This window comes from Pseudomonas sp. HLMP, assembly GCF_046365545.1.
Classification (GTDB): Bacteria; Pseudomonadota; Gammaproteobacteria; order Pseudomonadales; family Pseudomonadaceae; genus Aquipseudomonas; species Aquipseudomonas guariconensis_B.
Map to the genome: position 1 here is coordinate 219109 of NZ_JBDLLR010000001.1, position 54589 is coordinate 273697.

General features: G+C 65.3%; 49 protein-coding genes, 1 other RNA gene and 3 pseudogenes (1 of these 53 cut by a window edge). 32 read left to right on the plus strand and 21 right to left on the minus strand.

Features of this window, described 5'->3' with window-relative positions; all coding sequences use genetic code 11:
• From bcsB to ABFA30_RS01205, 7 genes are all read left to right on the plus strand, one after another.
• A protein-coding gene (bcsB, locus tag ABFA30_RS01175; RefSeq protein WP_410045082.1) for a cellulose biosynthesis cyclic di-GMP-binding regulatory protein BcsB crosses the window boundary here: on the plus strand, positions 1-1502 show its 3' portion. Its footprint begins 778 nt before the window's first position; 1502 of the gene's 2280 nt are visible here — the last part of the coding sequence; its start codon lies off the left edge, out of view; it ends in the stop codon at positions 1500-1502.
• A gap of 2 nt (positions 1503-1504) precedes the next feature.
• Positions 1505-2617: a cellulose synthase complex periplasmic endoglucanase BcsZ gene (gene bcsZ / locus ABFA30_RS01180; RefSeq protein WP_410045083.1), complete on the plus strand. Its 1113-nt coding sequence runs from the start codon at positions 1505-1507 to the stop codon at positions 2615-2617.
• Positions 2605-6114 (plus strand): cellulose synthase complex outer membrane protein BcsC, encoded by a 3510-nt coding sequence (gene bcsC / locus ABFA30_RS01185; protein ID WP_410045084.1) that lies wholly within the window; start codon positions 2605-2607, stop codon positions 6112-6114. The genes bcsZ and bcsC overlap by 13 nt, the downstream gene beginning before the upstream one ends.
• A 274-nt stretch (positions 6115-6388) precedes the next feature.
• Entirely contained in the window at positions 6389-7288 is a 900-nt protein-coding gene (locus ABFA30_RS01190; protein ID WP_225787692.1) for a TauD/TfdA dioxygenase family protein, read from the plus strand.
• 19 nt (positions 7289-7307) lie between these two features.
• Positions 7308-8327, plus strand: a complete 1020-nt coding sequence (locus ABFA30_RS01195; protein ID WP_253091482.1) for an ABC transporter substrate-binding protein — start codon at positions 7308-7310, stop codon at positions 8325-8327.
• A 6-nt stretch (positions 8328-8333) separates the two neighbouring features.
• Positions 8334-9197: an ABC transporter ATP-binding protein gene (locus tag ABFA30_RS01200; RefSeq protein ID WP_225787690.1), complete on the plus strand. Its 864-nt coding sequence runs from the start codon at positions 8334-8336 to the stop codon at positions 9195-9197.
• 14 nt (positions 9198-9211) lie between these two features.
• Positions 9212-10075: an ABC transporter permease gene (locus ABFA30_RS01205; protein ID WP_225787689.1), complete on the plus strand. Its 864-nt coding sequence runs from the start codon at positions 9212-9214 to the stop codon at positions 10073-10075.
• Positions 10076-10121: 46 nt separating this feature from the next.
• On the opposite strand, the gene ABFA30_RS01210 is transcribed toward ABFA30_RS01205, so the two are convergent.
• The gene (locus tag ABFA30_RS01210) at positions 10122-10679 is read right to left on the minus strand and encodes a WYL domain-containing protein (RefSeq protein WP_225787688.1); all 558 of its coding nucleotides are present in this window, start codon (positions 10677-10679) and stop codon (positions 10122-10124) included.
• 207 nt (positions 10680-10886) lie between these two features.
• On the opposite strand from ABFA30_RS01210, the gene ABFA30_RS01215 reads away from it, so the two are divergent.
• From ABFA30_RS01215 to ABFA30_RS01240, 6 genes are all read left to right on the plus strand, one after another.
• Complete coding sequence (locus ABFA30_RS01215) at positions 10887-11696, plus strand: tetratricopeptide repeat protein (protein ID WP_225787687.1); 810 nt, start codon at positions 10887-10889, stop codon at positions 11694-11696.
• Between the two features lie 145 nt (positions 11697-11841).
• Entirely contained in the window at positions 11842-12294 is a 453-nt protein-coding gene (locus ABFA30_RS01220; RefSeq protein WP_225787686.1) for a MarR family winged helix-turn-helix transcriptional regulator, read from the plus strand.
• A complete protein-coding gene (locus ABFA30_RS01225; RefSeq protein ID WP_225787685.1) occupies positions 12291-14378 on the plus strand; it encodes an FUSC family protein in 2088 nt (695 codons plus the stop codon). Before ABFA30_RS01220 ends, ABFA30_RS01225 begins: the two co-directional genes overlap by 4 nt.
• Positions 14375-14587 (plus strand): DUF1656 domain-containing protein, encoded by a 213-nt coding sequence (locus ABFA30_RS01230; RefSeq protein ID WP_225787684.1) that lies wholly within the window; start codon positions 14375-14377, stop codon positions 14585-14587. The genes ABFA30_RS01225 and ABFA30_RS01230 overlap by 4 nt, the downstream gene beginning before the upstream one ends.
• The gene (locus ABFA30_RS01235) at positions 14584-15459 is read left to right on the plus strand and encodes an HlyD family secretion protein (RefSeq protein ID WP_225787683.1); all 876 of its coding nucleotides are present in this window, start codon (positions 14584-14586) and stop codon (positions 15457-15459) included. Before ABFA30_RS01230 ends, ABFA30_RS01235 begins: the two co-directional genes overlap by 4 nt.
• Entirely contained in the window at positions 15456-16874 is a 1419-nt protein-coding gene (locus ABFA30_RS01240) for an efflux transporter outer membrane subunit (RefSeq protein WP_410045085.1), read from the plus strand. Before ABFA30_RS01235 ends, ABFA30_RS01240 begins: the two co-directional genes overlap by 4 nt.
• Positions 16875-16945: 71 nt before the next feature.
• Here ABFA30_RS01240 and ABFA30_RS01245 read toward each other — a convergent pair.
• Positions 16946-17149 (minus strand): annotated as a pseudogene (locus ABFA30_RS01245) (cell filamentation protein Fic); the annotation flags it as partial.
• A gap of 528 nt (positions 17150-17677) precedes the next feature.
• Between ABFA30_RS01245 and ABFA30_RS01250 the strand changes: the two are divergent.
• Positions 17678-17929, plus strand: coding sequence for a DUF3077 domain-containing protein (locus ABFA30_RS01250; RefSeq protein ID WP_368816216.1), 252 nt, complete (start codon positions 17678-17680; stop codon positions 17927-17929).
• A gap of 85 nt (positions 17930-18014) precedes the next feature.
• On the opposite strand, the gene ABFA30_RS01255 is transcribed toward ABFA30_RS01250, so the two are convergent.
• Positions 18015-18995, minus strand: a complete 981-nt coding sequence (locus ABFA30_RS01255) for an RHS repeat-associated core domain-containing protein (protein ID WP_410045086.1) — start codon at positions 18993-18995, stop codon at positions 18015-18017.
• 244 nt (positions 18996-19239) lie between these two features.
• Between ABFA30_RS01255 and ABFA30_RS01260 the strand changes: the two genes are divergently transcribed.
• The gene (locus ABFA30_RS01260; RefSeq protein WP_225787680.1) at positions 19240-19695 is read left to right on the plus strand and encodes an REP-associated tyrosine transposase; all 456 of its coding nucleotides are present in this window, start codon (positions 19240-19242) and stop codon (positions 19693-19695) included.
• 173 nt (positions 19696-19868) lie between these two features.
• On the opposite strand, the gene ABFA30_RS01265 is transcribed toward ABFA30_RS01260, so the two are convergent.
• From ABFA30_RS01265 to ABFA30_RS01280, 4 genes are read right to left on the minus strand one after another with little or no spacing between them, the layout of a single operon-like run.
• The gene (locus tag ABFA30_RS01265; protein ID WP_368816219.1) at positions 19869-20612 is read right to left on the minus strand and encodes a penicillin-binding protein activator LpoB; all 744 of its coding nucleotides are present in this window, start codon (positions 20610-20612) and stop codon (positions 19869-19871) included.
• A 3-nt stretch (positions 20613-20615) separates the two neighbouring features.
• The gene (gene lpoB / locus ABFA30_RS01270) at positions 20616-21203 is read right to left on the minus strand and encodes a penicillin-binding protein activator LpoB (protein WP_225787678.1); all 588 of its coding nucleotides are present in this window, start codon (positions 21201-21203) and stop codon (positions 20616-20618) included.
• 21 nt (positions 21204-21224) lie between these two features.
• A complete protein-coding gene (locus ABFA30_RS01275; RefSeq protein ID WP_225787677.1) occupies positions 21225-21593 on the minus strand; it encodes a YcfL family protein in 369 nt (122 codons plus the stop codon).
• A 15-nt stretch (positions 21594-21608) separates the two neighbouring features.
• Positions 21609-22997: a COG3014 family protein gene (locus ABFA30_RS01280; protein ID WP_225787676.1), complete on the minus strand. Its 1389-nt coding sequence runs from the start codon at positions 22995-22997 to the stop codon at positions 21609-21611.
• A gap of 212 nt (positions 22998-23209) precedes the next feature.
• Here ABFA30_RS01280 and ABFA30_RS01285 point away from each other — a divergent pair, with 212 nt between their 5' ends.
• Positions 23210-25141, plus strand: a complete 1932-nt coding sequence (locus ABFA30_RS01285) for a cytochrome c/FTR1 family iron permease (RefSeq protein WP_225787675.1) — start codon at positions 23210-23212, stop codon at positions 25139-25141.
• A gap of 87 nt (positions 25142-25228) precedes the next feature.
• Positions 25229-25681 (plus strand): YaiI/YqxD family protein, encoded by a 453-nt coding sequence (locus ABFA30_RS01290; protein WP_410045087.1) that lies wholly within the window; start codon positions 25229-25231, stop codon positions 25679-25681.
• Between the two features lie 269 nt (positions 25682-25950).
• Here ABFA30_RS01290 and elbB read toward each other — a convergent pair whose 3' ends face one another.
• Positions 25951-26619, minus strand: a complete 669-nt coding sequence (elbB, locus tag ABFA30_RS01295) for an isoprenoid biosynthesis glyoxalase ElbB (protein WP_225787673.1) — start codon at positions 26617-26619, stop codon at positions 25951-25953.
• Positions 26620-26732: 113 nt separating this feature from the next.
• Between elbB and ABFA30_RS01300 the strand changes: the two are divergent.
• Positions 26733-27359, plus strand: a pseudogene (locus ABFA30_RS01300) (sterol desaturase family protein); the annotation flags it as partial.
• 501 nt (positions 27360-27860) lie between these two features.
• Here ABFA30_RS01300 and ABFA30_RS01305 read toward each other — a convergent pair.
• Positions 27861-28505 (minus strand): DedA family protein, encoded by a 645-nt coding sequence (locus ABFA30_RS01305; protein ID WP_225787672.1) that lies wholly within the window; start codon positions 28503-28505, stop codon positions 27861-27863.
• Positions 28506-28713: 208 nt separating this feature from the next.
• Between ABFA30_RS01305 and hemB the strand changes: the two genes are divergently transcribed.
• Both hemB and ppk1 read left to right on the plus strand, forming a co-directional pair.
• Positions 28714-29724 carry a porphobilinogen synthase gene (gene hemB / locus ABFA30_RS01310; RefSeq protein ID WP_410045088.1) on the plus strand — a complete coding sequence of 337 codons (1011 nt, stop codon included), beginning with the start codon at positions 28714-28716 and terminating at the stop codon, positions 29722-29724.
• A 19-nt stretch (positions 29725-29743) separates the two neighbouring features.
• Positions 29744-31969, plus strand: a complete 2226-nt coding sequence (gene ppk1, locus ABFA30_RS01315) for a polyphosphate kinase 1 (protein WP_368816221.1) — start codon at positions 29744-29746, stop codon at positions 31967-31969.
• Here the strand turns inward: ppk1 and ppx are convergent.
• Positions 31956-33458 carry an exopolyphosphatase gene (gene ppx / locus ABFA30_RS01320; protein ID WP_225787669.1) on the minus strand — a complete coding sequence of 501 codons (1503 nt, stop codon included), beginning with the start codon at positions 33456-33458 and terminating at the stop codon, positions 31956-31958. The two genes, ppk1 and ppx, sit on opposite strands and share 14 nt — an antisense overlap.
• Before the next feature lie 246 nt (positions 33459-33704).
• Between ppx and trxA the strand changes: the two genes are divergently transcribed.
• The 5 genes from trxA to ABFA30_RS01345 all read left to right on the plus strand — a co-directional run bounded on the left by trxA (position 33705) and on the right by ABFA30_RS01345 (position 39140).
• Entirely contained in the window at positions 33705-34031 is a 327-nt protein-coding gene (gene trxA / locus ABFA30_RS01325) for a thioredoxin TrxA (protein WP_012274768.1), read from the plus strand.
• Positions 34032-34258: 227 nt separating this feature from the next.
• A complete protein-coding gene (gene rho, locus ABFA30_RS01330; protein WP_043212134.1) occupies positions 34259-35518 on the plus strand; it encodes a transcription termination factor Rho in 1260 nt (419 codons plus the stop codon).
• Between the two features lie 198 nt (positions 35519-35716).
• Positions 35717-37183 (plus strand): 4-hydroxy-3-polyprenylbenzoate decarboxylase, encoded by a 1467-nt coding sequence (gene ubiD, locus ABFA30_RS01335; RefSeq protein WP_225787668.1) that lies wholly within the window; start codon positions 35717-35719, stop codon positions 37181-37183.
• Positions 37183-38151, plus strand: a complete 969-nt coding sequence (locus ABFA30_RS01340) for a CDP-6-deoxy-delta-3,4-glucoseen reductase (protein ID WP_225787667.1) — start codon at positions 37183-37185, stop codon at positions 38149-38151. The genes ubiD and ABFA30_RS01340 overlap by 1 nt, the downstream gene beginning before the upstream one ends.
• A gap of 338 nt (positions 38152-38489) precedes the next feature.
• Positions 38490-39140, plus strand: coding sequence for a gamma-glutamylcyclotransferase (locus ABFA30_RS01345; RefSeq protein WP_225787666.1), 651 nt, complete (start codon positions 38490-38492; stop codon positions 39138-39140).
• Positions 39141-39185: 45 nt separating this feature from the next.
• On the opposite strand, the gene ABFA30_RS01350 is transcribed toward ABFA30_RS01345, so the two are convergent.
• On the minus strand, positions 39186-40163 hold the full coding sequence (locus tag ABFA30_RS01350) for an NADPH:quinone oxidoreductase family protein (RefSeq protein ID WP_225787665.1): 978 nt from the start codon (positions 40161-40163) through the stop codon (positions 39186-39188).
• 219 nt (positions 40164-40382) lie between these two features.
• Here ABFA30_RS01350 and ABFA30_RS01355 point away from each other — a divergent pair, with 219 nt between their 5' ends.
• Entirely contained in the window at positions 40383-40787 is a 405-nt protein-coding gene (locus ABFA30_RS01355) for a flagellar basal body-associated protein FliL (RefSeq protein WP_225787664.1), read from the plus strand.
• Here the strand turns inward: ABFA30_RS01355 and ABFA30_RS01360 are convergent, their stop codons facing one another.
• The 4 genes from ABFA30_RS01360 to ABFA30_RS01375 all read right to left on the minus strand — a co-directional run bounded on the left by ABFA30_RS01360 (position 40788) and on the right by ABFA30_RS01375 (position 46124).
• The gene (locus ABFA30_RS01360; RefSeq protein WP_253081682.1) at positions 40788-41900 is read right to left on the minus strand and encodes an ABC transporter permease; all 1113 of its coding nucleotides are present in this window, start codon (positions 41898-41900) and stop codon (positions 40788-40790) included.
• A gap of 1 nt (position 41901) precedes the next feature.
• Positions 41902-44622 carry a ribosome-associated ATPase/putative transporter RbbA gene (rbbA, locus tag ABFA30_RS01365; protein ID WP_410045089.1) on the minus strand — a complete coding sequence of 907 codons (2721 nt, stop codon included), beginning with the start codon at positions 44620-44622 and terminating at the stop codon, positions 41902-41904.
• The gene (locus ABFA30_RS01370; RefSeq protein WP_225787661.1) at positions 44619-45578 is read right to left on the minus strand and encodes an HlyD family secretion protein; all 960 of its coding nucleotides are present in this window, start codon (positions 45576-45578) and stop codon (positions 44619-44621) included. The genes rbbA and ABFA30_RS01370 overlap by 4 nt, the downstream gene beginning before the upstream one ends.
• A 96-nt stretch (positions 45579-45674) precedes the next feature.
• The gene (locus ABFA30_RS01375; RefSeq protein ID WP_225787660.1) at positions 45675-46124 is read right to left on the minus strand and encodes an EVE domain-containing protein; all 450 of its coding nucleotides are present in this window, start codon (positions 46122-46124) and stop codon (positions 45675-45677) included.
• A gap of 180 nt (positions 46125-46304) precedes the next feature.
• Between ABFA30_RS01375 and ABFA30_RS01380 the strand changes: the two genes are divergently transcribed.
• Positions 46305-46454: a hypothetical protein gene (locus ABFA30_RS01380; protein ID WP_225787659.1), complete on the plus strand. Its 150-nt coding sequence runs from the start codon at positions 46305-46307 to the stop codon at positions 46452-46454.
• Positions 46455-46473: 19 nt separating this feature from the next.
• On the opposite strand, the gene ABFA30_RS01385 is transcribed toward ABFA30_RS01380, so the two are convergent.
• The 4 genes from ABFA30_RS01385 to ABFA30_RS01400 form a co-directional block, all read right to left on the minus strand.
• Positions 46474-47082 (minus strand): 5-formyltetrahydrofolate cyclo-ligase, encoded by a 609-nt coding sequence (locus ABFA30_RS01385; protein WP_368816737.1) that lies wholly within the window; start codon positions 47080-47082, stop codon positions 46474-46476.
• 80 nt (positions 47083-47162) lie between these two features.
• A non-coding RNA gene (gene ssrS, locus ABFA30_RS01390) (6S RNA) lies at positions 47163-47342 on the minus strand.
• Between the two features lie 17 nt (positions 47343-47359).
• Entirely contained in the window at positions 47360-47677 is a 318-nt protein-coding gene (locus tag ABFA30_RS01395) for a cell division protein ZapA (protein WP_225787657.1), read from the minus strand.
• Positions 47674-47856, minus strand: a complete 183-nt coding sequence (locus tag ABFA30_RS01400; protein ID WP_041166806.1) for a TIGR02449 family protein — start codon at positions 47854-47856, stop codon at positions 47674-47676. Before ABFA30_RS01400 ends, ABFA30_RS01395 begins: the two co-directional genes overlap by 4 nt.
• A gap of 181 nt (positions 47857-48037) precedes the next feature.
• Here ABFA30_RS01400 and ABFA30_RS01405 point away from each other — a divergent pair, with 181 nt between their 5' ends.
• From ABFA30_RS01405 to ABFA30_RS01425, 5 genes are read left to right on the plus strand one after another with little or no spacing between them, the layout of a single operon-like run.
• Positions 48038-48592 carry a YecA family protein gene (locus ABFA30_RS01405; RefSeq protein WP_253081680.1) on the plus strand — a complete coding sequence of 185 codons (555 nt, stop codon included), beginning with the start codon at positions 48038-48040 and terminating at the stop codon, positions 48590-48592.
• 21 nt (positions 48593-48613) lie between these two features.
• Entirely contained in the window at positions 48614-49948 is a 1335-nt protein-coding gene (pepP, locus tag ABFA30_RS01410) for a Xaa-Pro aminopeptidase (RefSeq protein WP_225787655.1), read from the plus strand.
• On the plus strand, positions 49945-51144 hold the full coding sequence (ubiH, locus tag ABFA30_RS01415) for a 2-octaprenyl-6-methoxyphenyl hydroxylase (RefSeq protein WP_410045090.1): 1200 nt from the start codon (positions 49945-49947) through the stop codon (positions 51142-51144). The genes pepP and ubiH overlap by 4 nt, the downstream gene beginning before the upstream one ends.
• Positions 51141-51623 (plus strand): DUF4442 domain-containing protein, encoded by a 483-nt coding sequence (locus ABFA30_RS01420; protein ID WP_225787653.1) that lies wholly within the window; start codon positions 51141-51143, stop codon positions 51621-51623. The genes ubiH and ABFA30_RS01420 overlap by 4 nt, the downstream gene beginning before the upstream one ends.
• Before the next feature lie 9 nt (positions 51624-51632).
• The gene (locus tag ABFA30_RS01425; RefSeq protein ID WP_225787652.1) at positions 51633-52850 is read left to right on the plus strand and encodes a 2-octaprenyl-3-methyl-6-methoxy-1,4-benzoquinol hydroxylase; all 1218 of its coding nucleotides are present in this window, start codon (positions 51633-51635) and stop codon (positions 52848-52850) included.
• 443 nt (positions 52851-53293) lie between these two features.
• On the opposite strand, the gene ABFA30_RS01430 is transcribed toward ABFA30_RS01425, so the two are convergent.
• Positions 53294-53692, minus strand: a complete 399-nt coding sequence (locus tag ABFA30_RS01430; RefSeq protein ID WP_225787651.1) for a hypothetical protein — start codon at positions 53690-53692, stop codon at positions 53294-53296.
• Positions 53685-54589, minus strand: a pseudogene (locus ABFA30_RS01435) (PAAR domain-containing protein); the annotation flags it as partial. The gene ABFA30_RS01430 and the pseudogene ABFA30_RS01435, both read right to left, overlap by 8 nt.

The following is a 54589-nucleotide window of genomic DNA, read 5'->3' on the forward strand; positions in this document are numbered from 1 at the left end:
GCCGTCCCTCGTTCCTGGCCGATTACGAGCGGTTTCCACGCGTGGATGGCCCGGTGGTGCAGATGATCGACCACCCGCAAGACCCTTGGAGCAAGTTGCTGCTGGTACTGGGCCGCGACGACGCCGACCTGGTCAAGGCCGCCTCGGCGCTGGCGGTGGGCAACGAACTGTTCCGCGGCGCCCGGGTGGCGGTCGAGCAGATGAGCGAGTTGCAGCCACGCAAGCCCTACGATGCACCGAACTGGACCCGCACCGACCGCCCCGTTCGCTTCGCCGAATTGCTCGACTACCCCCAGCAACTGCAGGTCAGTGGCTTGCAGCCGAGGGCGATCACGCTCGATGTGAACCTGCCGCCGGACCTGTTCGTCTGGCGTAACCAGGGTATTGCGCTGCGCACCTTGTATCGCTATACACCGCCAGCGGTCACCGACGAGTCGCGCCTGAGCATCAGCGTCAACGACCAGTACATCACCAGCATGCCGCTGGTCGGTAACGATCGCCGTGGCGGCACGCTGGAAGAGCTGCGCCTGAGTGTCCTGTCCAGCGACAGCACCGCGCTGAGCGAGCAGGCGCTGGTACCTGCGCTGAAGATCGGCGACCGCAACCGCCTGCGTTTCGACTTCAGCTTCGCCAGCAAGCTCGGCAGTGCCCAGCGCGATCACTGCCAGACCTCCTTGCCGGTGGACGTGCGTGCAGCCATCGACGAGAACTCGACGATCGACCTCTCCGGCTACCACCACTACATCGCCATGCCCGACTTGCGTGCCTTCGCCCGCAGCGGCTTCCCTTTCAGCCGCATGGCCGACTTGTCCGAGACGCTGATCCTGATGCCCGCCAAGCCCACGCCGATGCAGGTGGGGACCTTGCTCGACGTGGTGGCGGGTGTGGCCGGCCATGTCGGTTATCCGGCCCTGGGCGTACGCATTGTCGATGACTGGAAGCAGGCCAGCACCGTGGATGCCGACCTGTTGGTGATCGGCACGTTGCCGCAGGCGCTGGGCCAGGAGCGCAACCTCGGCCTGCTGCTCGATGCCCAGCGTGATTGGCTGTTGCAAGGGCGTGCGTCGGGGCTCCCTGGCAGCTACCGCTTCGACACCGCATCGGTATTGCCCAGCAGCCGCGTGGACGTCAGTGCCCAGGCGCCGATCGCCGCGATCACCGGGCTCAAGTCACCGTTCCATGAGCAACGGAGCGTGGTCGCACTGTTGGCCAATACCGACGCCGACCATGCGCTGCTGCGTGATGTCCTTGGCGATGTCGGCAAGCTCGACGCCGTGGCGGGCTCGGTCACCCTGGCGCGCAGCAGTGGGGTGAGCAGCCAGTTCGTCGGCGAACATTATTTCGTCGGCCAGCTGCCCTGGTGGCTGCTGCTGTGGTTCCACCTGTCCGAGCACCCGGTGCTGCTTGCACTTGTCGCTGCCGTCAGCGTGGTGCTGTTCGCCTTCTTGCTGTGGCGCGCGCTGCGTTGGGCCGCCCGGCGCCGACTGGGCGAGGCAGGCTGAACATGCGGCGGCTTGTGCTACTGCTTTTGGCGCTTGCCCTGCCCACGGTCGCCGGTGCAGCGCCAACCTGCGCATGGCCGGCCTGGGAGCGCTTCAAGACGGCGCTGGTGAGCGGGGACGGGCGGGTCATCGCCCCCAGTGACGCGCGCCTGATCACCACCTCGGAAGGGCAGAGCTACGGCCTGTTCTTCGCCCTGGTGAACAATGATCGGGCGACCTTCGCGCAGTTGCTGCGCTGGACCACCAACAACCTGGCCCAGGGTGACCTGGCCCGTCATCTGCCGGCCTGGTTGTGGGGACGCGACGCCCAGGGGCAATGGCAGGTGCTCGACGCCAACAATGCCAGCGATGCCGACCTGTGGATCGCCTACAGCCTGCTCGAAGCCGGCCGACTGTGGCAGGCGCCCGGCTATACCCAGCTCGGCCAGCACCTGCTCTGGCGCATCGCCGCCCAGACACTGCGCAAGCTGCCCGGCCTGGGGGTGATGCTGCTGCCGGCCGACCATGGCTTCGAGGATGCACAGGGCTGGCGCCTGAACCTGAGCTACCTGCCCCTGCAACTGCTCGACCGATTCGCCCAGGTCGACCCGCTGTGGGGCGAGCTCGCCGGCAATACCCGCCGCCTGCTGCGCGAGGCCTCTGCGAAAGGGTTTGCGCCGGACTGGTTGCTGTGGACCGCTGCCGGCACCATCGCGCCGGACCCGCAGCACGGCAATACCGGTGCCTATGACGCCATCCGCGTCTACCTGTGGCTCGGCATGCTCGCCAAGGATGCTGCGCAACGTGTCGAACTGCAGCACCACTTCGCGCCGATGGTCGCGCTGACGGTGCGAAACGGTCAGCCACCGGAAACCGTGGATGTGCGCAGTGGCCAGGCGAGCGGTGCCGGGCCGGGAGGCTTCTCGGCCGCGCTGCTGCCCTTGCTGGCCGTGGCGCCTGACGCCGGCCCAGGCCTGAGGGCCCAACGGCTGCGTCTGCAAGAGCAGGCGATCGAGCCCCGTGCCTACTACAACCAGGTGCTGGCGCTGTTCGGCCAGGGCTGGGATGAGGCGCGTTATCGCTTCGACAAAGCGGGGCGGCTGCTGCCGGCCTGGAGTGCGTCATGTACCGATTGATTGGCATCGTGTTGCTGGCAGGGCTTTCCAGCCAGGTCGCGGCGCAACCGAGCGACCGCAACGAGCAGCGTCAATGGCTGCTCGAGCAGATCCGCATGGGCGAGGCGTTGCACCGCGATGACTTGGTGCGCGATGCCTTGGGTCGCTTGCGTCTGCTTGAACCGGGCGATGCCGAGGTGTTGCTGGCGTCGTTGCGCCTGGCTCTGCGCGAGCGCGACGAGGCACAGGCCAGCCAGTTGCTGGCGCGTATCAGCCAGGTGGCGCCTGGCAGTGTGCAGGAACGCAATGCCAGGCGTCTGCTCGAGCTGCAGCAGCCTGAAGGCAACCGGCGCCTGCAGCAGGCTCGCCTGATGGCGATCACTGGCCGCAATGCGGAGGCGGCCGCTTTGTACGAGCAATTGTTCGCCGGTGATCCGCCGAGCCTGGACCTGGCGCTGGACTACTGGCGCGTGCGCAGCAACGTGCCCGGCCAGCGCCTGGAAGCGATCGACCGGCTGCAGGCGCTGGATCGCCAGTACCCAGGCAATGCCGCGTTGCGTCAGACGCTGGTGGGGCTGTTGTTCGCCGAGAACCGCGATACCGAGGCCCTGGCCGTGCTGGAGCAATTGTCCCGCGACCCAGGTGCACGCGATGCGGCTGCCCAGCGGGAGTTCGACTACCTGTCCGAGCAATCGGTGAGCCGTGACAGCGTTGCCGCCTGGCAAGCGTTCGTCCAGCGCTACCCGGCCTCACCGCTGCTGCCCAAGGCCGGTGAAGTACTGGCACAGCAGCGCCGCCTGGTCGCCGATCCCGCCTGGCAGGCGGGCCAGCATGGCCTGCGCCTGCTCGAGCAGGGACGCTACATCGAGGCCGAGGCCCAGTTGCGCCGGGCCCTGCGCCAGTATCCTGGCGATGCCAGGCTGCACGGCGCCTTGGGTTCGACGTTGATGGGGCAGCGCCGCTATGAGGACGCCAATGCTGCCTTCCGGCTGGCCGCCAGCAAGGAGCAGGACACCCACTGGATGAGCAAATGGAACGACCTGGAAGCGTCCAGTCGCTACTGGGGCCAGCTCAAGAAGGCCGACCTGGCCCTGGAGCAGGGCAATGTCCCGCTTGCCCGGTCGCTCTACCAGCAGGCGCGCAAGCAGCGCCCTGGGGATGAGTTCGCCGTGCTCGGCCTGGCCGATGTCGCCGTGGCCGAAGGCGACCAGGCCACGGCCGAACGCCTGTTCCTCCAGGCGCGGCGCCTGGCACCGGACAACGAGAGCGCCGTGCGTGGCCTGTTGCGGATCTACCAGGCGCAATCGCCGGACAAGGCCCGAGCCTACCTGGACGGGCTGCCGCCCCGGCAACAGGCAGCGTTCGCCGACCTGCGCCGTGGTCTGGAACTGGAGCGGTTGCGTGGCGAGGGTGACGCTGCCATGCAGCGGCAGGACTGGCTCGCGGCGAGCCAGGCCTTGGACCGGGCCGTCGAGCTCGCGCCCGATGAGCCGTGGCTGGTTTATTCGCTGGCCGGCAGCCTGCATCAACAGGGGCGCCTGAGCGAGGCCGATGCCGCATTCGCCAGGCTGCTGCGGCGTCACCCGGCTGCCCCGGCGGCCCGTTATGCCCATGGCCTGTTCCTGGAATCCACTGATCGCGATGCGCTGGCATTGGACAGCCTGGCTCGCGTACCGAAGGGCGCCTGGAGCGACGACATGCGCACGTTGGATCAGCGCGTGCGTCGCCGCGTGACCCTGGCCAAGGCCCGGCAGCTGCGCGACCAGGGGCGCGAAGCCGAGGCTACGGCACTGCTGGAGGCCAGCCTGGCCGGCGGCGAGGGCGACCCCGATGACCTGCTGACGTTGGCCGACTGGGCCATGACCCGCGGTGACCACAAGGCTACCCAGGCGTATTACGCGCGCGTGCTGGCGCGTCAGCCGGAGCAGCCCGAGGCGCGTCTTGGCCTGATCGAAAGCTGGATCGCCGAAGGCGACCTGCCGCGAGCTCGCCAGGCGCTTGAGCGACACCCGGTGCACTTCCCTGCTGGGCAGAATGACGCCCAGCGCCGCCTGGCCAATGCCTGGCTGGCGGTCGGCGAGCGAGACAAAGCCGCGACGCTGCTCGACCGGCTGCTGGCCGAGCAGACGCAACCTGACCCGCTGCTGCGCCGCGATGCCGCGCGCCTGGCGAGCGCGCAGGCGCCACAGCGGGCACTGGACGTGTACGCCGCGGCGATGGCCGATGCCGACCTGCTGGACCGCCACGCGGTGGCACCGCGTGACGACCGTGCCTTGACCTTCGCCAGCCGGGCGCGTGATGAGGACGACTGGCTGGCGCGCAGCCTGCGCAGCGATGTCGACGAACTGTATCGACGGCACAACCCCAGCATCACCCTGATGCACGACTATGGCTGGCGCAATGACAGCGGTACCGCCGGGATTTCCAGGCTGGCCACCCAATCCACCCTGCTGCATGCCGACGCACCTTGGCAGGACGGCAAGGCGTTCGTCCGGCTCGAGCGGATCGGCCTGGATGCCGGGCGCTTCGACCTGGATGACGATGGCCTGCATCGCGAGGCCTTCGGCACTTGTCAGGTCTCGGGCGAACAGCTCGAGTCGGGGTGTGTCGGCGGTAGGCAACGCGCCAATGGCCGGATCATGGCGCTGGGCTGGGAAGGTGAGCGCTGGGCCGCCGACCTGGGCACCACCGATGGCTTCGAAGTCGACAACTGGCTCGGCGGCGCTACGGTCAATGGTGACCTGGGGCAATACGGCTGGTCGCTGACCGCCTCGCGGCGGCCGATGAGCAACTCGCTGCTGTCCTTTGGCGGCGCCAAGGACCCGCGTACCGGCATACGCTGGGGGGGTGTCACTGCCAACGGCGCCACGCTTGGCCTGAGCTGGGATCAGGGTGGTGATGATGGCGTCTGGGCCAGCCTCGGCCATCACTGGCTGCGTGGCGAGAACGTTGCCGATAACCAGCGGACCCGGGCCATGGCGGGTTATTACTACCGCCTGGTGGAAAGGGCTGATGAGCGCATGCGCATCGGCCTTACCGTGATGCACTGGCGCCACGACAAGGACCTGGGCGACTACACCTTGGGCCAGGGTGGCTACTACAGCCCGGAGCGCTACAACTCCATCGGCATGCCGTTCAGCTATGCCTGGCGCAACTACGATTGGTCGGTGCTGCTGGAGAGTTCGGTCAGTTGGTCCCAGGCCAGGAGCGGCAGCCAGCCGCGTTACCCGAAAGGTTCGCTGAACGCCAAGGCGCTGGATCGCTATGACATCGCCACCTCGAACATCGGCGACGTCAGCGAGGGGAGTACCAGCAATGGCCTGGGCTACCACCTCAGGGGGTTGTTCGAGCGGCGCTTGAGCGACCACTGGGCGCTTGGTGGCGGCTTCGACTGGCGATACAGCGACGACTATGCGCCAAGCCACGCCATGCTCTACGTGCGCTACCTCTTCGACCCGTGGCGCGGCAACCTTCTGCTGCCGGTGCAGCCCCTGGAGCCTTACAGCGAGTGGCGGTGAGTGTAGTGGGGCTGCGAAGCAGCCCAGAATCTGCTGCATGACACCTGTTCTGCGAACACCGCTGAGCCCGATCGGCATCTTGAAAGGCCATGAAACCCGCCATATCAATATTCTTTAAAGATATTTAAATAATATTTCTTATGCTTTTATAGTTACTCCCACTGCGTACCTGCCGACCAATCGGCGCGCCGCACGACCTGAACCCACACGGGAAATCCCCGTGCGTTTCTAATCGTTGCGCGCCCTGAAGTCGCGCACTGCGTGGGAGTGAACAATGCCAGCCGCCTCGAACGCCTTGTCGTCCATCGACAGCGCCCAGCCGCAATCCTTTGAAATCCGCCCGTTCGCCGGTGCCGTCGGCGCCGAGATCGTCGGTCTCGACCTGGCCAGGCCGGTCAACACCGAGGATTTCAGCCGAATCCATCGCGCCCACCTCGACCACCACGTCCTGGTGTTTCGCGACCAGCGCATCACTCCAGAGCAGCAGATCGCCTTCAGCCGCCGTTTCGGCGAGCTGCAGATCCATGTGCTCAAGCAGTTCCTGCTCGAAGGGCACCCTGAGATCCTCATCGTTTCCAACATCATCGAAGACGGCCGCAACATCGGCCTGGGCGATGCCGGCAAGTTCTGGCACTCGGACCTCTCCTACAAGGAGCTCCCAAGCCTTGGTTCCATGCTGCACGCCCAGGAGCTGCCCAGCGAAGGCGGCGACACCCTCTTCGCCGACATGCACAAGGCCTGGGAGGCGGTGCCCGAAGCGCTGCGCCAGGTGGTCGAGGGGCGCAGCGCGGCACACTCCTACACCGCGCGTTACGCCGAGACCCGGTTCGAGGGTAACTGGCGACCGACCCTGACCGCCGAGCAGCTCGCCCAGGTCAAGGAAGTCATCCACCCCATCGTGCGCACCCACCCGGAAAACGGCCGCAAGGCGTTGTTCGTCAGTGAAGGCTTCACCACGCGCATCGTCGGCCTGCCGGAGGACGAAAGCCGCGATGTGCTGCAGCAGCTCTACGCCCTGAGCGTGCTCGAAGCGAACATCTACCGCCATCAGTGGCAGCCCCATGACCTGGTGTTCTGGGACAACCGCTCGCTGATCCACCTGGCCACCGGCTGCCCCGCACACCTGCGGCGCAAGCTGTACCGCACCACCATCCAGGGCGATGCCCCGTTCTGACCTCATCAGGAGAGTTCCCATGCGCAAATCCATCAGCCGCCTGGCGGCGAGCATCGGCCTGGGCGCCAGCCTGGTCGTCGGCAGCCTGGCCGCCCCCAGCGTGGCCCAGGCCGAAGGCAAGATCCGCATCGCCGAGCAGTTCGGCATCGTCTACCTGCTGCTCAACGTGGTCCGCGACCAGCAGTTGATCGAGAAACACGGCAAGGAGCAGGGTATCGACATCCAGGTCGACTGGGCCCAGCTCTCCGGCGGCGCGGCGATCAACGACGCGCTGCTGTCCGGCTCGGTGGACATCGCCGGTGCCGGCGTCGGGCCGCTGCTCACGGTCTGGGACCGCACCCGCGGCCGGCAGAACGTCAAGGCCGTGGCGTCGCTCGGCAACTTCCCGTACTACCTGGTCAGCAGCAACCCCAACGTCAAGACCATCGCCGATATCAGCGACAAGGACCGTATCGCCGTGCCTGCCGTGGGCGTGTCGGTGCAGTCGCGTTTCCTCCAGTACGCCGCCGCCCAGCAGTGGGGCGACAAGGAGTACGCGCGCCTGGACAAATACACCCTGGCCGTGCCGCACCCGGACGCCACCGCGGCCCTGCTGGCCGGCGGCACCGAGCTCAACGGGCACTTCTCCAACCCGCCGTTCCAGGACCAGGTCCTGGCCAACAAGGATGTGCATGTCGTGCTGAACAGCTACGACCTGCTCGGCCCCAACTCGCCGACCCTGTTATTCGCCACCGAGAAATTCCGCAAGGACAACCCCAAGACCTACAAGGCCTTCGTCGATGCCCTGGCCGAGGCAGCGGACTTCGCTCAGAAGGACAAGGCCGCCGCGGCCGACACCTACATCCGCATGACCCAGGCCAAGATCGACCGCGACGCGTTGATTCGCCTGATCGACAACCCTCAGTACGAGTTCACCGTCACGCCGAAGAACACCTACAAGCTGGCCGATTTCCTCTACCGGGTCGGCGCCATCAAGCACAAGCCCGAGTCGTGGAAGGACTACTTCTTCCAGGACGAACGCCCGCTGCAGGGGAGCTGATCGCCCATGACCGCCCCATTGCCAGGCCACACGGCCAGCAACCTGAGCCATGTCGCCACACCACCGCTGCTGCAGGTGGACAACCTCAGCCTGGAGTACCGCACGGCGCAGCGCGTGGTGCGGGCCACCCACCAGGTCAGCTTCGAAGTCGACCGTGCCGACCGTTTCGTCCTGCTGGGGCCTTCCGGTTGCGGCAAGTCCACCTTGCTCAAGGCCGTGGCCGGCTTCATCGAACCGCGGGAGGGCCAGGTCCTGCTGCAGGGCCAGCCGGTGCGTGGCCCCGGTCCTGACCGCATCGTGGTGTTCCAGGAGTTCGACCAGTTGCCGCCCTGGAAGACGGTGAAACAGAACGTCATGTTCCCCCTGCTGGTGTCCGGGCAACTCAAGCGCGTCGAGGCCGAGGCGCGGGCCCTGCACTACTTGGAGAAGGTCGGCCTGGCGGCGTTCGCCGATGCCTACCCGCATACCCTGTCCGGCGGCATGAAGGCGCGGGTGGCGATCGCCCGGGCCCTGGCCACCCAGCCGAAGATCCTGCTCATGGACGAGCCGTTCGCCGCGCTCGACGCCCTGACCCGACGCAAGATGCAGGAAGAGCTGTTACTGCTCTGGGAGGAGGTGCGTTTCACCCTGCTGTTCGTCACCCATTCCATCGAGGAAGCGCTGGTGGTGGGCAACCGCATCCTGCTGCTCTCGCCCCATCCCGGGCGGGTGCGGGCCGAGGTGCACAGCCACCAGTACGACCTGGGCAGCCTCGGTGGCGTCGACTTCCAGGCCAGCGCCCGGCGCATCCACCGCCTGTTGTTCGACGAGGCCAGCGAGCCTGAACAGGCGGGCGAGCTGGGTTTCAACGATATTCGCATCGCCTACTGACAGGAGCCTCAGCCATGACGACCACACCTGCACGGCAGGAATACGAGGTGCAACTGGCGCCGCTGCCAGGGGTAGCGCTCGAGCGCGAACTGCCCATCGTCCAGCGTTTGTGGCAGCAGGGCTGGCTGCGCAAGGCAGTGATCCTGGTGCTGCTGGCCGCTCTCTGGGAGGCAGCCGCCCACTACACCGGCAACGACTTGCTGCTGCCCAGCTTCCTGCAGACCGCCACGGCACTGTGGGATGGCCTGCTCAGTGGCGAATTGCTGGCCAAGGTCGGGGTTTCGCTGGTGGTGCTGCTCAAGGGCTATGTGTTGGGCATTGTCCTGGCCTTCGGCCTGACCAGCCTGGCGGTGTCGACCCAGCTTGGCCGCGACCTGCTGGGCACCCTGACGTCGATGTTCAACCCGCTGCCGGCGATCGCGCTGTTGCCGCTGGCCTTGCTGTGGTTCGGCCTGGGCGACAACAGCCTGATCTTCGTGCTGGTGCACTCGGTGCTCTGGGCCCTGGCGCTGAACACCTATGCGGGGTTCCTGGGGGTTTCCGAGACGCTGCGCATGGCCGGGCGCAACTATGGCCTGCGCGGCCTGCGGCTGGTGCTGCACATCCTGGTGCCGGCGGCGCTGCCGTCGATCCTCTCGGGGCTGAAGATCGGCTGGGCCTTCGCCTGGCGCACGCTGATCGCCGCCGAGCTGGTGTTCGGCGCCAGCAGCGGCAAGGGCGGGCTGGGCTGGTACATCTTCCAGAACCGCAACGAGTTGTACACCGACAAGGTGTTTGCCGGGCTGGCGGTGGTGATTCTCATCGGGCTGCTGGTGGAGGGGCTGGTGTTCAATACCCTGGAGCGGTTGACCGTGAGGCGTTGGGGGATGCAGCGGTAGCTGCCAGGTGGGGCCGCTTCGCGGCCCATCGCCGGCAAGGCAGCCCCTAGTCCCGATACAACGCCGCCGCCTTGGCCAACGTCCTGGCAATCTCCTCGCGCAACTCCCGCGGCTGCTCCACCACCAAGCCATCCCCCTGGCTCAGCAACCACCAGCGCAGCGGCCAGCCATCGCTGACCGTAGCCCGCAACCGGTGCCCCTGTTCCTGCGCGGTGAGCTGCATGTCGGCGGTCAGCGGCGCCTCCCGCAGTTGGCGTGCCAGGGCGTCGCTGATCCAGGCCTGCAGCTCCAGGCCTTCACCCTGGGGCGGCTGCAGTGTGTCGCTGCGCAGATACCCCTGCAGGTCGAAATTGCCCCGCAATTCGCCCACGGCACTGGCCGACCAGTGCCAGCCGAATGGAATGCTCTTGTCATTGCGCTCCAACGGGAAAATCAGCGACAGCTCATTGAGGTCGCGCTCGACCGTGCGCTTGCTGACGTTGAAGCCTACATCGCGCAGGCGCCATACCAGTTCGGCGCTGGTGATGCCTGGAGAGCGGCTGGGCAGTTGGCGCAACAGCGCCCACTGACGGCTGAGGGTGGCTCGAGTGGTGGCGAACGGCAAAAGGTAACGTCCTTGTCTAGGCTTGCCGCAATAGCATGGCGGCAATGATAGGGGCATGGCAATTAGCCATGCCGTGCTCAGATCAAGGAAGACGCAATTGGTTGCCCTGGATCGAATCGTTCGCGACAGGTTTTGTCGTGGCGTCGCGCAGAATCTCGCCTCATCAGGGTCGCAGCCGGGGCTGTGGGTCGTTCAATGAGGATGAACATGTCTGCTGCCAGCAACATCCACCCGCTGCTTGCTCGCCTGCTGCCCGAGCGGATCGCTTCGGCGCCAGCCTGTGCCGCTCGCCAGAGGTATTTCGCCAGCATCGGCCTGCCCAGCCAACAGGCATTGCCGGGCGAGCGCTTCAGCCTGGTCGATCGCCTGGATGAGGCTGTCGACCTGCAGGCGGTGTACGCCGACCTGCGTGGCCAGGCCCTGGAGGGCAGCGTGGCGGCGCTCAACGACCTCGGCTGGATCTGGCTCAACGGCAAGTATTGGCGCGCCGACCCGGTGCTGGCCGGGCACCTGCTGCGCATGGCCGCCCTGCAAGGCAGTGCCACGGCTTGGTTCAACCTGGGCCAGCAGCACTATTTCGGCAAGGGTATGGAAATCTCCTATACCCAGGCTGCCGAATGCTATCGCCAGGCGTTCGAGCGGGGTATGTCGCATGCCGCGGCGGCGCTGGGCGATCTCTACGAGGAGGAGGTCTGCGACGCGGCGCTGGGCTGGCAGGTCGACTCGCGGGCGGCTTACCAGTGGTTCCTGCGAGGAGCCCAGCACGGCGAGGCGCGCTGCCGCTTCGAGGTGGGCTATCGGCTGTTGCATGGGCTTTACGTGCAGGCTGATATCAAGGCCGCGTTGTACTGGCTCGAACTGGCCGCCGCCGCCGGGGTGATGCAGGCGGCCGAGGAGCTGGCGGTGCATTTCAGCAGCCGTGATGGTGCGCGTTATCTGGCCTGGCGTGACCAGGCGATCCAGATGGGCAGCAGCCTGGCGTTGACCATGAAGCTGGAAGACCAGATCCAGCCCTGAATAACCAGACCACCACGCAGAGGCCAGCACACCCCTTGGATGAACAACCTTTCATCCAATCTCTGCGTCACCTCCTGTTGACGACAGGGGGAGGGCAAGGCGTATATTGATAGTTAGCAAACTATGAATATCCTCGGTTCCTCACATGACGCTTGATGCACTGCACCTGAAAGTCAGCAGCGGCATGGTCGTGGCCGCTCGTCATTGGCGGCGCATCTGCCATGCGGCCTTGACCAGCTACGGTATCTCCGAGGCCTGCGCCGTGCCGTTGCTGATGATCGTGCGCCTGGGCGATGGTGTGCACCAGGTGGCGGTGGCCCAGGCCGCCGGCCTGGAGAGCCCATCGCTGGTGCGCCTGCTCGACCAGCTGTGCAAGGCCGGCCTGGTCTGCCGCAGCGAGGACCCGCTGGACCGCCGCGCCAAGGCCCTGAGCCTGACCGCCCAGGGTCGAACCCTGGCCGAGTCCATCGAAGGCGAGCTGGTACGCCTGCGCCGCGAAGTGCTGCACGGCATCGACCAGGCCGATCTGGAGGCCACCCTGCGGGTGATCCGCGCCTTCGAGGACGCTGGCCTCGGGACCTCAGGCGGGGTCGCATGAACGGTTTCTTCAGCTCGGTACCACCGGCCCGCGACTGGTTCTACGGCGTGCGTACCTTCGCCGCCTCCATGATCGCCCTGTACATCGCCCTGCTCATGCAGTTGCCTCGTCCGTACTGGGCCATGGCCACCGTGTACATCGTCTCCAGCCCCTTCGTCGGCCCGACCAGCTCCAAGGCCCTGTACCGCGCCCTGGGCACCCTGCTTGGCGCGGGTGGGGCCGTCCTGCTGGTGCCGCCCTTGGTACAGTCGCCCTTGCTGCTGTCCATCGCCATCGCCCTGTGGACCGGTACCTTGCTGTTCCTCTCGCTGAACCTGCGCACGGCCAACAACTATGTGCTGATGCTGGCCGGCTACACCCTGCCGATGATCGCCCTGGCGGTGGTCGACAACCCGCTGGCGGTGTTCGACGTGGCGTCCTCGCGCGCCCAGGAGATCTGCCTGGGCATCGTCTGCGCAGCGGTGGTCGGGGCGATCTTCTGGCCGCGTCGCCTGGCGCCGGTGGTGGTGGGCTCGACCAGCAACTGGTTCAACGAGGCGATCCGCTACAGCGACACCTACCTGGCCCGCGAGGTCGCGGCCGACAAGGTCGGCGGCCTGCGTGCCTCGATGGTCGCCACCTTCAACAGCCTGGAAATGATGATCGGCCAGCTCGGCCATGAAGGCGCCGGCCCGCATACGCTGAAGAACGCCCGCGAGTTGCGCGGGCGGATGATCCACCTGCTGCCGGTGATCGATGCCCTGGACGACGCCCTGGTCGCCCTGGAAGGCCGCGCCCCGGCCCAGTTCGCCCAGTTGCAGCCTGTGCTGGCCGAGGCTCGCGCGTGGCTTGAAGGCACCGCCGAGGATGCCTCGGTGGCGCGCTGGACCACCTTGCGCGAGCGGATCGACCGCCTGCAGCCCAGCGCCGCCGCGCTGGACCAGCGCCCCGAGCTGCTGCTGTCCAACGCCCTCTACCGCCTCACCGAGTGGATCGACCTCTGGCAGGACTGCTGCACCCTTCAGCACGCCCTGCGCAAGGACGACGCCACGCCCTGGCGCGCGGTCTATCGCCATTGGCGCCTGGGCCGCCTGACGCCGTTCTTCGACCGTGGCCTGATGCTCTATTCGGTGTTCTCCACCGTCACCGCGATCGTCGTCGCCAGCGGCCTGTGGATCCTGCTCGGCTGGAACGATGGTGGCAGCGCGGTGATCCTAGCCGCCGTGGCCTGCAGCTTCTTCGCTGCCATGGACGACCCGGCGCCGCAGATCTACCGGTTCTTCTTCTGGACGCTGATGTCGGTGATCTTCTCCAGCGTCTACCTGTTCCTGGTGCTGCCCAACCTGCACGATTTCCCGATGTTGGTGCTGGCCTTCGCCGTGCCGTTCATCTGCGTCGGTACCCTGACCGTGCAGCCGCGTTTCTACCTCGGCACCTTGCTGACCATCGTCAACACCGCCACCTTCATCAGCATCCAGGGTGCCTACGACGCGGACTTCCTGACCTTCATCAACGCCAACATGGCTGGCCCGGTAGGCCTGCTGTTCGCCTTCATCTGGACCCTGCTGCTGCGCCCGTTCGGCGTGGAGCTGGCCGCCAAGCGCCTGACCCGTTTCAGCTGGCGCGACATCGTCGAGATGACCCAACCGGCGACCCTGGCCGAGCACCGTCAGGTCGGCGTGCAGATGCTCGACCGCCTGATGCAGCACCTGCCGCGCCTGTCGCAGACCGGCCAGGACAGTGGCGTGGCCCTGCGCGACCTGCGCGTGGGCCTGAACCTGCTCGACCTGCTGGCCTACCTGCCACGGGTCGGCCAGCAGGCCCGTGAGCGCCTGCAGACGGTGGTCGAGGAAGTCGGCGCGCATTACGCCGCCTGCCTGCGTGCCAATGAGCGTCTGCACGCGCCGGCGGCGCTGCTGCGCAACATGGAGCGTGCCCGCCAGGCCCTGGCCCTGGACGCGTTCCATGATCGTGGCGATGCCCGCGTTCACCTGCTGCATGCCCTGAGCGGCCTGCGCCTGGCCCTGTTGCCTGGGGTGGAGGTGATGCTCGAACCCGCTGACCAACCGCAACTGCCCCATGGCATCGATGGAGCGCCCCTGTGATCGGTGATCTGGATATCAGCGGGGTGTTCCTGCCTACGCTGCTGGTGATGATGGTGTTCACCTACCTGTTGTTCCTGGGCGTGCACGCCGTGCTGGTGCGCCTGCATTTCTACCGCCTGGTCTGGCACCGGGCGTTGTTCAACGTTGCTCTCTACGCCGTGCTGCTCGGTGCGGTGGATCACTTTTGCCGAAACCTGATGCTGACATGAAAAAACCTTGGTTGACCCTGGGCCGTGTGGTCCTGACATTGCTGGTGGTGACGTTCGCGGCCGTGCTGGTCTGGCAGATGGTCGTGTACTACCTGTTCGCGCCCTGGACCCGCGACGGCCACATCCGCGCCGACGTGATCCAGATCGCCCCGGATGTCTCCGGGCTGATCCAGAAGGTCGAAGTGCGCGACAACCAGATGATCAAGCGCGGCGACGTGCTGTTCACCATTGACCAGGACCGCTTCACCCTGGCCCTGCGCCAGGCCCAGGCGACCCTGGCCGAGCGCCAGGAGACCCTGGCCCAGGCCTCCCGCGAGGCCCGTCGTAACCGCAAGCTGGGCAACCTGGTGGCGGCCGAGCAGTTGGAAGAGAGCCAGTCCCGCGAGGCCCGTGCCCGCTCGGCGGTGAACGAGGCGCAAGTGGCGGTCGATACCGCCCAGCTCAACCTCGACCGCTCGGTGGTGCGCAGCCCCGTGGATGGTTACCTCAACGACCGCGCCCCACGTGCCCACGAGTTCGTCACCGCTGGCCGGCCGGTGCTGTCGGTGGTCGACAGCGCGTCCTATCACGTCGACGGCTACTTCGAGGAAACCAAGCTCAGCGGCATCCACATCGGCGATGCCGTGGACATCCGCGTGATGGGCGACAACACCCGCCTGCGCGGCCATGTGCAGAGCATGGCCGCCGGTATCGAGGACCGCGACCGCACCAGCGGCGCCAACCTGCTGCCCAACGTCAACCCGGCCTTCAGCTGGGTGCGCCTGGCCCAGCGCATCCCCGTGCGCATCGCCTTCGACGAGGTGCCCGAGGACTTTCGCATGATCGCCGGGCGTACCGCCACGGTGTCGATCATCGAGGGGCAGCACCCATGAAACGTCTGATGCTGGTGGGGCTGGCGCTGTCCCTCGGTGCCTGTGCGATGGTCGGCCCGGACTACGAGCTGCCGAAAGACGCAGCCGTACAGCGCAGCGACCTCAACGGCCCGCTGCGCCAGGATGCCGACAGCGTGGTTTCGGCGCCGGTGCCGGAGGACTGGTGGCAGCTGTACCAGGACCCGCGCCTGAACGAGCTGGTGCGCCAGGCCCTGGCCGCCAACACCGAGCTGCGCGTAGCCGCGGCCAACATCGCCAAGGCCCGTGCCCAGGTCGAGGTGGCCGAGTCCCAGGGGGGCTTCAGCGGCGGTGCCAAGGTGGCTGCCCAGCGCCTGCAGGAGTCTGGCGAAGCCTTCCTGTTGCCGGAGAAGGTACCGGTGGCCAATATCGGCGAAGCCATCCTCAGTGCCTCCTACCAGTTCGACCTGTGGGGCACCTTCAAGCGCGGCACCGAGGCGGCCCAGGCCAACGCCGATGCCGTGCAGGCCGCGGCCGACACCGCGCGCATCACCCTGGTGGCCGACGTGGTCAAGGCCTACACCCAGGTGTGCTCGGCCAACGAGGAGTACCACATCGCCCGCGAGTCCCTCGACCTGCAGGAGCAGAGCGTGCAACTGACCCAGCGCCTGCGCGATGCCGGCCGTGGCGACGAAACCCAGGTCACCCGCTCGCAGACCCAGTTCAAGTCGCTGCGTGCCGAGCTGCCGCGTTTCCAGGCCGAGCGCGAGGCGGGCCTGTATACCCTGGCCGCGCTGCTGGCCAAGCCAGTCGAGCAACTGCCGGCTGGTACTGCTGATTGCGCCGAGCTGCCACATATCGCCCAGTTGATCCCGATCGGCGACGGCGCCGCGTTGCTCAAGCGCCGCCCCGACGTGCGCCAGGCCGAACGCCAGCTGGCCGCTGCCACCGCGACCATCGGCGTGGCCACCGGCGCGCTGTACCCGAACATCAGCATCGGTGCCCAGGTCGGCACCATCGGTATCCTCGAGAACCTCGGCGAACCTTCGACCAACCGCTGGGGCTTCGGCCCGTTGGTGAGCTGGACCATCCCCACCAACGGCACCCGCGCCCGCATCCGCGAAGCCGAGGCCTCCACGCAGGCCGCCCTGGCGCATTTCGATGGGGTGGTGCTCAACGCCATCCGCGAGACCCAGACCCGCCTGGCGCAGTACAGCGCACTGCTGGAGCGGCGCGATGCCCTGGCCGAGGCCGAACGCTCGGCGAAGGAGGCGGCCGACCAAACCCATCGCTATTACCAGGCCGGGCGCGAGTCGTTCCTGGCGGACTTGCAGGCGACCCGGACCTATACCGACATGCGTGCGCAGTTGGCGGCGGCGAATAGCCAGGTGGCCATGGGGCAGATCGGGGTGTTCCTGGCGCTGGGTGGGGGGTGGAAGGAGGCTGCCCAGCCTTAGGCCTATCGACCAGCAAACCGGCCACAGCTAGCACTGCGTCAGTGTGGATGATCCTCCTCGCGGAGCTGGCGTCAGGTTTGCTCCTGATCGGTGTCGGCCCGTTGTACCGCGAGCATGCGCTGGGCCTGCTGTTCGATGAAATCGAACACTTCCGCTGGCACCGAGTACCGGTACTGCTTGCGTCGGTGTTTCGAGACGATGCCGTCGTTGGTCAGGCACATCATCACCAGGTTCGCCAGATCGCTTCCCCTGACATCGTATCGCTCATCCACCGCTGGCCCAGATTTTCCTCACTCTACAAGGAAAATTCTCATTTTTAGGCTTTTCACGCATTTTTTTCTCACGTCGGGTAAGGGTTTTCCGAACCTGAAACCAAAGGGTTCGGTTTCCGAGCGCTTGGGAAGTATCCTACGCATCTTGCGGAAGCTTCTGTGTTGTCGGGGAAATGCCTCACGGATAACGTCGTCGGGTCGCCTTCGGGCGATCGGGCGTGAGACACCCGAGACAATATGCGCCGCTCTATGGCAGCCGCGCGTGGGCAGGCTTCGGCCTGGCCGGGTTTTCCTATTGTCCCGGGTCTCACCCCGCGCGTGGCTGCCACCCAATTCCGTGAGACGAGGAGGAAGGCAGTTCCTGATGGCCTCTCAATAGGAACTTCACGATGAAAAAGCTCGTTCCCGACCCACCCCATTTCAAGTCCCTCCTCCGAACCCACTTCTTCATCCATTCCGACCTGACCCTGCCCTACGCCCATGCCGGTGCGCAGAACCGAATGTGAGTCGATCACGTCAAGGAGTGATGAAATGAATAATGATCCGAAAGCCTGCACCACCGCAGGCGTCGAAACCTTTCTGGAGCTGTTCCGGGTACAGCCTGGCGTCCCTCTGGACCGGGCCCTCGATGAGCTGTCGATGCTCCTGGGCTGTATTCGTCACCTGACCACCGAGGCGGAGATGGAAGGCGATTTGCTGGCCGGCAGTGCGGCGCGGGTGCTCAGCAGTATGGCCAAGGCATTGATCAATGACGTGGAGTTGGGGATGAACCGCGCTCGGTAGCCGGGAATGCCGGTCAGGTAAGGCATCCTGCCGCCATGTGGGGCGCTTCGCGTCCCACTTCCACAGGATCCTCCGTCAAACCGCATCAACGTCTGAGTCGACTTTTCTCTCTGTCGAACATGCGATTTACCCTGTTGCGGATCTCGAATTGGTATCGCCGAATATCTGCAACCTGTTGGCTCCAAGGTAATTGACCAATCTCATGCAGGAGCAGGATGTCGTCTCCAAGATCACGGATCCTTATCTGGTTATTCCGCCACTCTTGATAGCGGTAGGTGTCGGTGGGGTACTCAGCCCACTTGGCATGAAAGGCCCAGCCATCATATGTGTCTCGCCATGTTCTCTCCTGTAATGGAGGGAGCGAGATGTATTTCCAGCGTTGTTCAACCTGACCATCATCCCTGATGAACAGTGGCTCGGTGTATGTCCAGCTGTTTGAGCGTTGTCTGGTTGGAGAGGTGTCAGTCCGGGCGGGGGCTGAGGTGATTGCAGGCGCCGAGTTCCGTTTCGTATGCGTGATAGGTGGAGGAAGGGTGTCGAGCGTTTTCGAGATTTTCGGCTGAAACCGGGTCCTTCGGTAGTTCATGTCGTATTTCCAGCACAAAGCCGAGCTGAGGGGGATATGGCCCGAAGGATCACCGTTGTTTACTGGATTTCCCAAGCAATAGGCGTAGCTGTTTATGCCGCCCCTGAAGAAGGGGCTCCAACTGTCGGGTGAACGAAATCGCATCAGGCTCGGGCTGTAGGCTCGATAGCCATTGCCGAGCAAGTAGCCGTCGGCCAGCCTGTCCCGGCGTTCTCCGTTAAAACCTGGCAAAAGACGGTTTGTCAGGGGGCTGTAGCCATAGGGGCTGTAGCTCAGGTCATGGGTGTTGTGAGTCTGAACGCTCAGTATCGAGCCCGATAAGTCTGTCGCAAAAAGGGTAGCAAGGCCTTCGCCTGGCTGCTGTTGTGCATGGACTCTGTTCTGATGGCGCAAGAGGATGTGGCTTTCACTGCCGATGAGCTCAAGGTACAGGTGGTTGTTCTGGTAGAAGAGCAATCTCCGTCCTTTGTTTTTTTTCATGATGAAAGTCTTTAGAAGGTGACTGAGCAGCGATGAGCATGCTGGCATCGGTGGACGTTGCCAACTGGTAGAAATGTCAGGTAGGGACAAATATTCAAGAGCGCTGAACCTCTGGAGGCTGGCTCGCCAGCGATCAAGAGCGAAGCCCTTGTGGGAATCAAATGACACACGAGGTGCCAATTCATCCCTGTCCGAACGAAGCCGCAGCCACTAGCCTGGCCTGCAAAAAGCAGGAGCTGGGCACATGGATCGTCCCCATTCCAATCAGTTGAGACTCGGCCGATTCTCCGAACCGGGCAGGTTGTACCTGCTGACCAGCACGACGCTATACAGAGCCCCGGTACTGGGAAATCTGCAGGTGGCTCGTCTGCTTATCACTCAGCTGCGCAAGGCGCATGAAGAAGGAGACGCCCGATCCCTGGCCTGGGTGGTAATGCCTGACCATTTCCACTGGCTGGTGGAGTTGGGTGCGGTGGATCTGAAGACCCTGATGCGACGGGTGAAGTCACGCAGTACCCAGGCAATCAATGCGCTTCAAGGGCGAAGCGGACGATTCTGGCAGCAGGGATTTCATGATCGGGCTTTGCGTCGGGAAGAGGATGTGCAGGCTGTGGCGCGCTATATCGTCATGAATCCGAAGCGGGCCGGCCTGGTTGAGAGGATTGGGGATTATCCGCACTGGGATGCTGTCTGGCTTTGATCGGTACCGTGCCCCTCTTGCGAGTGGCTCGGTATCGCAGGGGCCGCTTCGCGCCCCATCGCCGGCAAGCCGGCTCCCACAGTTTTCTCTGCATGACACATGATTTGTGAACCCCGCAGGACCCTGTGGGAGCTGGCTTGCCAGCGATTGGGCTGCAAAGCAGCCCCCAAGGCTCAGCGCAGAATTTGCGCCGGCTCATCAGGCGGCAGGTTGCCGCCGCCCGTTGGCCGCGTGGGTTGCCCAGGCAACGGGCCTCCCAGCTGCTCGGCCAACTGCTGCGCCACATCCAGGCCTAGCTCTTTCGACGCCTCCCGTACCACCCGCGGCCGGTTCAGGGTCACCCGCGCATCCTGGCTTTTCACCAGCTTGGTGTCCTGCCCCTCACCCATGGCGGTGAACGCCGAGGTGATCTCGTAGGTGCGGGTGTCGATCAGGCTGAAGTCCGCCACCACGCTCAGGCCCAGCACCGCCGAGTAGCTGTCGGTATGGTCCAGCGAGGTGATGTCGCGCTGGAAGTCGATGTCCGACAAGGTGCCGAACAGCACGTAGTCGGCCCCCTCGAAGGCACCGCTCCTGATCCGCGCGATCACGTCGTAGACGTTCTCGCTGGACGAGGCGGTGTAGGGCGTGCCCTGCACCAGCTGGAACATCCCGCTCTTGAGGATCTCGCCTTTGATATCGCCACTGAACTTGCGCAGTTCGGTCTGCTCGATATAGCTCTCCAGGCTCACATGCTCGCTGTAGCTCGCCGAGCCGCTGGCGTGGTACAGGCCGGCCTGGTGGTTGCTCTGGGCGTTGATGGTGTGGATGTACTGCTCCACACGCTCCTGGTAGGCCAGGTCGGTGACCGCGACCTTCGGGGCCGCCTGCGCGCTGAACGCACAGGCCAGGCCGATCATTGCCATCCATGCACGCATCGGTCAGCGCTCCGTGGTCTTGCGGATTTCTTTTTCGTCCATCCACTCGGCCAGGCCGCTTTCCACGTCCACCAGCTGCAGGCTGAACTTGTAGAACACGTCCTTGTAGTCGCTGCTGCGCTTGACGATGGAGCTGATCGAGCCTTCCAGGCGGTACTGGGCGGCGATCATGTTGCCGGTCTTGGCCACGGTGTTCTTCTTGTACAGGCCGCTCTGGTTCTGCAGCTTGAGCTGGTCGACCTGGCTCTGCATGTCGGTGTTGTCGCTGGCGAAGCGCGCCACGCCGGACTTCATCAGCTGGGTCTTGATCGAGGTGGTGATTTCGCGGGTATCGATGTACTCGCTGGTCTTGTTCTTCACGTCGTACACCTGCACCACCGGGCGGCCGTGCAGCACGCCGGACTGGGCCAGGGAGCGGGTCATGCTCTCGGCGATCATCTGCAGGTCGGTGGAGCCGAACTCGTTGGTCACCAACTCAACGGCCTTGCTGTCGCCGTAGCTGATGTTCTTGCCGCCAAGAACCGGCGAGGTGGTGCTGCAGCCGCTGACCAGGGCGATAGAGAGGGCGGCGAGGGTAATGCGTGCAAACATCGAAAATGCTCCTGAAAGGGGTTACCGGGTGTGGACTTCGAGGCGGAAGTCAGTCGCCTGGGGCACCGGGGCGATGGCCGGCAGGAAGCTCGCCTGCTTGCCGTACAAGGTGAGGGTTTTCCAGCTTTCCTCGTCGGCCACCGGGAACCCGTCGTTGCCCAGCCAGGCGAAGCGGTAGTACAGGGTCTGGGTACTGCGGCTGGTGTTGTTCAGCCCCACTTTGACGGTGAGGAAGCCGTTCTCGCGGGCGACGCGCATCGGGCCGATGTCGAAGTCATCCAGCTGGCCCATGGTCACCACCTTGCTGGCGGCGCTGCCCGGGGCCGGGGGCGGGGTGGCGCAGCCGGCCAGGAGGGCGGCTGCGACCAGGGCGAGGCATGTTCTGCGCATGTTCGTTCCTTGAGGTTACTTGAGGCTGGCGATGGCCTGGTCCTGGGCTTGCGGCGCGACTTCCACGGCAGGGCCGCCGGCGAAGACCTGGTTGCCGACCACGCGCAGGCTGACCACCTGGTAGGGGCGCTCGATCTTCACCTTGATCTGGCTGCCGCCGAGGCTCGACGGCAGGCTCAGACGGTGTTCGCCCTGGGCCAGGCGCACGCGGGCGACCTGGGTTTGGTTGGGCAGGGTGCGCCAGGTGCGGGTGTCGGCACCCTCGACCACGGCCGAGGCGATACCCATGGCCAGACCGGCCAGCGGGTTGACTTCGTTCATCTTCTTCTGCGCGACGCCACGGGTGATGGCACGTACGCTGGTGCGCAGGATGATGCCGGGCATGTCGTCGCGCAGGGCGCGGCGGGACATGGCGCTGGTGCTGTTGAGGGCGGTCAGCGGCTGCGCCTTGTCGTTCAGGTAGATCTCGCTGAAGTGGGCGGTGGAGGTGTCTTCCTTCATCACCGGGAACGACAGCGGGGTGATCACCAGGTTGCCATCGATCGGCAGCGGCAACGGAATGCGCACGGAGTCACGCGCCGGGGCCAGGCCGCTCTGGACCACGATCAGCACGTCGCTGTCGGTGGTCTTGGCGTCGTGCTTGTCCAGGTCCAGCAGGGCCTGCTCCAGCAACGGGGTGTTCGGGCGCAGCTCGGCGGCCTTGCGGTAGCCTGGTGCGGCCAGGCCTTTTTCGCCCAGGGCCTCGTAGACGAAACCGGAGAGGTAGTGGCTGAAGGCGCTCTGGTAGCTGTTCTTGAGGTTGACCACTTCCGGGTCGTCGAGGCTGGCGACCGGGTAGCCCTGCAGCTCCTTGAACTCGGTCTTGACCCCTTCCTTCTCGGCCTCTTCCTCGCGCTTGAGGTATTCCTTGTCGCGCAACTCGGCGATCACCGCTTCGCGCTCGTGGGTTTTCTTGATTTCGGTGCGGGCCCCTTCGAAATCGTTCTGCGCCAGCAGGTTCAAGGCCATCTGGGTGGTCAGCATGACTTTTTCGTAGTCGTAGCCTTCGTAGCGGCGCACCTTGTCGTTGACCAGGTAGCTGCCGAACTGGCTGAGGTACTTCTCGGTGTCCAGTTTTACCGACTCTTCCCAGCGGAACACCACATCGTCGGCGGCACGCCAGGCATCCTGGCTGCCTTGCAGGTCGCCCTTGGAGCGCAGCAGTTCGCCTTTTTCGAAGTAGTAGAGCAGGTCCTTGTCCTCGCCCTTGTTATTGCTTTCCAGCACGGCCAGGGCGGCATCGACGTTGCCGGCCACCAGGTGCTGGTTGGTTTGCTGCAGTTCGCTGTCGTAGCTACGGAAGGCGGCGCAGCCAGTCAGCTGCAAGGCGGCGAGCAGGGTCGCCAAGGGGAGGGCGCGTACCATCGTTGATCTTCTTTCCCTGGAACAAATGAAGGCGCTGAGCGCCGTGATTTCAAATGGCTATCAAAAAGCGGCGGGATTATAACGAAGGTTATGGCTATATGATGGCCCGTTGATCTCATTTTTTACTCGAGTGCCATCACTCAGAGAATTGTCTCAAGATTTTTCATGAAATCTGCCCGGGAGCCTTGAGCCGGGGAAAGTGGAAGTGAACAATGTTCGCTTTCGTGTTTGCGTTGAGATTGGCCATGATTTCCCGTTCCCGACTGTTCGCCTGGCTGCTCTGGCCGGTGCTGGCGCTGTGCAGCACCCTGGTGCTGGCAGAAACCCCTGCCGAGGCGACCAAGGCCTTGCACCTGCTGGGCTACATCGGCGCCGACTACCCGCCGACGGTGCGCGACGGCAAGGTGCTGGACGAGGGGGAATACCGCGAGCAGCAGGAGTTCAGCGCGGTCCTGGCCGGCCTGGTCGACGGCCTCCCGGCCCATGCCGAGCGCGAGGCATTGGTGCAGGGCGTCCAGGCGCTGCGCGAGGCCATCGACCAGCGCCAGGACGGGGCCAGCGTCGCCCGCCAGGCGCGTCAGCTGGGCGCCCGCCTGGCCGTGGCCTACGAGGTCAGCCAGGCCCCGGTGATCACGCCGGACCCGGCCCGCGGCGCGTCGCTGTATGCGCAGAACTGCGCGATCTGCCATGGCGACAGCGGTGCTGGCGACGGCCCGGCCGGTGTAGGCCTGGAGCCGCCGCCGGCCAACCTGCGCAGCACCGAGCGGCTCGACCAGCTGAGCCTGTTCGACCTCTACAACACCCTGGGGCTGGGCATCGATGGCACCGAGATGCCGTCGTTCGCCGACCAGCTCGACGAGCGCCAACGCTGGGACGTGGCGGCCTATATCGCCAGCTTCACTGCCGACCCCGAGGCGGCCAAAGGTGACCGGGCCTGGAACCTGGCCGACCTGACCCGCCAGACCCCAGCCGAGGTCGCCACCAACGAAGGTGCCGAGGCCGTGGCGGCGTTCCGCGCCCAGCGTGCCCAGCCACCGCAGGTCAAGCGCGGCCCGGCGCAACTGCTCGAGTACACCGCCAGCACCCTGGACAAGAGCCTGGCTGCCTACCGCGAGGGCGACCACGACCAGGCCTACGACCTGTCGGTGGCAGCCTACCTGGAAGGCTTCGAGCTGGTGGAGAGCTCCCTGGACAACATCGACACCCAGGCCCGCAAGGACACCGAGAAGGCGCTGATGGCCTACCGGCAGTCGCTGCAGGACGGCCTGCCGGTCGCCCAGGCCGAGCAACGCCTGGCCGAGGCCAAGGCCAAGCTCGACGAGGCGGCCAAGCGCCTGGGCAGCGATGGCTTGAGCTGGTCGCTCAGCTACATCTCCGGCCTGCTGATCCTGTTGCGCGAAGGGCTCGAGGCGATCCTGGTGCTGGCGGCGATCCTCGCCTTCCTGCGCAATACCGGGCAACAGTCGGCGGTGCGCAGCGTCAACGTCGGTTGGGGCCTGGCGCTGGTCGCCGGTTTCGCCACCTGGGCCCTGGCGGCCTACGTGATCGATGTCGGCGGCGCCCAGCGCGAGCTGCTCGAAGGCTGCACGGCGCTGTTCGCCAGCGTGATGGTGCTGTGGCTCGGCGTATGGATGCACGACCGGCGCCACGCCGCGGCCTGGCAAGACTACATCAAGAGCAGCCTGCTCAGCGGCGGTGGGCGCTTCGGCTTCGCGGTGCTGGCGTTCTTCTCGGTGTACCGCGAGTTGTTCGAGGTGATCCTGTTCTACGAAACCCTATGGCTGCAGGCAGGGCCTGCCGGGCACCGGGCCGTGCTGGCCGGCGGCGCCACGGCGCTGGTGCTGCTGGTGGGCCTGGCCTGGGTGATCCTGCGGGGTTCGGCCAAGTTGCCGCTGGCATTGTTCTTCAGCATCAATGCGGCGCTGTTGTGCGCGCTGTCGGTGGTGTTCGCCGGGCATGGCGTCAAGGCCTTGCAGGAGGCTGGTGTGCTGGGCACGCGGCCGGTGGCGTTCTTCGAGTTCGACTGGCTGGGGATCCATGCCGATGCGTATTCGTTGGCGGCGCAGGTGGTGGCGTTGCTGGCGATCATGGTGCTCTATGGACGTAGTCGTCTGGCGCAGAAGCGGCGCGCGGCAGCCGGCTAGGAGTGGGCTTGCCCGCGAATGGGCCGGACCTGACACAATATCGGCAGTGGTCCCACCCGGGGGCCTGGCTGCATAGGAATCACAGAGATGCGTGTATGGATCGATGCCGACGCCTGCCCCAAGGCGGCCAAGGACCTGATCGTCAAGTTCGCCCTCAAGCGCAAGTTCGAGGTGGTACTGGTGGCCGGCCAGGCGCAGATCAAGCCGGCGTTCGCCTGCGTGCGGCTGATCGTGGTGCCCAGCGGCATGGATGCGGCCGACGACTATCTGGTCGAGCACGCCGTGCCGGGCGAGCTGGTGATCTGTAGCGACGTGCCCCTGGCCGATCGCCTGATCAAGAAGGGTGTGGCAGCCCTCGACCCGCGCGGGCGCGAGTTCGACGAGCGCAACATGGGCGAGCGGCTGGCGGTGCGTAATCTGTTCACCGAGCTACGGGAGCAGGGCCAGGTCGGTGGCGGGCAGGCACCCTACGGGGAGCGGGAGAAGCAGGCGTTCGCCAATGCCCTGGACCGGATCCTGACCCGGTTGGCCAAGGTCTAGCCTGGCTGGCGCATTGAACCCAAGCCGCCTCAGTATTTGCAAGGCAGGCTGCGGGGCAATGTCAGTCAGTTAAGCGGCGCTTTGTCATTTTTGGGGCTACCTTGCAGCCCATCGCCGGCAAGCCGGCTCCCACAGGGTGGACTGCGGCGACCCCACATGATGCGGTTTGCACGGACAATGTGGGAGCCGGCTTGCCGGCGATGGGGCGCGAAGCGGCCCCAAATGACAACTGTAAAGTCTTAACTGACCGGCATTGGGCTGCGGGGGGCTTACTGCTCACCCTCGTGAGTCAGCTCCAGCACCCGGTCTACCAGCTTGTAGATCCCGCTGGCCGCCTCGCTGATCGACTGGGCGAGCATGTACGCCGGGGTGGTCACCAGCTTGCGCTGGGTGTCCTCGACGATGTCGTGCACATCGCATTCCTCGTGGGTGGCGCCCATCTTCACCACGGCTGCGCTGGTGTCGGCATCGGTACCGATGGTGCAGACCACGCCTGGGCCATAGATCTTCGCCGCCAGGGCCGGCGAGATGCAGATCAGGCCGACTGGCTTGCCGGCCTCGGCGAAGGCTTCGGCCAGGGCCAGCACGTCAGGGTTGACGGTGCAGTTGGCACCCTCGACGGCAAAGTTGGACAGGTTCTTCGCTGCGCCGAAGCCGCCCGGCACGATCAGCGCGTCGAAATCCTCGGCCTTGGCCTCGCGGATGTCCTTGACCTCGCCACGGGCGATGCGGGCCGACTCGACCAAAACATTGCGCGACTCGGGCATCGGCTGACCGGTCAGGTGGTCGATCACGTGCATCTGCGCGATGTTCGGCGCGAAGCACTGCACCTGCGCGCCGCGCTGGTCGAGGCGCAACAGGGTGATCACGCTTTCATGGATCTCGGCGCCGTCGTACACGCCACAGCCGGAAAGAATCACCGCAACTTTTTTCGTCATGCTCATTACTCCAGTGTCGAGGCGCTAAATGTCCTCTAGTTTGGCAGATGTCGCCATAGGGTTCTCTGTGGGCAGCGCCTAATCTTCGTGGACCACCCTGGAGATCGTTGCCCATGGACCTGATCCTGCTGGCCGTACCGTTCTTCTTCGTGCTGATCGCCGTGGAACTGCTCGCCGACCGTGTGCGCGGCCAGCGCAACTACCGCCTGGCCGACTCGATCAACAGCCTGAGCACCGGCGTGCTGTCGACCAGCACGGGGCTGCTGACCAAGGGGGTGGGGCTGGTGACCTATGCCCTGGCCTGGGAGCACCTGGCGCTGCTGCCGCTGCCGGGTACGGCCTGGTGGGTGTGGGTGCTGGCCTTCGTGCTCTACGACCTGTGCTACTACTGGCTGCATCGCTTGGGCCATGAGCGCAACGTCCTTTGGGCCGCGCATTCGGTGCACCACCAGAGCGAGGAATACAACCTCACCACGGCCCTGCGCCAGACCAGCAGCGGCTTCATCTTCTCGTGGATCTTCTACCTGCCGCTGGCGCTGCTCGGCGTGCCGCCGCTGGTCTTCGTCACCGTGGCTTCGCTGAACCTGCTGTACCAGTTCTGGGTGCACACCCGGCATGTGCCCAAGCTGGGCTGGCTCGAGTGGGTATTGATCACGCCGTCCAACCATCGCGTCCACCATGCGCAGAATCCTGTGTACTTGGATCGCAACTACGGCGGCGTGTTCATTATCTGGGATCGCCTGTTCGGTACCTTTCAGGAAGAAGACCCGCGCGAGCCGGTGGTGTTCGGCGTGACCACACCCCTGGCCAGCTGGAACCCGCTGTGGGCCAACTTGCAGTTCTATGCCCAGCTCTGGAACGACGCCCGGCGCACGCGCCGCTGGCGCGACAAACTGCGCATCTGGTTCATGCCCACCGGCTGGCGCCCGGCGGATGTGGCGGCACGTTATCCACAGGCCAAGCCCGACCTGGCGCGCTTTCGTAAATTCGAGATTCCCCTCGGGCGGGCGCAGCAGGTCTATGTGACGGCGCAGTTCGCCGCCTACGTCGCCTTGGGCAGTTACCTGATGGACGTGGACGGGCAGGTGCCGGTGGCGGCCCTGGTGCTGGGCTGGGCGGTGATGGTGTTCGGCTTGTTCGCGCTCGGCGCGGCGCTGGAGAACCGGCCCTGGGCCACGCGCCTGGAGCTGCTGCGCCTGGCGTCGAATGCGCTGGCGCTGTACCTGGCCGGCGCCCTGGGGCTAGGGACGGTCACGCTCCTGGCCTGGGCCCTGCTGCTGGGCTACAGTCTGCTCAGCCTCTGGGCCCTGGCCCTCTGCCGCCGCCTTGCGTTCCGCGCGCAGGGTGCGGAAACGCCGGCGCAGCCAGAGCAGGCCGCCCAGCACCAGCAGGCCACCGAGCACCCATAGCTCGTATTTCTTCACGTTGCCCAGCAGGCCTTCGAGGATGGCGCCGAAATGGTAGGCGGCTACGCCCAGGGCCAAGGCCCAGACCGCGGCGCCGATGCCGTTGAGCAGCAGGTAGCGGCGCGGTGAGTAGCCCGACAGGCCGATGGCCACGGGCATCACCGTGCGCAGGCCGTAGACGAAGCGAAAGCTCAGTACCCAGATGTCGGGATGACGGCGGATATGGTCCAGCGCCCGGTCGCCCATTGCTTGCCAGCGTGGCTTGCGCGCGAGGATGGCGCGGCCGTGGCGGCGGCCCATGAAGTACCAGAGCTGGTCGCCGGCATAACTGCCGAAGAAGGCTGTCAGCACCACCAGGTTGATGTCCATGTATCCGCGGAACGCAAGGAAGCCCGCGAGAACCAGGATGGTCTCACCTTCAAAAAACGTGCCGAGAAAAAGGGCAAAGTAGCCGAAATCCTGCAGGAATTGTTGAAGCATTTTCTGGGGTGCTGGCGAAATGAACGCGCAGCCTACTCCGTCATGCGCGTTCGGGAAAGTGTCCAAATGTGTCTCGACGTGAACAATTCCTACAAGGACAATGGCTGCGGCCACGGGTCACAGGGTTGCCCCAGCCTGTCATCCAAGCGTCATAATGGCCGCTTATAACTGTCGCGCTAGCCCGCCTGCGCGGGCTCAGGAGTCTGCCGTGAGCTTTACCCCCGCCAACCGCCTGTTTCCTGCTACCCGCCTGCGTCGCAACCGCCGGGACGAATTCTCCCGTCGGCTGGTTCGCGAGAACACCCTGACCGTCGATGACCTGATCCTGCCGGTGTTCGTGCTCGATGGCCAGAACCGTCGCGAAGAGGTGCCGTCCATGCCGGGCGTCGAGCGCCTGTCCATCGACCTGCTGCTGGAGGCCGCGCAGGGCTGGGTCGAGCTGGGGATCCCGGCGCTGGCGCTGTTCCCGGTCACCCCGGTGGAGAAGAAGTCCGTCGACGGTGCCGAGGCCTGGAACCCGGACGGCATCGCCCAGCGCGCCACCCGCGCCCTGCGTGCACGCTTCCCGGAGCTGGGTGTGATCACCGACGTTGCTCTCGACCCGTTCACCACCCACGGTCAGGACGGCATCCTCGATGAAGAAGGCTACGTGCAGAACGACATCACCGTCGATGCGCTGGTACGCCAGGCACTGTCTCACGCCGAGGCCGGCGCCCAGGTGGTCGCCCCCTCGGACATGATGGACGGCCGCCTGCAGGCGATCCGCGAGGCCCTGGAACTGGCCGGCCACGTCAACGTGCGCATCATGGCCTACTCCGCCAAGTACGCCAGTGCCTACTATGGCCCGTTCCGCGACGCGGTCGGCTCGGCGCTGAACCTGGGCAAGGCCAACAAGGCTTCCTATCAAATGGACCCGGCCAACAGCGACGAGGCCCTGCACGAAGTGGCCACCGACCTGGCCGAAGGCGCCGACATGGTCATGGTCAAGCCGGGCATGCCGTACCTGGACATCGTTCACCGGGTGAAGGCCGAGTTCAAGGTGCCGACCTTCGCCTACCAGGTCAGCGGCGAATACGCCATGCACATGGCCGCGATCCAGAACGGCTGGCTCAGCGAGGCCGTGATCCTCGAGTCCCTCACTGCTTTCAAACGGGCAGGCGCCGATGGCATCCTGACCTACTTCGCCGTCCGTGCCGCTCAATTGTTGAGAGGGCAATAAGGCCCTCCAGGAACGTCAGATGAATAATGAAGTGCTAACCCCTGTCGAGATCAAGGACGCCCAGGCGATCCCCGAGGAGATGGTACAGACGCCGCCGGACCTGCCGACGGCTCCGGAGCCCGCCCCCGAGGCACCGGCGCCCGCGCCGGCTCCGGCGATCGCCATCCCGAGCCTGGACGACAGCAGCCTGTACATTCATCGCGAGCTTTCCCAGCTGCAGTTCAACATCCGCGTGCTGGAACAGGCGCTGGACGAGTCCTACCCGCTGCTCGAGCGCCTGAAGTTCCTGCTGATCTTCTCCAGCAACCTGGACGAGTTCTTCGAGATCCGCGTCGCGGGCCTGAAGAAGCAGATCACCTTCGCCCGCGAGCAGGCCGGCGCCGACGGCTTGCAGCCGCACCAGGCCCTGGCGCGGATCAGCGACCTGGTGCATAGCGAGGTGGAGCGCCAGTACGCGATCCTCAACGATGTGCTGCTGCCGGAGCTGGAGAAACACCAGATCCGCTTCATCCGCCGTCGCTACTGGACGCCCAAGCTCAAGACCTGGGTGCGCCGCTTCTTCCGTGACGAGATCGCGCCGATCATCACCCCGATCGGCCTCGACCCGACCCACCCGTTCCCGTTGCTGGTCAACAAGAGCCTGAACTTCATCGTCGAACTCGAGGGTGTCGATGCCTTCGGCCGTGATTCGGGCCTGGCCATCATCCCGGCGCCGCGCCTGTTGCCACGGGTGATCCGTGTGCCGGAGGAGGTCGGTGGCCCGGGCGATAACTACGTGTTCCTGTCGTCGATGATCCACGCCCATGCCGACGACCTGTTCCAGGGCATGAAGGTCAAGGGCTGCTATCAGTTCCGCCTGACCCGTAACGCCGACCTGGCGCTGGATTCGGAAGATGTCGAGGACTTGGCCCGAGCCCTGCGCGGCGAGCTGTTCTCGCGCCGCTATGGCGACGCCGTGCGCCTGGAGGTGGCTGACACCTGTCCGAAACACCTGTCCGACTACCTGCTCAAGCAGTTCAGCCTGAGCGAGAGCGAGCTGTACCAGGTCAACGGCCCGGTCAACCTGACCCGCCTGTTCAGCATCACTGGCCTGGACAGCCATCCGGAGCTGCAGTACACCCCGTTCACCCCGGGCATCCCCAAGCTGCTGCAGAACGCCGACAACATCTTCAGCGTGGTGAGCAAGCAGGACGTGCTGCTGATGCACCCGTTCGAGTCCTTCACCCCGGTGATCGACCTGCTGCGCCAGGCCGCCAAGGATCCGCACGTGCTCGCCGTGCGCCAGACCCTGTACCGCAGCGGCGCCAACTCGGAAATCGTCGACGCCCTGGTGGATGCGGCGCGCAACGGCAAGGAGGTCACCGCGGTGATCGAGCTGCGCGCGCGTTTCGACGAAGAGTCCAACCTGCAGATGGCCAGCCGCCTGCAAGCGGCTGGCGCGGTGGTGATCTACGGTGTGGTCGGCTTCAAGACCCACGCCAAGATGATGCTGATCCTGCGCCGCGAGCAGGGCGAGATCGTGCGCTACGCCCACCTGGGCACGGGTAACTACCACGCCGGCAACGCCCGCCTGTATACCGACTACAGCCTGCTCACCTCCGACGATGCCCTCTGCGAGGACGTCGGCAAGTTGTTCAGCCAGCTGATCGGCATGGGCAAGACCCTGCGCATGAAGAAGCTCCTGCACGCCCCCTTCACCCTGAAGAAGGGCATGCTCGACATGATCGCCCGGGAGACCCAGTTCGCCCAGGAAGGCAAGCCGGCGCACATCATCGCCAAGTTCAACTCGCTGACCGACGCCAAGGTCATCCGTGCGCTGTACAAGGCCAGTCAGGCCGGCGTGCGCATCGACCTGGTGGTGCGTGGCATGTGCTGCCTGCGGCCGGGCATCCCCGGGGTGTCGCACAACATCCAGGTGCGCTCGATCATCGGCCGCTTCCTCGAGCACACGCGGGTGTTCTACTTCCTCAATGGCGGCGAAGAACAGATCTTCCTGTCCAGCGCCGACTGGATGGAGCGCAACCTCGACAAGCGTGTCGAGACCTGCTTCCCGGTGGAGGGCAAGAAGCTGCTGCTGCGGGTCAAGAAGGAGCTGGAAAGCTACCTGACCGACAACACCCACGCCTGGATCCTGCAGCCGGACGGCCGCTACGTGCGCAGTACGCCGACCGGCAACCAGAACCCGCGCAATGCCCAGGCGACCCTGTTGGAGCGCCTGAGCAACCCGGTCCTCAACGTACGCTGAGGACGAAGCCGACCCGGTCCAGCCACTGCGCCTCGTTGGCGAAGTCGGCCTGGGTCAGCGGGTGCTGTTCCAGCCAACCGTCGGGGAAAACCACGTCCAGGCTGCCTTCGCCGGCCTGCAGCACGACCTTCGGCATCTGCTGGGTACCGCGGATGTGGTGGAAGAGGATGGCGAAGCGCAGCAGCACGCACAGGCGGATCAGCTGGATGCCTTCGTCGCCGAACTCGGCGAACCGGTCCTTGGGGATGTTGCGGCGGTGGCCGCGTACCAGCAGGGCCAACATCTGCTGGTCCTCGCGGGAGAAGCCGGACAGGTCGGAGTGCTCGATCAGGTAGGCGCCGTGCTTGTGGTAGTGGTAGTGGGCGATGTCCAGCCCCACTTCGTGGACTTTCGCCGCCCAGCTCAGCAGGTCACGCCAGTTGCCTTGCTCCAGCCCCCAGGCCTCGGCGACCTGGTCGAAGGCATGCAGGGCCTTGCGCTCGACCCGCGCCGCCTGGCCCTGGTCGACGTGATAGCGCTCCATCAGCGAATTGAGTGTGCGCTCGCGCACGTCCTCGTGGTGGTGACGGCCCAGCAGGTCGTACAGCACGCCTTCGCGCAGGGCGCCCTCGCAGTGATCCATGCGTTGCAGCTCGAGGGCGTCGAAGATCGCCTCGAGGATCGCCAGGCCCGCCGGGAAGATGGCGCGGCGGTCTGGCTTGACGCCGTCGAAGTCGATCTTGTCGGTCTCGCCGAGCTTGAACAGCTTGCGCTTGAGCCAGACCAGGCCTTCGGCATTGACCTCGCCGTTGCCCAGGCCACCGGCCTTGATGGCGGCGCCGATGGCACGAATGGTGCCGGAAGAGCCGATGGCCTCGTCCCAGGTCAGGCGGTGCAGGGCGTTCTCGATGCTCATCAGTTCCAGGCGTGCGCAGGTGTAGGCCTGGGCGTAGCGCGCCGGGGTGATCTTGCCGTCGCGGAAATAGCGCTGGGTGAAGCTGACACAGCCCATCTGCAGGCTTTCGCGCAGCAACGGCTCGAAGCGCTGGCCGATGATGAACTCGGTGCTGCCGCCGCCGATGTCGGCGACCAGGCGCTTGCCAGGGGTATCGGCCAGGGTGTGCGACACGCCCAGGTAGATCAGGCGCGCTTCCTCGCGACCGGAGATGACCTCCACCGGGTGGCCGAGGATGGCTTCGGCGCGCTGGATGAATTCGTTGCGGTTGCGCGCCTCGCGCAGGGCGTTGGTACCGACGATGCGCACGGCGCCGGCGGGCAGGCCGTTGATCAGCTGGGCGAAGCGCTTGAGGCACTCGAGGCCGCGTTGCATGGCTTCTTCGCTGAGCTGGCGCTCCTCGCTGATGCCGGCGGCCAGCTGAACCTTTTCCCCCAGCCGCTCGAGAATGCGGATCTCGCTGTGGTGGGCCTTGGCCACGACCATGTGGAAGCTGTTGGAGCCAAGGTCGATGGCGGCGATCAAAGACAGGTTCTTCGCGGTGGTATGCGGCATGATCTCGATGTTCTCGGTCGATAACCCGGCAATCGTGCCACGATCGTGGACGGACGCCAACGCATGGCATTGCAAGGCTTGATGCAAGGCAAGGTGTGTTGGAATGCTATGACAGCCGTGTGACAGTTTCGATTCGCGGTGTCTTGCACAACTATAGTTACACTCAATCGGCCGTGACTTCCTGTAGGGCGTAGGTGCGGCTATGATGGGCAACGTTTTTTATTGCTTACGACCTTGGAGATTTCCATGAGCGACAAAATCAAACATGTCACCGACGCCAGCTTCGAAGCCGACGTTCTGCAGGCTCAAGGCCCGGTGCTGGTCGACTACTGGGCCGAATGGTGCGGCCCATGCAAGATGATCGCTCCGGTCCTGGACGACATCGCCGCCACCTACGAGGGCAAGCTGACCGTCGCCAAGCTGAACATCGACGAGAACCAGGAAACCCCGGCCAAGCATGGCGTGCGCGGTATCCCGACCCTGATGCTGTTCAAGAACGGCAACGTCGAGGCCACCAAGGTCGGTGCCCTGTCCAAGTCGCAGCTGGCCGCGTTCCTCGACGCCCACCTGTGATGTGAAAAGGCCCCGCAACTGCGGGGCTTTTCTTTTTCCGAGCACTAGACGCCGAAAAAAGCAAGTGTTACATTCGGCCTCGCACTGTTCCTTCAGTGCCCTCTGCACGCCGTCGCCGACGCACTCCTAATTCGAATCAGTACGCGATCCTGTCGCCATCTCGCGGCGCGGCTTCATTAAGCCAGAAGCTTAATTCTCCCTTCTTACATGATTACGTCACTCCCCTTATGAACCTGACTGAACTCAAGCAAAAGCCGATTACCGATCTGCTGGAAATGGCCGAACAGATGGGCATCGAAAACATGGCCCGTTCGCGCAAGCAGGACGTGATTTTCGCCCTGTTGAAGAAACACGCGAAAAGCGGCGAAGAGATCTCGGGTGACGGCGTGCTGGAGATTCTCCAGGATGGTTTCGGTTTCCTGCGTTCGGCGGATGCATCCTATCTGGCCGGCCCTGACGACATCTACGTCTCGCCCAGCCAGATCCGTCGCTTCAACCTGCGCACCGGCGACACCATCGTCGGCAAGATCCGTCCGCCGAAGGAAGGGGAGCGCTACTTCGCCCTGCTGAAGGTCGACACCATCAACTTCGACCGCCCGGAAAACGCCAAGAACAAGATCCTGTTCGAGAACCTGACGCCGCTGTTCCCCAACGAGCGCCTGAAGATGGAAGCCGGCAACGGTTCCACCGAAGACCTCACCGGCCGCGTCATCGACCTGTGCGCCCCGATCGGCAAGGGCCAGCGCGGCCTGATCGTCGCCCCGCCGAAAGCCGGCAAGACGATCATGCTGCAGAACATCGCGGCCAACATCACCCGCAACAACCCCGAATGCCACCTGATCGTGCTGCTGATCGACGAACGTCCGGAAGAAGTGACCGAGATGCAGCGCACCGTGCGCGGCGAAGTGGTCGCCTCGACCTTCGACGAGCCGCCGACCCGCCACGTGCAGGTCGCCGAGATGGTGATCGAGAAGGCCAAGCGCCTGGTTGAGCACAAGAAGGACGTGGTCATCCTGCTCGACTCCATCACCCGCCTGGCCCGTGCCTACAACACCGTCATCCCGAGCTCCGGCAAGGTGCTGACCGGTGGTGTCGACGCCCACGCCCTGGAGAAGCCCAAGCGCTTCTTCGGTGCCGCCCGCAACATCGAGGAAGGCGGTTCGCTGACCATCATCGCCACCGCGCTGGTCGAGACCGGCTCGAAGATGGACGAGGTGATCTACGAAGAGTTCAAGGGCACCGGCAACATGGAGCTGCCGCTGGACCGCCGCATCGCCGAGAAGCGCGTGTTCCCGGCCATCAACATCAACAAGTCCGGTACCCGCCGCGAAGAGCTGCTGACCGCCGACGACGAACTGCAGCGCATGTGGATCCTGCGCAAGCTGCTGCACCCGATGGACGAAGTCGCTGCCATCGAGTTCCTGGTCGACAAGCTCAAGCAGACCAAGACCAACGACGAGTTCTTCCTGTCGATGAAGCGCAAATAAGCACCACCGCACAGTGAATTGGGGCTGCTTCGCAGCCCTTCGCGGGCAAGCCCGCTCCCACAGGGATTGCACGAACCTGGGGGAGCGGGCTTGCCTGCGAAGGGCGCGAAGCGGCCCCAAGTCATTTTTGGCCATTGGGCCCTGAACGGCGCTACACTCTGCAACCCCGACCGATACGGCCAACCACGAGGCTCATGCATGCAGTATCGCGACCTGCGCGACTTCATCCGAGGCCTGGAGCAGCGCGGTGAACTCAAGCGCATCCAGGTTCCGATCTCCCCCGTCCTGGAAATGACCGAAGTCTGCGACCGCACCCTGCGCGCCAAGGGCCCGGCGCTGCTGTTCGAAAAGCCCACGGGCTTCGACATACCCGTGTTGGGCAACCTGTTCGGCACCCCGGAGCGGGTGGCCATGGGCATGGGCGCCGAGTCGGTCGACGAACTGCGCGAGATCGGCAAGCTGCTGGCCTTCCTCAAGGAGCCCGAGCCGCCGAAAGGGCTGAAGGATGCCTGGTCGAAGCTGCCGATCTTCAAGAAGGTCGTGTCCATGGCACCGAAGGTAGTCAAGGACGCGGTGTGCCAGGAGGTGGTGGTCGAGGGCGAGGACGTCGACCTGACCCAGCTGCCAATCCAGCATTGCTGGCCGGGCGACGTGGCGCCGCTGATCACCTGGGGCCTGACCGTCACCCGTGGCCCCAACAAGGACCGCCAGAACCTGGGTATCTACCGCCAGCAACTGATTGGCCGCAACAAGGTCATCATGCGCTGGCTGAGCCACCGTGGCGGCGCCTTGGACTACCGTGAATGGTGCGAGAAGCACCCCGGCCAGCCGTTCCCCGTGGCGGTGGCGCTGGGGGCTGACCCGGCGACCATCCTCGGTGCCGTGACCCCGGTGCCGGACACCCTGTCCGAATACGCCTTCGCCGGGCTGCTGCGTGGCAACCGCACCGAGCTGGTCAAGTGCCGCGGCAGCGACCTGCAGGTGCCGGCCACTGCCGAGATCATCCTCGAAGGCGTGATCCACCCGGGCGAGACCGCACCGGAAGGCCCCTACGGCGACCACACCGGCTACTACAACGAGGTCGACACCTTCCCGGTGTTCACCGTCGAGCGCATCACCCACCGCCGCAAGCCGATCTACCACAGCACCTACACCGGGCGTCCGCCGGATGAGCCGGCGATCCTCGGCGTGGCGCTGAACGAAGTGTTCGTGCCGATCCTGCAGAAGCAGTTCCCGGAGATCGTCGACTTCTACCTGCCGCCTGAGGGCTGTTCCTACCGCATGGCGGTGGTGACCATGAAGAAGCAGTACCCGGGTCACGCCAAGCGTGTGATGCTGGGCGTGTGGTCGTTCCTGCGACAGTTCATGTACACCAAGTTCGTTATCGTCACCGACGATGACATCAACGCCCGTGACTGGAACGATGTGATCTGGGCCATCACCACGCGCATGGACCCCAAGCGTGATACGGTGATGATCGACAACACGCCGATCGACTACCTGGACTTCGCGTCGCCGGTATCGGGGCTGGGGTCGAAGATGGGCCTGGACGCGACGCACAAGTGGCCGGGCGAGACTACACGCGAATGGGGCCGCGCCATCGTCAAGGACGAGGCCGTCACCCGCCGTATCGATGAGCTGTGGGATCAGTTGGGAATAGATTGATGCAGGTAACCTTGCAGCCGTCCGGAGCGGTACTGGCACTCGAACCCGGGGAAAGGATTCTGGATGCGGCACGGCGCCTGGGCTATGACTGCCCGAGCAGTTGCCGCAACGGCAACTGCCATGCCTGTGCGGCGTTGTTGGTGGAAGGGCGCGTGCGCCAGGATGGCCAGGTCCGCGATCATGGCGAGCTGTTCACCTGCATCGCCGAGCCGCTGGAAGACTGCGTGCTGCTCTGGGACGGTGTGCTGGCCCTGGGCGAGCTGCCGGTGCGCACGTTGGCCTGCACCCTGAGCGAGTGCGTGGAGGTAGGCGGCGATGTCTGGCGCGTGCGGCTGCGCACTCCAGCCGGCAAGCCACCACGCTATCACGCCGGGCAGTACCTGATGATCGAGCGTGAGGGCGCGGGCAAGGCGGCCTTCTCACTGGCCTCGGCCCCGCATGCCGGGCGCGAGCTGGAGCTGCATGTGCTGGTGCGGGAGAACAGTGCCCGCCAGTTGATCGAGCAACTGCAGCGTGACCGCGTGGCACGTATCGAACTGCCCTTCGGTGATGCCCACCTGGCCGAGCTGCCCGATGGCCCGCTGGTGCTGATCGCCGCTGGCACCGGCATGGGCCAGATGCACAGCCTGGTCGAGCACTGCCGCGCCCAGGGTTTCAAGCACCCGGTGCACCTGTACTGGGGGGTGCGACGGCCTGAGGACTTCTACCAGATCGAGCACTGGGACGAGTGGGAGCGCCTGCCGAATCTCTTCCTGCACAAGGTGGTCAGCGACCTGTGCGGTTGGGAAGGGCGCTGCGGCTTGCTGCATGAAGCCGTCTGCGAGGACATCGGCGACCTGAACCAGGTGCATGTCTATGCCAGCGGTTCACCGACCATGGTCTACGCCACTCTCGATGCCCTGGTCGAGGCTGGCATGGATGCCCACCGCATGCGTGCCGACGTATTCGCCTACGCGCCGCGCGGTTGAAGATGAACGGCTCGCCGCAATGGCGTGCCGTGCTTAATAACCAAAGTTGCCAACGAAGAGTATAAGCCGCTTATTGTTGCTGCGCGGGTTAATAACTTTCACGCGGCTCGAAACAATCGGCACCAATGGTCGGAAGTGTGCACTAAACTTGTGGCGAGGGCTTGAAGTGTCGATGGCGTCTGTCTTACGTTACAGACCAGTTCTCGACGCAGCTCCCATGGCGCCAGGCTCGCCCGCATCCGGGCGAGAGCCGGCATGCCGCGAAACATGGCTTTCTGAATGTCCAGGAGTTGCAGGGCAGCACTTCGATAGTTCACGTTGAATAATGGCGGCAGCGCATGTCGGCACTTGAAAGTTCACCCTGGCAGATCACCTATCCACCGTCGCTCGATTTCGGCCAGCAACTGACCCGCGAGCAATTGCTCAACTCCATGAGAATGACCATGGCGCGCCACGAAGGCGGCCCGGTGTGGTTGTTCGCCTATGGTTCGCTGATCTGGCGGCCGGAATGCAATGCGGTCGAACGCCAGCGAGCCCGGGTGCATGGCTATCATCGCGGCCTGTACCTGTGGTCGCACGAACATCGCGGCACGCCGGAGTGCCCAGGGTTGGTGTTCGGACTCGACCGTGGCGGCTCGTGCAGCGGGTTCGCCTACCGCCTGGACGAGAACGGCCTGGAGGACTCGTTGCTGGCCCTGTGGCAACGGGAGATGCCCTACCCCGCGTATCGGCCTCATTGGCTCAATTGCCGGCTGGGCGATGGCAGCAAGGTCCAGGCCCTGGGCTTCGTCCTGGAGCGGCATCTGCCGTGCTATGCCGGTAATCTGCCGGATACCCTGTTCAGCCAGATCCTGGCCAGTGCCAAGGGCCGCTTCGGCAGTACCCGCGAGTATGTCGAGCAGACCTTGAACGCCTTGCGCCACCACCAGATGCCGGATCGCAACCTGGAGGCGCGGTTTCGACGCTGCCATAACCTGCGCGAGGTCTGACAGGCCGCTTTGCGGCCCGTCGCCGACAATTGAAGGCCCCAGCGCTCAGCGGGTCAATACCACCAGCTTGCCCACCGCCTGCCGTTGCCCCAGCCGCTCGATGGCCGTTCCGGCCTCGGCCAGCGGATAGGTCTGCGACACCAGTGGCTTGAGCTTGCCCTCGGCATGCCAGGCGAACAACTGGCGGAAGTTGGCAGCATTGTCCTCAGGCTGGCGCTGGGCGAAGGCCCCCCAGAACACTCCCACCACCGAAGCCCCCTTGAGCAGCGCCAGGTTCACCGGCAAATGCGGAATGGTCCCGCTGGCAAACCCCACCACCAGCAGCCGGCCGTTCCAGGCCAGGCCGCGCACGGCTTGGTCGAACAGCTCGCCACCGACCGGGTCGTAGATCACGTCCACGCCCTGGCCGCCGGTCAGGCGCTTGATCTCGTCCTTGAGGCTCGCCTGACCGTAGTCGATCAGCTCGTCGGCGCCAGCGGCCTTGGCCACGGCGAGCTTTTCGGCACTGCTGGCGGCGGCGATCACCCGCGCACCCATGGCCTTGCCGATTTCCACTGCCGCCAGGCCGACGCCACCGGAGGCGCCGAGCACCAGCAGGGTCTCGCCGGCCTTGAGCTGGCCGCGTTGTTTCAGCGCATGCATCGAAGTGCCGTAGGTCATGCCGAAGGCGGCGGCGGTGGTGAAGTCCATGCCCTCGGGAATGGGCAGCACATTGTAGAAGGGCACGGCCACCTGTTCGGCGAAGGCGCCCCAGCCGGTCAGGGCCATGACCCGGTCGCCAACCTTGAAGGCGCCGGCCTTCTCGCCCACGGCGGCGACCACTCCGGCGGCCTCGCCACCCGGCGAGAACGGCAGGGGTGGCTGGAACTGGTACTTGCCTTCGATGATCAGGGTATCGGGAAAGTTGACCCCGGCGGCGTGCACGTCGAGGAGGACTTCGTTCCTCTTCGGCTCCGGGCTCGCCACCTCTTCCAGGGCCAGGTCCCGCGCCGGGCCCAGGGTTTTGCACAATACGGCTTTCATCGGGGCTATTCCTTTGCGTGTGGTGGCCGATAAGTGTAGGAGGGGCAGGTGCCCGGTCAACGAGCATGGCCCGCCCTGATGGGCCGACATAAGCCCCGCATCGGTTCGACATTGACCTGAAGGGCAAGCATGAGCCGGGGGCCAGGGCTGCCAAGCAGCGGCTTGGGTTTGGACGATGTGCTGGGTAAGCTGGCGCCAACTGTATTGAGGAGCGAATTCGTGAAAGCGTGGATCTTGATGGTGCTGGCCTTGCTGCTGCCAGCTGCGGCCCTGGCCGAGGACGCCAAGGATGGGCAGCCCAAGGTTTCCTATATCAGCCTGAGCCCGCCCTTCGTCGGCAACTACGCCCTCGACGGCAGCCCCAGGCTGCGTGTGTACAAGGCCGATGTGGCCCTGCGCGTGTCCGGCGATGCCGCAGCGGCGGCGGTCAAGCACCACGAGCCGCTGATCCGCAACCAACTGGTGGCGTTGTTCACCCAGCAGGGCGTGGACAACATGAACAGCGTCGAGGCCAAGGAGCAGCTGCGCCAGGAAGCGCTCAGGCAGGTCCAGCAGGTCATGGAGGCCGAGGAGGGCAAGCCGATCGTCGAGGACCTGCTGTTCAACAACCTGATCGTGCAGTGATCAGGAGGTCAGGCTGCGGCGAAAGCGCGCCAGGGCCACGCTGAAGAACACCAGGCCGATCACAGCCAGGGCCAGGACATCCGGCCACACCACCGCAAGCCCGGCATCGCGGAACAGGATTGCCGCGCCGAGGCTGACGAAGTGGGTCGAGGGCGATCCCTGCATGACCCACTGTAGCCACTGCGGCATGCTATCCAGCGGTGTGCTGCCGCCGGAGAGCAGCAGCATCGGGATGATCACCGGGATCGCCAGCAGGCCGAACTGCGGAGTCGAGCGCGCCAGGGTGGCGAGGAAAATGCCCAGTGCCGTGCTGGCGAACAGGTACAGGGCGGTCACGCCCAGGAACAGGCCCATGGACCCGGCCAGCGGCACGCCCAGCGCCCCCTTGACCACCACCTCGAGCGATACCCAGGTGCACAGCACGACCACCAGGGCGTTGCTGCCGATCTTCGCCAGCATGATTTCCAGCGCTGTCAGCGGCAGCACCAGCAGGTGGTCCAGGGTGCCATGTTCGCGCTCGCGCAGCAGTGCGGTGCCGGTGAGGATGATGGCCAGGATGGTGATGTTGTTGACGATCTGGATCACCGCCAGGAACCAGCCACCTTCCAGGTTGGGATTGAACAGCGCCCGCGGGCTGATCGTCGCCGGGCTGGCTGCGGCGGTGCCGCCGGCGTAGTCGAGTAGTTCGCGCTCGAAGATCCGGCCGATGTAGCCCGCCCCCATGAACGCCTGGCTCATGGCCGTGGCATCGACGTTGATCTGCAGCTCGGGCGAGCGCCCGGCCAGCAGATCGCCCTGGAAGTTCACCGGCACGTTGATCACGAAGGTGTACTGGCCGCTGTCCATGGCCTGGTCGAGGCGGTCCAGGGCCAGTGGCACGGCGGGCTGGAACTCGGGCGGTTGCAGCGATTCGGCCAGTTTGCGCGAGACCTGGCTGCGATCCTCGTCGACCACCGCCACGCTGGCGTTGTGCACGCCGATCACCGAGCCGGCCGCCGGCATGTAGATCGCCACGCTGAAGGCGTACAGCAGAAACAGCAGCAGCACGCTGTCGTGGCGCAGGCTGGTCAGCTCCTTCAGGCCCAGGCGCAGGGTATGGTGCAGGCGGTGCATGTCAGGCTTCCTGCTTCTTCAGCATGGCCAGGCTCAGGCCGCTGAAGGCGACGAAGAAGCCCAGCAGGGCCAGGCACTGTGGCCATAGCTCGCGCAGGCCGAGGGCCTTGGTGAAGGTGCCGACGGCAATGTCGAGGAAGTAGCCGGCCGGGAACAACTGGCCCATCAGCGCCGCGGCGCCATCGAGCGACGAGCGCGGCACGATCAGCCCGGAGAACTGGATGGTCGGCAGGCTGGTGATGATCATGGTGCCGAGGATCGCTGCGATCTGCGTGCGGGTGAAGGCCGAGATCAGCAGACCCAGGCTGGTAGTCGCCAGCAGGTACAGGAAACCGCCGCAGGCCAGGGCCGGCAGGCTGCCCTTGAGCGGTACGCTGAACAGCCAGCGGTTCATCGCCACCAGCAGCGCCAGGTTGACCAGGCTCACCGCCAGGTAGGGGGCCTGCTTGCCGAGCAGGAACTCCAGGCGAGTCAGGGGCGTGGCGTAGAAGTTGGTGATCGAGCCCAGTTCCTTTTCCCGGACGATGCCCAGGGCCGTGAGCATGGCCGGGATGAACGCCAGGATCAGCGCCATGACGCCAGGGCCGATGGCGTTCACGCTGACCACGTCCTGGTTGTAGCGAAAGCGTGTCTCCAGCCTGACCGGCGCCTGCCGAGGCTGCGGTTGTGAGCTCAGCGCAGCGAGTTGCTCGAGGTTGGCCTGGTGCACCGCCTCCACGTAGTTGCGGCTGGTCTCGGCGCGAAACGGCATGCCACCGTCGAGCCAGGCTGCCACCACCGGCTGGCGGCCGGCATGCAGGTCGCGGCCGAAGCCGGGTGGGATCTCCAGGGCGAGCTTGATCTCCGAGCGCTGCAGGCGTTGGTGCAATTGGGTGGCATCGCGGATCGGCGCCTGCTCGGCGAAGTAGCGCGAGCCGCGAAACGCTTCCAGGTAGGCGCGGCTCTGCGGGCTCTGGTCCTGGTCATAGACGGCGAAGGCAAGGTTTTCCACATCCAGGGAAATGCCGTAGCCGAAGATCACCATCATGAACAGCGCACCCAGCAAGGCGAAGGCCAGGCGGACCTTGTCGCGCAGCAGTTCCTTGCCCTCGCGGCTGGCCACCGCCAGCAGCCGGCGCAGGCTGAAGCCCTGGCGCAACGGGCGTGTGGCGTCCTCGGCCTGCTCCAGGGTGGCATTGGTCGATGCCTGCTGGCCTTGTTCCTGGGCCTGCTCCAGGCAGCGGACGAAGGCGTCCTCCAGCGTCGCGCCGGCGAACTGCGCCTGCAAGGTGGCAGGCGTGTCGCAGGCCAGGACCCGGCCGGCGTGCATCAGCGAGATACGGTCGCAGCGCAGGGCTTCGTTCATGAAGTGGGTGGACAGGAAGATAGTCACGTCCTGCTCTCGCGACAGCTCGACCAGCAACCGCCAGAAGTCATCGCGGGCGGCCGGATCGACGCCGGAGGTCGGTTCGTCGAGGATCAGCACCTCGGGCCGGTGCAGCACCGCCACCGCTAGCGACAGGCGCTGGCGCAGGCCCAGGGGCAGGGCGCCGGAGGGCTGGTCGGCGATGGCCTGCAGGCCGAAGCGCTGTAGCAGTTCGGCGATGCGCGGGGTGCTGTCGGCCTTGGGCAGGTCGAACAGGCGGGCGTGCAGCTCGAGGTTTTGTCGGGCGCTCAGCTCGCCATACAGGGAAAAGGCCTGGGACATGAAGCCGACCCGCTTGCGGGTGGCCAGGTCGCGGGCGTCCACCGGCCGGCCGAGCAGGTTGGCGCTGCCTTCGCTGGCCGGCATCAGGCCGGTGAGCACCTTCATGGTGGTGGTCTTGCCGCAGCCGTTGGAGCCGAGGAAGCCGAAGATCTCGCCACGGCCGATAGCGAAGCTGACCTTGTCCACGGCGGTGAAGTCGCCGAAGCGCAGGGTCAGGCCGTGGGCTTCGATGGCGACCGGCCCATCGTCCGCCTGGCGGGGCGGAATGCTCAAGGGCTCGGCCGTCTCGCCTTTGCCGTCCTGGAAATAGGTGAAGGCATCGTCCAGCTTGCCGCTGGCGGTCACCGCGGCCAGTTCGCGGCTGGGGCCGGCGGCCAGCAGGCGACCGCCGTCGAGCATCAGGCAATGTTCGAACTGCTCGGCTTCCTCCATGTAGGCCGTGGCCACCAGCAGGGTCAGCTGCGGGCGCTGCGCGCGGACCTGCTCGACCAGCTCCCAGAAGCGCCGGCGGGACAGCGGGTCGACGCCGGTGGTCGGTTCGTCGAGGATCAGCAGGTCGGGCTCGTGGATCAGCGCGCAGCACAGGCCGAGCTTCTGCTTCATGCCGCCGGACAACTTGCCCGCCGGGCGATCGGCGAAGCGCTCCAGGTCGGTGGCGCGCAGCAGGTTGGCCATGCGTTGTTCGCGCTGGGCGCGGCCCAGGCCGAAGAGGGTGGCGAAAAAGCGGATGTTCTCGCGGATCGACAGCTCCGGGTACAGGTTGTTGCCCAGACCCTGGGGCATGAAGGCGACCCGTGGATAGAGCTGGTTGCGGTGGCGACGTCGGCGGATCGGGCCGCCCAGCACCTGCAACTCGCCCTGCTGCAGGCGCTTGACCCCGGCGATCAGCCCTAGCAGCGTGGACTTGCCGGCACCGTCTGGGCCGATCAGGCCACAGCGGGTGCCGGCCGGTAGGCTGAAACCCAGGGTTTGCAAGGCGACCAGGTCGCCGTAGCGGTGGCTGATGCCCTCGGCCACCAGCGCCGGAGCACTCATTGCAGGTCGGCCGGCCAGTTCACGTCGGCCGTGCGCACGTAGCCGGCGCCCGGCATGCCTGGCTTGGCCTGGGGCACGGCGCTGGGCTCGGTCAGGCGCAGCTTGACCCGAAACACCAGCTTTTGGCGCTCGTCACGGGTTTCCACCTGCTTGGGGGTGAACTGCGCCTTGGCCGCGACGAACGCTACCTTCGCCGGCAAGGCTTGCCCCGGCAGGGCATCGAGCACGATTCGCGCCGGGTCGCCGACGGTCAGGCGACCGGTGGTAGAGGCGGGCAGGTAGAGGTTCATGTACTGGTCGCTCGGGTCGATCAGCATCAGCACGCGGCCGCCGGCGCCCAGCACTTCGCCGGGCTCGGCCAGGCGCAACTGGATGATGCCGTCGATGGGCGCGCGCAGGCTGCTGTCGTCGATTTCGCTGGTGAGCTGTGCCACCTGGGCCTCGGCGGCACCGATGGCGGCCTTGATCGCCGCCAGCTGGGCGCGGGCGGCGACGACTGCGGCGTTGGCGGTGTCGTAGCGGGCCTGCTGCTGGTCGAGTAGTTGCTGGCTGGCGAACTTGCGCTGGTAGATCTCACGGACCCGCTTGAGCTCCTGGCTGGCCAGCAACCGCTCGCTCTGGCGCAACTGCACGTTGGCCACGGCGGCGGCATGGTTCTCCCGCGCCCGCAGCACTTCGGCCTCGGCCTGGCTGCGCTGGGCCTCCAGCGTGCGGGTATCGATGCGTGCCAGCAGTTGGCCGCGGGTCACCCTGTCGCCTTCATCGACCAGCACTTCGGCCAGGCGCCCCGGGACCTTGCTGGCGATCTGCACTTCGGTGGCCTCGAGGCGGCCGTTGCCCATGCTCACGCCTTCGGGCAGGCGATCGTGCAGGGATTTCCAGTAACCCAGGCCGCCCGCCGCCAGCAACAGGGCGAGCAGGGCAGTGGCAAAGAGTTTCGGTGCGTATCGGCTCATCGAGGCTGCGTCCCTGCTGTATTGCACACCCGATAGTGACGCAGGGCCGCGCCGTGCGCCTTGATGTTGGTCAAGCCACTGACGATAGTCGCAGGTTCAGCCCAGCGCGAGGATGGCCGCCCACTGCTGTGGGGTGACCGGCATCACCGACAGGCGGCTGCCTTTTTGCACCAGCGGCAGTTCGGCCAGGGCGGCCTGTTGCTTGAGCAGGCCCAGGCCCAGAACCTGGCCGAATGTCTTCACGTGGGCCACGTCCACTGCGCTCCAGGGGTTCTTGTCGGCACTGGCCTTGGCATCGAAGTAGGGGCTCTGCGGGTCGAGCGCGGTGGGGTCGGGGTAGGCCGCGGCGATGATCCGGGCGATGCCGGCGATACCCGGTTGCGGGCAACTGGAGTGGTAGAAGAAGAACTCGTCGCCTATGCTCATGGCCCGCAGGAAATTGCGCGCCTGGTAGTTGCGCACCCCGTCCCAGCGTGCCTGCCCGAGGCGTGCCAAGGCGTCGATGGAGAGCTCGTCGGGCTCGGATTTCATCAGCCAATAGGCCATGGATGCTGCTCCTGACAAAATTTGAAATAACCTGGCCCACTAAACCGACGGTCGGTTGGCGTCAACGTTTGCGTGTCGTCGCACGTTGTCGGAAAATGCGCCGATTTTAAAGCTAGACGCTCCGGCAACACCAAGAAGGTTGCCGAGCCTGAACAGTTTGCCTTAGGGGGGCATTCATCGATGAACCAACGCAAACCGGATTTGCTCTGGATCCTGGTCTTCATCTTCGGCCTGGGTGTCGTCACCACCGGTTATGCGCAGAGTTTCTGGGAGCGCAAGATGGACGCTGCCTACCAGATGCCGGTCGATCCCGCCCAGCAGCAACGCTGACCCCCTTCGCTGGCGCCGCTCAGTTCGGCGCCAAGTACCAGCCACGGTCCGAGACCGTTCCCTTGAGCGGCACATCCCAACTGGCCTGGGCCAGCCGCTCGACCTTCTGGCATTCATGGGCCAGCCCTAGCAGCAACGGTTTCTTCCACGCCTTGCGCCGCGCCTGATAGGCCAGGCTGCGGTCGTAGAAGCCACCGCCCATGCCCAGCCGGCCGCCTACTTCGTCGAAGCCCACCAAGGGTAGCAGGATCAGGTCCAGTGACCAGATCGGTCGTTGGCGCTTGCGATCGGTCAGCGGCTCGGGGATGCGGAAGCGGTTGGGGCGCAGTTTTTCTCCACGCTCGAAACGCTGGAACACCATGCGCGTGCGCGGCCAGGCGTGCAGCACCGGAAGGTAGGTACGCTTGCCGCGCCGCTGGGCCTCGCACAGCAGCAGGCGCGGGTCGATCTCGCCGTCGTTGGGTAGGTACAGGGCGATGTGCCGGGCACGGCGGAACAGTGGATGCTGGGCCAGTTGGCGGTACAGGCCAAGGGAGGCCTGGCGCTGTTGGGCCGGGGTGAGAGCGCGGCGGGCATTACGGAGCAGGCGACGGAGTTGAGGACGGGTGAGCGGCGCGGTGTCGGTCATGGCACAGGCGTTCCCAGAGGTGCCGGCCGCCGCTGCGGCCAGACGAATTGCCCGCCGGGAAGGCGGGCAAGGCGGAATTCAGGCTCCCCGATGGAACCGCTGTCGGTGTAGCCCTTGAACCCGAAAGTTCAAGGTGGAGATTGCAGGGGGCGTTAAGGCTTTCCGTCGAGCGGACATGCACACCTGCCCCAGCGTGCAACCCCCGTGGTTGTGCGTATCGGCTCAGGGACATAACCGACTGGCGCATCCCCCAGGGAGTGGCGCCAGTATACCAATCTCAGCCGATTTTGGTATCCGCGTCGTCGGACAGTGCCTGGTCGACCCGCTCCAGCAGGTCGCGTACCTGCTCGCGGGTGGTGCCGTTGCCGGCCACGTCCGGGCGCTCCTGGCGGTGCAGCAGTTCGTGGGTGATGTTCAGCGCCGCCATGACCGCGATGCGGTCGGCACCGATCACCTTGCCGCTGCTGCGGATCTCGCGCATCTTGCCGTCCAGGTAGCGCGCGGCGCTGACCAGGTTGTTGCGTTCCTCGGGCGGGCAGATGATCGAATATTCCTTGTCGAGGATCTGGACGGTGACGCTATTGCTTGAACTCATGAGTCTTGCTCCAGGGCCTTGAGGCGCAGGATCATCGATTCGACCTTGCGCTTCGCGATCTCGTTCTTTTCGATGAGGTGGGCGCGCTCCTCGCGCCAGGATTTTTCCTGAGCTAGTAGGAGTGCATTTTGCCGTTTTAGTTGCTCGACACGCTCGATCAGCAACTCGAATCGGCTCATCAGCGCTTGCAGGTCGTTCTCTTGCGTGGGTTGCACTCGATTCGCTCCATCGTGGACTCACCAGGCGATCATGCCTCTCCCTGGGCCGCGGCGGCCAGTGCCGATGGTCTTGGCGCGCCTGCCGGTGCTAGGATACAAGGTCTTCATTCTAGTCATTGCGCCGTCTGGCGCCTAGCTGCCCATGCCCAATACCCAATCGCCCTACACCGCCTTCGCCACGCTGCTCGCCAGCAATGGCCATCCTGTTTCCCCGGCCGAGCTGCACGGCCTGCTGATCGGCCGCAGCTGTGCCGGCGCAGGGTTCGATGCCGACGCCTGGCTGGCCGACGCCGCCGGCCTGCTGGAGAACGATGCCGAGGACGCCGTGCGCAACGCCCTGATCGGCCTGCAGGAAATGGTCAAGGCCGAGCTGACCGGCGAGGACATCACCCTGGTCCTGCTGCTGCCCGGCGACGAGGCACCGCTGGCCGAGCGCGCCGCGGCCCTGGGCCAGTGGTGCCAGGGCTTCATCACCGGCTTCGGCCTGAATGCCGGCGGCAAGGAACTCTCCGGCGAGGCCAAGGAAGTGCTGCAGGACCTGGTGGCCATCTCCCAGGTCCAGGATGCCCTCGAGGAGTCCGAGGACGGCGAGAGCGATTACATGGAAGTCATGGAGTACCTGCGCGTGGCGCCCTTGCTGCTGTATACGGAGCTGGCCAAGCCGGCCGCACCCGCGCCCAAGCCATCGCTGCACTGACACCTGGGGGTAGTCCTGCCCATGAGCCACATCCCGAAGGCCGAGTATGCCCGTCGGCGCAAGGCGCTGATGGCGCAGATGGTCCCCAACAGCATCGCCATCCTGCCGGCCGCTGCAGTCGCCATCCGCAACCGCGACGTCGAGCACGTGTACCGCCAGGACAGCGATTTCCAGTACCTCAGCGGTTTTCCCGAGCCCGAGGCGGTGATCGCCCTGATCCCGGGCCGTGAACACGGCGAGTACGTGCTGTTCTGCCGCGAGCGCAACCCCGAGCGCGAGCTGTGGGACGGCCTGCGGGCCGGCCAGGAGGGCGCGGTGCGCGACTACGGCGCCGACGATGCCTTCCCGATCACCGATATCGACGAGATCCTGCCGGGCCTGATCGAGGGACGCGACCGGGTCTATACGGCCATGGGCAGCAACCCCGAGTTCGACCGCCGGCTCATGGAGTGGATCAATGTGATCCGCTCCAAGGCGCGCCTCGGTGCCCAGCCGCCGAACGAATACGTTGCCCTGGATCATCTGCTGCACGACATGCGCCTGTATAAATCGGCAGCGGAAGTGAAGGTGATGCGCACCGCTGCGGCGATTTCCGCGCAGGCCCATGTGCGGGCCATGCAGGCCTGCCGCGCGGGGCTGCACGAATACAGCCTGGAAGCCGAGCTGGACTACGTGTTCCGCAAGGGCGGGGCGAAGATGCCGGCCTATGGTTCGATCGTCGCCGCCGGGCGTAACGCCTGCATCCTGCATTACCAGCAGAACGACGCCCCGCTCAAGGACGGCGACCTGGTACTGATCGATGCCGGCTGCGAGATCGACTGCTACGCCAGCGACATCACCCGCACCTTCCCGGTCAGTGGGCGCTTCTCGCCGGAGCAGAAGGCTATCTATGAGCTGGTGCTCAAGGCCCAGGAGGCCGCGTTCGCCGAGATCGCGCCAGGCAAGCACTGGAACCACGCCCACGAGGCGACCGTGCGGGTCATCACCGAGGGCCTTGTGGCGCTGGGGTTGCTCAAGGGCGAGGTGCAGGCGCTGATCGACAGCGAGGCCTACCGCGCCTTCTACATGCACCGCGCCGGGCACTGGCTGGGCATGGATGTGCATGACGTGGGCGACTACAAAGTCGGCGGCCAGTGGCGAGTGCTCGAGCCGGGCATGGCGCTGACCGTCGAGCCGGGCATCTACATTGCCCCCGACAACCAGAACGTCGCGAAGAAATGGCGCGGCATCGGCGTAAGGATCGAGGACGACGTGGTAGTGACCAGGCAAGGCTGTGAAATTCTGACCACGGGCGTCCCCAAGACCGTCGCCGAGATCGAGGCGCTGATGGCTGACGCACGCAGGGACGTGGCATGAGCCGGGTCAACCTGGCGATCATCGGCGGTGGCCTGGTCGGTGCCAGCCTGGCCCTGGCCCTGCAGGCCGGGGCCAAGGCCCGGGGCTGGAAACTCCTGCTGATCGAACCCTTCGCCCCCGGCCACAGTTTCCAACCCAGCTACGACGCGCGCTCTTCGGCGCTGTCGTTCGGCACCCAGCAGATCTACCAGCAGCTCGGCCTGTGGCCGGTCATCAGCCAGCGTGCCGAGCCGATCAGCCAGATCCAGGTGTCCGACCGTGGCCGCTTCGGCGCTACCCGACTGGATGCCCGCGAAGAAGGCGTGCCGGCGCTTGGCTACGTGGTGGAGAACGCCTGGCTCGGCCAGTGCCTGTGGCAGGCCCTGGACACCGAGGTGGTCAGCTGGCGCTGCCCCGCCGAGGTCAAGGCCATGCAGGCCATCGCCGGCGGCTACCGCCTGCAATTGGACGACGACACTCACCTGGAGTGCGACCTTGCAGTGTTGGCCGACGGTGGTCGCTCCGGCCTGCGCGAGCAACTGGGTATCCATGTGCGCCGCATCCCCTACGACCAGAGTGCGTTGATCGCCAACATCACCCCTGGCGAGGCCCATGGTGGCCAGGCGTTCGAGCGCTTCACCGAGCAGGGCCCGATGGCCCTGCTGCCGCTGCCGGAAAACCGTTGCGCGCTGGTCTGGACACGCCAGGGGATGGACGCCCAGCGTCTGGTGGAGACCGATGAACGTAGCTTCCTGCGTGAGCTGCAGGACGCCTTCGGTTACCGCCTGGGCGCCCTGCGCCAGGTCGGCGTGCGCCACCTGTACCCGTTGGCGCTGGTCGAGGCCGAAGAGCAGGTGCGCCCTCAGCTGGTGGTGTTGGGCAACGCCGCCCACAGCCTGCACCCGATCGCCGGGCAGGGCTTCAACCTGTCCCTGCGCGACGTGCAGTCCCTGGCCGATGCCCTGCTGGATGGCCCTGCGCTGCCAGGTGACCTGGCCACCCTGCAGGCCTATCACCAGCGCCAGCGCCTGGACCAGGCCCTGACCATCGGCTTCTCCGACCAGGTCACTCGCCTGTTCGGCAGCAGCCAACCGTTGCTGGCGGCCGGGCGCAACATCGGCCTGCTCGGCCTCGACCTGCTGCCGCCGGCGAAAAGCTGGTTCGCCCGTCAGGCCATGGGCCTGGGCACCCGTCCAGACCTGCGGGGCAGGGCATGAGCGATTCGCACAGGCTCGCCCGCAAGGCTCGCATGCTGCGGTGGCTGCTCAACCTCTACCCGCCCTACCTGGGTGCCGGCATCCGTGTGCAGCACATCAGCCCGGACATGCGCAGCATCAAGGTGCGCATGAACCTGACCCGTTGGAACCGCAACTACGTCGGTACCCAGTTCGGCGGCAGCCTGTACTCGATGGTCGATCCGTTCTACATGCTGCTGCTGATCGAGCGCCTGGGGCGCGAATACATCGTCTGGGACAAGGCCGCCAGCATCGATTTCATCACGCCGGGCAAGGGCCCGGTGTTCGCCGAGTTCCACGTCGACGATGCGTTGCTGGAGGAGATCCGCCAGCAGACCGCCAGCGGCAAGAAATACCTGCCCCGTTTGCAGGTCGATATCCGCGACGGCACTGGCGAGCTGGTGGCGCGGGTCGATAAAACCCTTTACGTGCGGCTCAAGCCGCAAGCGAGGCACGCCTAAGGCATGGAAATGCGCGCAGATCTGTTGATTGTCGGTGCCGGTATGGTCGGCAGCGCCCTGGCCCTGGCGTTGCGCCATAGCGGCCTGGAGATTCTCCTGCTCGACGGCAGCCCGCTGTCGGTCAGGCCCTTCGACGCCGAGGCGCCGTTCGAACCGCGGGTCAGCGCCCTGTCGGCGGCCAGCCAGCGCATCCTCGAACGCCTGGGCGCCTGGGAAGGCATTGCCGGGCGACGCGCTTCGCCCTATACGGACATGCGGGTGTGGGACGGCAGTGGCACCGGTCAGATCCATTTCTCGGCGGGTAGCGTGCATGCTCCGGTGCTGGGCCATATCGTCGAGAACCGGGTGGTGCAGGATGGCCTGTTGGAGCGCCTGCACGACAGCGACGTCGGCCTGTTGCCCAACGCCCGCCTGGAGCAGATGCGCCGCTCCGGCGACGAGTGGCTGCTGACCCTGGCCGACGGCCGGCGCCTGCGCTCGACGCTGGTGGTGGCTGCCGATGGCGCCAACTCCGCGGTGCGCCGCCTGGCCGGTTGCCAGACACGCGAATGGGATTACCTGCACCACGCCATCGTCACCAGCGTGCGCTGCAGTGAGGCGCACCGGGCCACAGCCTGGCAGCGCTTCACCGACGAGGGGCCGCTGGCGTTCCTGCCGCTGGCCCGTGATGGCGGGCAGGCGTGGTGCTCGATCGTCTGGTCGACCACTCCGGAGCAGGCCGAGCAGCTCATGGCACTGGATGACCAGGCCTTCTGCCAGGCCCTGGAACGGGCCTTCGAAGGCCGCCTGGGCCAGGTCCTGCAGGCCGACCCTCGACTGTGCGTGCCATTGCGCCAGCGACACGCCAAGCGCTATGTCGACGAGGGCCTGGCGCTGATCGGCGATGCGGCCCATACCATCCATCCGCTGGCCGGGCAGGGCGTCAACCTGGGGTTCCTCGATGCCGCGGTGCTGGCCGAGGAGCTGGAGCACGCCTGCGAGCGTGGCGAACGCCTGGCCGATGTGAAGGTGCTGAGCCGTTTCGAGCGCCGTCGCATGCCACACAACTTGGCGCTGATGGCGGCGATGGAAGGGTTCGAACGGCTGTTCCAGGCCAACCCACTGCCATTGCGCTGGTTGCGCAACAGCGGGCTGAAGTTGGTCGAGCAGATGCCAGAGGCCAAGGCGCTGTTCGTGCGCCAGGCGCTGGGGCTGTCGGGCGACTTGCCGGAGCTGGCGAAAGCCTGAGGCCATTCTCGGGCACGCCCCAATGGCCGTCAGTCAAGCGGTGCTATGTCGTCTTGGGGCTGCTTTGCAGCCCATCGCCGGCAAGCCGGTCCCCACAGGGTCCGAGTCGATCACGAATGATGCCGGCTGCACGGCCATGTGGGACTGGCTTGCCGGCGAAGCGGCCCCAAATGGCGGCTCTTGTCCGCGAACAGATCCATTCTGGAGCATGGGTGTATGACAGGGGCATTGGGATGCCGCTCAAGAGGCGGGAGCCGTGAAGTGGAACACAACATAGAAGAGCGCGCACAAGGCTAGGCCTGTATACATCAGCAGGCGTCCTGCGTGAGCGCGAAGTTTCAAGGGCTGAGGGAAAACGTCCAAGTCTTCAGCGAATGAACATCCTCAAGCGTGATATGGAAACATGGGACGGAGATAGGACTCCGTATCCATAAGCTTGAGCGTCATGCCTTGCTCAGCTTCACCAATATAAAGCTGGTCACCATCCAAGCTGATCCAGCCACGGTTAGCCACGAAGAGATCAACAATTTTCTCTTTAGCTTTGCGGGAAAGTGGCGCAGCTCATCAGCATCCAACAGCCCTTTTCGTATGTGAAGGCCTGCGAACAAGAGCAGACCGCAAACACAACAAACGAGCATCCAGCGGGACCTGACACTGGATGTACCCCAAGATCGTTTTTGCTGTTCAAGCCATGGACTACTCTTAATGACTCCAAGCATGATGTGAAACTCATGAGTGCATGCGACTTGGAGTTTGATAGCGACACCAAGCAAACCTGTGGCGAGGGGGCCTATCAGGAAAACAAGCTGCACCGGGAGCGGCCAGCCGTTAAAGTCAATCATGACTGAACTCATAGATCCATTCACCGGCCAACTCGCCAAGCTCATTCCCAATCAGTCCTCCGGCCAATGAACCACCGCCGACCAGTACGATGCCGCATACCGGAGCTCCGAAGCCGCTAGTTGCAACTGAGAACACGCCACATAGGCCGGCAGTGGCCAGTACGCCAAGCTCAGCGCCGAGTGCCCCACCCCCGAGTCCTCCAGTGAAGTTACCTGCCTCGGTCAGTCGAATCCGCTTACACTCTTCCGTTTCCCCTGCACGACAGACGTCTTGCACTTTCAAATATGAAGCGGTGCCGCCCAATCCAATGGCTATATTGCCGCCGTACTTGAGGTACTTCGCGGCTCTGGAAACTTCGTCCAGATGTGTCGCATAACCCGGTATCTGCCCCGGCCCGCCCGCCTTCGACCAGTGATGGACCAGGCTCTTGGTAGAAATGCCCAACTCCCGCCGGAGCCTCTCGTAACTTCCCAGTTTCAATTGCTTGTTGAGGAAAGCCGCCTTCAACTGGCCATCCAACTGCTTTAGCAAGCGCTGGCGAGCCGCGAAGAACTCGTTGCTGCGAAGGTGACCATGCTGGGCGAATTGCTGCTGGTGCAGCCGTTCGATGCTCACTAGCGTCTCCCTGACCTGAGCCAGTCCATGCGACAGCATGTCCTTGCCTACGCCCATGGACTGACTGGCACCGTTGAGCAAACCGGCGATTTCAGGCTGATGCCGCATCATGAAATCAGCTTCATCGAGCTCCAGTATTTCCAGCTTTTCCCGCGCCCGCTCTGCGGCGTCCATCAACTGGGCTTCCTCACGGGTGCAGGCATCACCCTTGTCCGGGTCGCCGATGACGAAGATCTCTCCCGCCTTGAACCCCTCCTCGAACGTGGGGTTGAGCATTTGCA

Bases quoted from the DNA above. Each gene is read 5' to 3' on its own strand.
- ABFA30_RS01195 (WP_253091482.1), top strand. From the start codon at position 7,308: ATGCGCAAATCCATCAGCCGCCTGGCGGCGAGCATCGGCCTGGGCGCC.
- bcsZ (WP_410045083.1), top strand. From the start codon at position 1,505: ATGCGGCGGCTTGTGCTACTGCTTTTGGCGCTTGCCCTGCCCACGGTC.
- ABFA30_RS01255 (WP_410045086.1), bottom strand. From the start codon at position 18,995: ATGAAAAAAAACAAAGGACGGAGATTGCTCTTCTACCAGAACAACCAC.
- rbbA (WP_410045089.1), bottom strand. From the start codon at position 44,622: ATGAGTGCTCCGGCGCTGGTGGCCGAGGGCATCAGCCACCGCTACGGC.
- ABFA30_RS01425 (WP_225787652.1), top strand. From the start codon at position 51,633: ATGCGCGCAGATCTGTTGATTGTCGGTGCCGGTATGGTCGGCAGCGCC.
- ABFA30_RS01375 (WP_225787660.1), bottom strand. From the start codon at position 46,124: ATGGCCTATTGGCTGATGAAATCCGAGCCCGACGAGCTCTCCATCGAC.
- ABFA30_RS01420 (WP_225787653.1), top strand. From the start codon at position 51,141: ATGAGCGATTCGCACAGGCTCGCCCGCAAGGCTCGCATGCTGCGGTGG.
- pepP (WP_225787655.1), top strand. From the start codon at position 48,614: ATGAGCCACATCCCGAAGGCCGAGTATGCCCGTCGGCGCAAGGCGCTG.
- ABFA30_RS01200 (WP_225787690.1), top strand. From the start codon at position 8,334: ATGACCGCCCCATTGCCAGGCCACACGGCCAGCAACCTGAGCCATGTC.
- ABFA30_RS01350 (WP_225787665.1), bottom strand. From the start codon at position 40,163: ATGAAAGCCGTATTGTGCAAAACCCTGGGCCCGGCGCGGGACCTGGCC.
- ABFA30_RS01235 (WP_225787683.1), top strand. From the start codon at position 14,584: ATGAAAAAACCTTGGTTGACCCTGGGCCGTGTGGTCCTGACATTGCTG.
- elbB (WP_225787673.1), bottom strand. From the start codon at position 26,619: ATGACGAAAAAAGTTGCGGTGATTCTTTCCGGCTGTGGCGTGTACGAC.
- bcsC (WP_410045084.1), top strand. From the start codon at position 2,605: ATGTACCGATTGATTGGCATCGTGTTGCTGGCAGGGCTTTCCAGCCAG.
- ABFA30_RS01205 (WP_225787689.1), top strand. From the start codon at position 9,212: ATGACGACCACACCTGCACGGCAGGAATACGAGGTGCAACTGGCGCCG.
- ABFA30_RS01190 (WP_225787692.1), top strand. From the start codon at position 6,389: ATGCCAGCCGCCTCGAACGCCTTGTCGTCCATCGACAGCGCCCAGCCG.
- ABFA30_RS01305 (WP_225787672.1), bottom strand. From the start codon at position 28,505: ATGCTTCAACAATTCCTGCAGGATTTCGGCTACTTTGCCCTTTTTCTC.
- ABFA30_RS01285 (WP_225787675.1), top strand. From the start codon at position 23,210: ATGTTCGCTTTCGTGTTTGCGTTGAGATTGGCCATGATTTCCCGTTCC.
- ABFA30_RS01265 (WP_368816219.1), bottom strand. From the start codon at position 20,612: ATGCGTGCATGGATGGCAATGATCGGCCTGGCCTGTGCGTTCAGCGCG.
- ABFA30_RS01340 (WP_225787667.1), top strand. From the start codon at position 37,183: ATGCAGGTAACCTTGCAGCCGTCCGGAGCGGTACTGGCACTCGAACCC.
- ABFA30_RS01215 (WP_225787687.1), top strand. From the start codon at position 10,887: ATGTCTGCTGCCAGCAACATCCACCCGCTGCTTGCTCGCCTGCTGCCC.
- ABFA30_RS01400 (WP_041166806.1), bottom strand. From the start codon at position 47,856: ATGAGCCGATTCGAGTTGCTGATCGAGCGTGTCGAGCAACTAAAACGG.
- ubiD (WP_225787668.1), top strand. From the start codon at position 35,717: ATGCAGTATCGCGACCTGCGCGACTTCATCCGAGGCCTGGAGCAGCGC.
- ppx (WP_225787669.1), bottom strand. From the start codon at position 33,458: ATGCCGCATACCACCGCGAAGAACCTGTCTTTGATCGCCGCCATCGAC.
- rho (WP_043212134.1), top strand. From the start codon at position 34,259: ATGAACCTGACTGAACTCAAGCAAAAGCCGATTACCGATCTGCTGGAA.
- ABFA30_RS01370 (WP_225787661.1), bottom strand. From the start codon at position 45,578: ATGAGCCGATACGCACCGAAACTCTTTGCCACTGCCCTGCTCGCCCTG.
- ABFA30_RS01260 (WP_225787680.1), top strand. From the start codon at position 19,240: ATGGATCGTCCCCATTCCAATCAGTTGAGACTCGGCCGATTCTCCGAA.
- ABFA30_RS01220 (WP_225787686.1), top strand. From the start codon at position 11,842: ATGACGCTTGATGCACTGCACCTGAAAGTCAGCAGCGGCATGGTCGTG.
- ubiH (WP_410045090.1), top strand. From the start codon at position 49,945: ATGAGCCGGGTCAACCTGGCGATCATCGGCGGTGGCCTGGTCGGTGCC.
- ABFA30_RS01380 (WP_225787659.1), top strand. From the start codon at position 46,305: ATGAACCAACGCAAACCGGATTTGCTCTGGATCCTGGTCTTCATCTTC.
- ABFA30_RS01225 (WP_225787685.1), top strand. From the start codon at position 12,291: ATGAACGGTTTCTTCAGCTCGGTACCACCGGCCCGCGACTGGTTCTAC.
- ABFA30_RS01275 (WP_225787677.1), bottom strand. From the start codon at position 21,593: ATGCGCAGAACATGCCTCGCCCTGGTCGCAGCCGCCCTCCTGGCCGGC.
- ABFA30_RS01405 (WP_253081680.1), top strand. From the start codon at position 48,038: ATGCCCAATACCCAATCGCCCTACACCGCCTTCGCCACGCTGCTCGCC.
- ppk1 (WP_368816221.1), top strand. From the start codon at position 29,744: ATGAATAATGAAGTGCTAACCCCTGTCGAGATCAAGGACGCCCAGGCG.
- ABFA30_RS01240 (WP_410045085.1), top strand. From the start codon at position 15,456: ATGAAACGTCTGATGCTGGTGGGGCTGGCGCTGTCCCTCGGTGCCTGT.
- ABFA30_RS01430 (WP_225787651.1), bottom strand. From the start codon at position 53,692: ATGATTGACTTTAACGGCTGGCCGCTCCCGGTGCAGCTTGTTTTCCTG.
- ABFA30_RS01360 (WP_253081682.1), bottom strand. From the start codon at position 41,900: ATGCACCGCCTGCACCATACCCTGCGCCTGGGCCTGAAGGAGCTGACC.
- ABFA30_RS01250 (WP_368816216.1), top strand. From the start codon at position 17,678: ATGAATAATGATCCGAAAGCCTGCACCACCGCAGGCGTCGAAACCTTT.
- ABFA30_RS01385 (WP_368816737.1), bottom strand. From the start codon at position 47,082: ATGACCGACACCGCGCCGCTCACCCGTCCTCAACTCCGTCGCCTGCTC.
- ABFA30_RS01290 (WP_410045087.1), top strand. From the start codon at position 25,229: ATGCGTGTATGGATCGATGCCGACGCCTGCCCCAAGGCGGCCAAGGAC.
- trxA (WP_012274768.1), top strand. From the start codon at position 33,705: ATGAGCGACAAAATCAAACATGTCACCGACGCCAGCTTCGAAGCCGAC.
- ABFA30_RS01345 (WP_225787666.1), top strand. From the start codon at position 38,490: ATGTCGGCACTTGAAAGTTCACCCTGGCAGATCACCTATCCACCGTCG.
- lpoB (WP_225787678.1), bottom strand. From the start codon at position 21,203: ATGTTTGCACGCATTACCCTCGCCGCCCTCTCTATCGCCCTGGTCAGC.
- ABFA30_RS01280 (WP_225787676.1), bottom strand. From the start codon at position 22,997: ATGGTACGCGCCCTCCCCTTGGCGACCCTGCTCGCCGCCTTGCAGCTG.
- ABFA30_RS01395 (WP_225787657.1), bottom strand. From the start codon at position 47,677: ATGAGTTCAAGCAATAGCGTCACCGTCCAGATCCTCGACAAGGAATAT.